The sequence below is a fragment of the Acinetobacter sp. NRRL B-65365 genome, assembly GCF_001605865.1.
GTDB lineage: Bacteria > Pseudomonadota > Gammaproteobacteria > Pseudomonadales > Moraxellaceae > Acinetobacter > Acinetobacter vivianii.
Genome location: NZ_LRPD01000022.1, coordinates 1 through 57,671, shown reverse-complemented (window position 1 = coordinate 57,671; position 57,671 = coordinate 1). Strand labels below are relative to the sequence as shown.

At 41.4% G+C, this 57,671-nt stretch carries 49 protein-coding genes, 1 tRNA gene, 1 other RNA gene and 1 pseudogene (1 of these 52 running past the window's edge); 24 read left to right on the top strand and 28 right to left on the bottom strand.

Annotation, left to right across the window (positions count from 1 at the left end):
• From AWW72_RS09685 to AWW72_RS09675, 3 genes are all read left to right on the top strand, one after another.
• Positions 1–1,724, top strand: partial view of an aminopeptidase P family protein gene (locus tag AWW72_RS09685; RefSeq protein WP_062847196.1) — the 3' portion only. The gene continues 79 nt to the left of window position 1, outside the view; the window shows 1,724 of its 1,803 coding nt (coding positions 80–1,803); the start codon falls outside the window, past its left edge; the stop codon is at positions 1,722–1,724.
• Positions 1,725–2,022: 298 nt separating this feature from the next.
• Positions 2,023–2,607, top strand: coding sequence for an anthranilate synthase component II (locus tag AWW72_RS09680; protein WP_062847195.1), 585 nt, complete (start codon positions 2,023–2,025; stop codon positions 2,605–2,607).
• A gap of 356 nt (positions 2,608–2,963) precedes the next feature.
• On the top strand, positions 2,964–4,328 hold the full coding sequence (locus tag AWW72_RS09675) for an L-cystine transporter (protein WP_004773709.1): 1,365 nt from the start codon (positions 2,964–2,966) through the stop codon (positions 4,326–4,328).
• 56 nt (positions 4,329–4,384) lie between these two features.
• Here the strand turns inward: AWW72_RS09675 and AWW72_RS09670 are convergent.
• Positions 4,385–7,157, bottom strand: a pseudogene (locus tag AWW72_RS09670) (M1 family metallopeptidase).
• 7 nt (positions 7,158–7,164) lie between these two features.
• Positions 7,165–9,897 (bottom strand): TonB-dependent receptor, encoded by a 2,733-nt coding sequence (locus AWW72_RS09665; RefSeq protein WP_062847193.1) that lies wholly within the window; start codon positions 9,895–9,897, stop codon positions 7,165–7,167.
• A 355-nt stretch (positions 9,898–10,252) separates the two neighbouring features.
• Here AWW72_RS09665 and trpD point away from each other — a divergent pair, with 355 nt between their 5' ends.
• The 6 genes from trpD (at position 10,253) to AWW72_RS09635 (ending at position 14,483) form a co-directional block, all read left to right on the top strand.
• Complete coding sequence (gene trpD, locus AWW72_RS09660) at positions 10,253–11,302, top strand: anthranilate phosphoribosyltransferase (RefSeq protein ID WP_032863949.1); 1,050 nt, start codon at positions 10,253–10,255, stop codon at positions 11,300–11,302.
• Positions 11,303–11,311: 9 nt separating this feature from the next.
• The gene (gene trpC / locus AWW72_RS09655; protein ID WP_062847192.1) at positions 11,312–12,118 is read left to right on the top strand and encodes an indole-3-glycerol phosphate synthase TrpC; all 807 of its coding nucleotides are present in this window, start codon (positions 11,312–11,314) and stop codon (positions 12,116–12,118) included.
• 97 nt (positions 12,119–12,215) lie between these two features.
• Positions 12,216–12,641 carry a hypothetical protein gene (locus AWW72_RS09650; protein ID WP_062847191.1) on the top strand — a complete coding sequence of 142 codons (426 nt, stop codon included), beginning with the start codon at positions 12,216–12,218 and terminating at the stop codon, positions 12,639–12,641.
• 138 nt (positions 12,642–12,779) lie between these two features.
• A complete protein-coding gene (locus AWW72_RS09645) occupies positions 12,780–13,469 on the top strand; it encodes a Smr/MutS family protein (protein WP_005258830.1) in 690 nt (229 codons plus the stop codon).
• A 91-nt stretch (positions 13,470–13,560) separates the two neighbouring features.
• Complete coding sequence (gene folE / locus AWW72_RS09640) at positions 13,561–14,109, top strand: GTP cyclohydrolase I FolE (protein WP_171062185.1); 549 nt, start codon at positions 13,561–13,563, stop codon at positions 14,107–14,109.
• 14 nt (positions 14,110–14,123) lie between these two features.
• On the top strand, positions 14,124–14,483 hold the full coding sequence (locus AWW72_RS09635) for a cupin domain-containing protein (RefSeq protein ID WP_004773723.1): 360 nt from the start codon (positions 14,124–14,126) through the stop codon (positions 14,481–14,483).
• A gap of 36 nt (positions 14,484–14,519) precedes the next feature.
• Here AWW72_RS09635 and AWW72_RS09630 read toward each other — a convergent pair whose 3' ends face one another.
• The 4 genes from AWW72_RS09630 to hemE all read right to left on the bottom strand — a co-directional run bounded on the left by AWW72_RS09630 (position 14,520) and on the right by hemE (position 19,036).
• Positions 14,520–16,400: an Lnb N-terminal periplasmic domain-containing protein gene (locus tag AWW72_RS09630; protein WP_062847190.1), complete on the bottom strand. Its 1,881-nt coding sequence runs from the start codon at positions 16,398–16,400 to the stop codon at positions 14,520–14,522.
• Positions 16,401–16,480: 80 nt separating this feature from the next.
• On the bottom strand, positions 16,481–16,951 hold the full coding sequence (locus AWW72_RS09625) for a DUF3015 family protein (RefSeq protein ID WP_004773725.1): 471 nt from the start codon (positions 16,949–16,951) through the stop codon (positions 16,481–16,483).
• Between the two features lie 172 nt (positions 16,952–17,123).
• Complete coding sequence (locus tag AWW72_RS09620; protein WP_062847189.1) at positions 17,124–17,918, bottom strand: DUF817 family protein; 795 nt, start codon at positions 17,916–17,918, stop codon at positions 17,124–17,126.
• Positions 17,919–17,962: 44 nt separating this feature from the next.
• Positions 17,963–19,036, bottom strand: coding sequence for a uroporphyrinogen decarboxylase (hemE, locus tag AWW72_RS09615; protein WP_004773727.1), 1,074 nt, complete (start codon positions 19,034–19,036; stop codon positions 17,963–17,965).
• 199 nt (positions 19,037–19,235) lie between these two features.
• On the opposite strand from hemE, the gene AWW72_RS09610 reads away from it, so the two are divergent.
• Complete coding sequence (locus AWW72_RS09610; protein WP_062847188.1) at positions 19,236–20,465, top strand: L,D-transpeptidase family protein; 1,230 nt, start codon at positions 19,236–19,238, stop codon at positions 20,463–20,465.
• A 60-nt stretch (positions 20,466–20,525) separates the two neighbouring features.
• On the opposite strand, the gene AWW72_RS09605 is transcribed toward AWW72_RS09610, so the two are convergent.
• The gene (locus AWW72_RS09605; RefSeq protein WP_062847187.1) at positions 20,526–21,797 is read right to left on the bottom strand and encodes a GGDEF domain-containing protein; all 1,272 of its coding nucleotides are present in this window, start codon (positions 21,795–21,797) and stop codon (positions 20,526–20,528) included.
• 162 nt (positions 21,798–21,959) lie between these two features.
• Here AWW72_RS09605 and pyrC point away from each other — a divergent pair, with 162 nt between their 5' ends.
• The 3 genes from pyrC to AWW72_RS09590 all read left to right on the top strand — a co-directional run bounded on the left by pyrC (position 21,960) and on the right by AWW72_RS09590 (position 23,739).
• Entirely contained in the window at positions 21,960–22,994 is a 1,035-nt protein-coding gene (gene pyrC / locus AWW72_RS09600) for a dihydroorotase (protein ID WP_062847186.1), read from the top strand.
• Positions 22,979–23,644, top strand: a complete 666-nt coding sequence (gene rnt / locus AWW72_RS09595; protein WP_004773731.1) for a ribonuclease T — start codon at positions 22,979–22,981, stop codon at positions 23,642–23,644. The genes pyrC and rnt overlap by 16 nt, the downstream gene beginning before the upstream one ends.
• A gap of 19 nt (positions 23,645–23,663) precedes the next feature.
• Positions 23,664–23,739: transfer RNA gene (locus AWW72_RS09590), tRNA-Glu, on the top strand.
• Between the two features lie 83 nt (positions 23,740–23,822).
• On the opposite strand, the gene AWW72_RS09585 is transcribed toward AWW72_RS09590, so the two are convergent.
• From AWW72_RS09585 to AWW72_RS09560, 6 genes are all read right to left on the bottom strand, one after another.
• Positions 23,823–25,067 (bottom strand): NADH:flavin oxidoreductase/NADH oxidase family protein, encoded by a 1,245-nt coding sequence (locus tag AWW72_RS09585; protein ID WP_004773733.1) that lies wholly within the window; start codon positions 25,065–25,067, stop codon positions 23,823–23,825.
• Positions 25,068–25,166: 99 nt separating this feature from the next.
• Positions 25,167–26,771, bottom strand: coding sequence for an ABC transporter ATP-binding protein (locus AWW72_RS09580; RefSeq protein WP_062847185.1), 1,605 nt, complete (start codon positions 26,769–26,771; stop codon positions 25,167–25,169).
• Positions 26,749–27,759 (bottom strand): ABC transporter permease, encoded by a 1,011-nt coding sequence (locus tag AWW72_RS09575; RefSeq protein WP_062847184.1) that lies wholly within the window; start codon positions 27,757–27,759, stop codon positions 26,749–26,751. Before AWW72_RS09575 ends, AWW72_RS09580 begins: the two co-directional genes overlap by 23 nt.
• Positions 27,759–28,829 carry a microcin C ABC transporter permease YejB gene (gene yejB / locus AWW72_RS09570; protein WP_062847183.1) on the bottom strand — a complete coding sequence of 357 codons (1,071 nt, stop codon included), beginning with the start codon at positions 28,827–28,829 and terminating at the stop codon, positions 27,759–27,761. The genes AWW72_RS09575 and yejB overlap by 1 nt, the downstream gene beginning before the upstream one ends.
• 327 nt (positions 28,830–29,156) lie before the next feature.
• Complete coding sequence (locus tag AWW72_RS09565; protein WP_062847182.1) at positions 29,157–30,998, bottom strand: extracellular solute-binding protein; 1,842 nt, start codon at positions 30,996–30,998, stop codon at positions 29,157–29,159.
• Positions 30,999–31,004: 6 nt separating this feature from the next.
• The gene (locus tag AWW72_RS09560) at positions 31,005–34,256 is read right to left on the bottom strand and encodes a lytic transglycosylase (protein ID WP_062847181.1); all 3,252 of its coding nucleotides are present in this window, start codon (positions 34,254–34,256) and stop codon (positions 31,005–31,007) included.
• 330 nt (positions 34,257–34,586) lie between these two features.
• Between AWW72_RS09560 and dnaQ the strand changes: the two genes are divergently transcribed.
• The 3 genes from dnaQ to nudC all read left to right on the top strand — a co-directional run bounded on the left by dnaQ (position 34,587) and on the right by nudC (position 38,464).
• Entirely contained in the window at positions 34,587–35,939 is a 1,353-nt protein-coding gene (gene dnaQ, locus AWW72_RS09555; protein ID WP_062847180.1) for a DNA polymerase III subunit epsilon, read from the top strand.
• A gap of 126 nt (positions 35,940–36,065) precedes the next feature.
• Positions 36,066–37,712: a hypothetical protein gene (locus AWW72_RS09550; RefSeq protein ID WP_062847179.1), complete on the top strand. Its 1,647-nt coding sequence runs from the start codon at positions 36,066–36,068 to the stop codon at positions 37,710–37,712.
• Positions 37,712–38,464 carry an NAD(+) diphosphatase gene (gene nudC / locus AWW72_RS09545; RefSeq protein WP_062847178.1) on the top strand — a complete coding sequence of 251 codons (753 nt, stop codon included), beginning with the start codon at positions 37,712–37,714 and terminating at the stop codon, positions 38,462–38,464. Before AWW72_RS09550 ends, nudC begins: the two co-directional genes overlap by 1 nt.
• Here the strand turns inward: nudC and AWW72_RS09540 are convergent.
• Positions 38,461–39,006 carry a hypothetical protein gene (locus AWW72_RS09540; protein ID WP_062847177.1) on the bottom strand — a complete coding sequence of 182 codons (546 nt, stop codon included), beginning with the start codon at positions 39,004–39,006 and terminating at the stop codon, positions 38,461–38,463. The two genes, nudC and AWW72_RS09540, sit on opposite strands and share 4 nt — an antisense overlap.
• 211 nt (positions 39,007–39,217) lie before the next feature.
• Between AWW72_RS09540 and AWW72_RS09535 the strand changes: the two genes are divergently transcribed.
• The gene (locus AWW72_RS09535; RefSeq protein WP_062847176.1) at positions 39,218–39,466 is read left to right on the top strand and encodes a helix-turn-helix domain-containing protein; all 249 of its coding nucleotides are present in this window, start codon (positions 39,218–39,220) and stop codon (positions 39,464–39,466) included.
• 71 nt (positions 39,467–39,537) lie between these two features.
• Here AWW72_RS09535 and AWW72_RS09530 read toward each other — a convergent pair whose 3' ends face one another.
• From AWW72_RS09530 to AWW72_RS09515, 4 genes are all read right to left on the bottom strand, one after another.
• Complete coding sequence (locus AWW72_RS09530) at positions 39,538–40,410, bottom strand: alpha/beta hydrolase (RefSeq protein ID WP_004773754.1); 873 nt, start codon at positions 40,408–40,410, stop codon at positions 39,538–39,540.
• Positions 40,411–40,413: 3 nt separating this feature from the next.
• Positions 40,414–41,124, bottom strand: a complete 711-nt coding sequence (locus tag AWW72_RS09525) for a BON domain-containing protein (protein WP_004773756.1) — start codon at positions 41,122–41,124, stop codon at positions 40,414–40,416.
• Between the two features lie 65 nt (positions 41,125–41,189).
• Positions 41,190–41,597 carry a YraN family protein gene (locus tag AWW72_RS09520; RefSeq protein ID WP_062847175.1) on the bottom strand — a complete coding sequence of 136 codons (408 nt, stop codon included), beginning with the start codon at positions 41,595–41,597 and terminating at the stop codon, positions 41,190–41,192.
• A gap of 12 nt (positions 41,598–41,609) precedes the next feature.
• Positions 41,610–42,542, bottom strand: a complete 933-nt coding sequence (locus AWW72_RS09515; RefSeq protein WP_062847174.1) for a penicillin-binding protein activator — start codon at positions 42,540–42,542, stop codon at positions 41,610–41,612.
• Between the two features lie 16 nt (positions 42,543–42,558).
• Here AWW72_RS09515 and rsmI point away from each other — a divergent pair, with 16 nt between their 5' ends.
• On the top strand, positions 42,559–43,401 hold the full coding sequence (gene rsmI / locus AWW72_RS09510) for a 16S rRNA (cytidine(1402)-2'-O)-methyltransferase (RefSeq protein WP_005258885.1): 843 nt from the start codon (positions 42,559–42,561) through the stop codon (positions 43,399–43,401).
• Between the two features lie 65 nt (positions 43,402–43,466).
• Here rsmI and AWW72_RS09505 read toward each other — a convergent pair whose 3' ends face one another.
• Positions 43,467–44,108 (bottom strand): cation efflux transmembrane domain-containing protein, encoded by a 642-nt coding sequence (locus tag AWW72_RS09505; protein WP_062847173.1) that lies wholly within the window; start codon positions 44,106–44,108, stop codon positions 43,467–43,469.
• 61 nt (positions 44,109–44,169) lie between these two features.
• On the opposite strand from AWW72_RS09505, the gene AWW72_RS09500 reads away from it, so the two are divergent.
• Positions 44,170–44,619: a MerR family transcriptional regulator gene (locus tag AWW72_RS09500; RefSeq protein WP_005258889.1), complete on the top strand. Its 450-nt coding sequence runs from the start codon at positions 44,170–44,172 to the stop codon at positions 44,617–44,619.
• Between the two features lie 25 nt (positions 44,620–44,644).
• Here the strand turns inward: AWW72_RS09500 and AWW72_RS09495 are convergent, their stop codons facing one another.
• The 3 genes from AWW72_RS09495 to ubiH all read right to left on the bottom strand — a co-directional run bounded on the left by AWW72_RS09495 (position 44,645) and on the right by ubiH (position 47,508).
• Positions 44,645–44,893, bottom strand: coding sequence for a hypothetical protein (locus tag AWW72_RS09495; protein WP_005258891.1), 249 nt, complete (start codon positions 44,891–44,893; stop codon positions 44,645–44,647).
• 174 nt (positions 44,894–45,067) lie between these two features.
• Entirely contained in the window at positions 45,068–46,300 is a 1,233-nt protein-coding gene (locus AWW72_RS09490) for an FAD-dependent monooxygenase (RefSeq protein ID WP_062847172.1), read from the bottom strand.
• On the bottom strand, positions 46,297–47,508 hold the full coding sequence (ubiH, locus tag AWW72_RS09485) for a 2-octaprenyl-6-methoxyphenyl hydroxylase (RefSeq protein ID WP_062847171.1): 1,212 nt from the start codon (positions 47,506–47,508) through the stop codon (positions 46,297–46,299). The genes AWW72_RS09490 and ubiH overlap by 4 nt, the downstream gene beginning before the upstream one ends.
• A 386-nt stretch (positions 47,509–47,894) precedes the next feature.
• On the opposite strand from ubiH, the gene AWW72_RS09480 reads away from it, so the two are divergent.
• Positions 47,895–48,440, top strand: a complete 546-nt coding sequence (locus tag AWW72_RS09480) for a hypothetical protein (protein ID WP_062847170.1) — start codon at positions 47,895–47,897, stop codon at positions 48,438–48,440.
• Between the two features lie 138 nt (positions 48,441–48,578).
• Here AWW72_RS09480 and pepP read toward each other — a convergent pair whose 3' ends face one another.
• Entirely contained in the window at positions 48,579–49,892 is a 1,314-nt protein-coding gene (gene pepP, locus AWW72_RS09475) for a Xaa-Pro aminopeptidase (protein ID WP_062847169.1), read from the bottom strand.
• An 83-nt stretch (positions 49,893–49,975) separates the two neighbouring features.
• Positions 49,976–50,608, bottom strand: a complete 633-nt coding sequence (locus tag AWW72_RS09470) for a UPF0149 family protein (RefSeq protein ID WP_047429095.1) — start codon at positions 50,606–50,608, stop codon at positions 49,976–49,978.
• Positions 50,609–50,674: 66 nt separating this feature from the next.
• Between AWW72_RS09470 and AWW72_RS09465 the strand changes: the two genes are divergently transcribed.
• The 4 genes from AWW72_RS09465 to AWW72_RS09450 all read left to right on the top strand — a co-directional run bounded on the left by AWW72_RS09465 (position 50,675) and on the right by AWW72_RS09450 (position 52,907).
• A complete protein-coding gene (locus AWW72_RS09465) occupies positions 50,675–51,229 on the top strand; it encodes a hypothetical protein (RefSeq protein ID WP_062847168.1) in 555 nt (184 codons plus the stop codon).
• 2 nt (positions 51,230–51,231) lie between these two features.
• Positions 51,232–51,519 carry a cell division protein ZapA gene (locus tag AWW72_RS09460; protein ID WP_005258901.1) on the top strand — a complete coding sequence of 96 codons (288 nt, stop codon included), beginning with the start codon at positions 51,232–51,234 and terminating at the stop codon, positions 51,517–51,519.
• Positions 51,520–51,609: 90 nt separating this feature from the next.
• A non-coding RNA gene (ssrS, locus tag AWW72_RS09455) (6S RNA) lies at positions 51,610–51,791 on the top strand.
• Positions 51,792–52,115: 324 nt separating this feature from the next.
• Complete coding sequence (locus AWW72_RS09450) at positions 52,116–52,907, top strand: GNAT family N-acetyltransferase (protein WP_062847167.1); 792 nt, start codon at positions 52,116–52,118, stop codon at positions 52,905–52,907.
• Between the two features lie 93 nt (positions 52,908–53,000).
• On the opposite strand, the gene AWW72_RS09445 is transcribed toward AWW72_RS09450, so the two are convergent.
• The 4 genes from AWW72_RS09445 to AWW72_RS09430 form a co-directional block, all read right to left on the bottom strand.
• Positions 53,001–54,239, bottom strand: coding sequence for a putative solute-binding protein (locus tag AWW72_RS09445; protein ID WP_004773776.1), 1,239 nt, complete (start codon positions 54,237–54,239; stop codon positions 53,001–53,003).
• A gap of 284 nt (positions 54,240–54,523) precedes the next feature.
• Complete coding sequence (locus AWW72_RS09440) at positions 54,524–54,724, bottom strand: hypothetical protein (protein ID WP_004773777.1); 201 nt, start codon at positions 54,722–54,724, stop codon at positions 54,524–54,526.
• A 353-nt stretch (positions 54,725–55,077) separates the two neighbouring features.
• Positions 55,078–55,869: a trimeric autotransporter adhesin/peptidogylcan-associated protein TpgA gene (tpgA, locus tag AWW72_RS09435; protein ID WP_062847166.1), complete on the bottom strand. Its 792-nt coding sequence runs from the start codon at positions 55,867–55,869 to the stop codon at positions 55,078–55,080.
• Positions 55,870–55,926: 57 nt separating this feature from the next.
• Positions 55,927–57,671: YadA-like family protein (locus tag AWW72_RS09430; RefSeq protein WP_171254704.1), on the bottom strand; the 1,745-nt coding region annotated here is incomplete at its 5' end.

Here is a 57,671-nt window from a genome sequence, read left to right as displayed (position 1 = left end):
TCATGAGTGCAGATCCACATATGTCAGAGTATTTACCAGACTATTGGAAAACAAGGCAGTGGTTAAGCGGTTTTAGTGGCTCTGTCGGTACTTTAGTTGTAACCCAAAACTTTGCAGGGCTCTGGGCTGATGGGCGTTATTGGGTACAAGCCGAACAACAACTCGTTGGAACTGGTTTCCAATTACAAAAATTGACCAGTGATGAATCTTCGACACATCTCGTCTGGATTGAGAAAAATCTAAAGTCTGGCTCGGTCATTTCTGTTAATGGGCAAACGCTTTCAATCCAGCAGTTTAAGGCATTGGAAAATACGGCAAAACAACATGACTTTAAACTTGAAACACAGCAAGATTTAATCGGCTTAATCTGGTCTAAGCGTCCAGAACTGCCTTCAAAAAATATCCATTTAATGCCTGAAGGGTTAAATGCTTTATCACGTAAAGAAAAAATTCAGGCAATACGAGAAACGTTAAACAGTAAGGCAATTGAAGGCCATTTCATTTCATCTTTAGATGATATTGCTTGGGTGTTAAATGCACGTGGACAAGATGTAGAGTACAATCCTGTATTCCTTTCACACCTATATATCAGTTCTCAACAGGCTATTTTATTTGTTGATCGCAATAAGGTAGATATCACCACGCAAGAGGCGTTCAAAGCTGATGGTATTGAGATTCGTAACTATCAAGATACCGCTAGATTTTTAGCGAATATTTCTGATGCGTCTGTACTGTTAGATCCAGCCAAAGTATCGATTGATCACCAACAAGCTCTCGCAAACGATATTCAGGTTGTATACGACATCAACCCGAGTACACTTTTTAAATCACGCAAGCATGAAAGTGAAATTGCGCATATCCGTCGTGCCATGCTTAAAGATGGTGTTGCCCTTTGTCATTTCTTCCACTGGCTAGAACAAGCACTTCATCATCAAGAGAACATTTCAGAACTGACCATTGATGAGAAAATTACTGCCTTTCGTGCTCAGCAAGATGGTTTTATAGGGCCAAGTTTTTCAACGATTGCTGGCTTTAATGCCAATGGGGCATTACCCCACTACCGTGCTACTCAAGAACACTATTCATTGATCGAAGGTGATGGTTTATTACTGATTGACTCTGGCGGACAGTACGTAGATGGCACAACGGATATTACCCGTGTTGTTCCCGTTGGGACACCGACACAACAACAAAAACGTGACTATACGCTGGTTTTAAAATGTCATATTGCTTTGGCAAAAACCATTTACCCAGAAGGTTTAGCTGCACCTTTACTCGATTCAATTTGTCGTCATACTTTATGGCAACAGGGTTTAGATTACCGTCATGGAACAGGTCACGGCGTAGGTTTTGCACTGAACGTTCATGAAGGGCCGCAAGTACTTTCTTATTACGCGCCGATACATGCCTATAGCAAATTACGTGAGGGAATGATTATCTCCAATGAACCGGGGCTATATCATGAAGGTAAATACGGCATTCGCATCGAGAATCTGGTTGCAAACCAGCTCCACGCTGGTTTTGAAAAAACCTACGGTGAATTTCTGGAGTTTGAAACACTCACACTTTGCCCAATTCATTTAGATTGTATCGTTGTTGATATGCTAAGCAATGAAGAGAAAGACTGGTTAAATCACTACCATCAAACCGTTCAAGAAAGATTGGCTGAACATCTCTCTGGAGAGGTTTTAGACTGGCTGATTTATAACACCCGTAAGATTTAATCTTCTTCCATAACTGAGGCAGAATCGTTTTTTATTTCTAAAGAAAAGCCTATTCTGCCTTGATGGTTGTCATTCCTATTTTCAAAGGACTTGGATACCTGTTAGAGCTTTTTCTTGCAAAGTTGTAATGAATGAAATAGTTAAACTGGTCACTTCATTTTTTGTTATATTAGCCGCTTAGATAGCGGCTTTATTTTTGTTCAATACATTGGGCACTAGTTTCAAAACGAGTAACCAAACGGGTATTCAAAACAGCACTATTTGAAAATACATTAAATATCAAGAGGTTTAGCTAAAAATGCTTCTAATGATCGACAATTACGACTCTTTTACCTACAACATCGTCCAGTATTTTGGCGAGTTGAATCAGGAAGTAAAAGTAGTTCGCAATGATCAAGTCTCATTAGAGGATATTGAACGATGGCAGCCAAAATATTTAGTAATTGGACCGGGGCCATGTTCTCCAAGTGAAGCAGGAATTTCTATTCCAGCGATCAATCACTTTGCAGGAAAAATTCCTTTATTGGGCGTGTGCTTAGGTCATCAAGCAATTGGACAGGCATTCGGTGGAAATATTATTCGCGCAAAAACCGTCATGCACGGTCGCTTATCCGACATGCATCACACAGATAAAGGGATTTTTAGCAATCTCCCTTCTCCATTTGCAGCGACACGTTATCATTCACTGGTGATTGAGCAAGAAACGTTACCAGAATGCCTAGAACTGACCTGCTGGACCAATCAGACTGATGGCACGATTGAGGAAATTATGGGTGTTAAACATAAAACCCTTCCAGTCGAAGGCGTTCAGTTTCACCCTGAATCAATTTTGAGTGAGCATGGGCATCAAATTTTTAAAAACTTCCTAGAGCTTTATGCTTAAACCAAAACTGACTTTTTAATTTCAGTATTAAAACAGCCTGTTGCCCTCCAATAGGCTGTTTTTATTTTGAACATATAAAAACAATATACAACTCATACAAACTGATTATTTTTTAAGCTTTAAAATTAAAAGACGATCTATTACTTTAAAACAAATCATTCTTTTTCAATAATTAATCCACTTTTCACAGAATAGAAAAAGTAAAGGTACGATGCGATTTCAGATTGAACACCGCCCTTTTTACTTTTTTAGATTAACTATAGTCATAGGAATGATTAAGTTTCAGGGCTGCTGGATGGTAGAATCTACGCCATTATTTTTAGCACTCCCTGAAATATCAATCAGGACAACCTATAGTGAATATCTTGGTTTTATTGAATATTATTGTTTTTGTCCTGCTCATGGCAGGATTGTTCTTTTCCTACCGAAAAGATTGGAGCCTTTCAAAGAAAGTTCTGATCGGTATGGTGGTGGGTATCATCTACGGTCTGGCACTTAAAACCATATATGGCGATGGTCAGATTATTGAACACTCTGTCGCATGGTTCAACCTTGTGGGTAATGGTTATATCCAGCTATTACAAATGGTGATCATGCCGCTGATTTTCGTTTCAATCGTCAGTGCCGTGGTGAAATTACATCAGACAACGTCGCTTGGAAAAATCAGTGTCTTAGTGATTGGTATCCTGTTAGCAACCACGGCTATTGCCGCGCTGGTGGGTGCCACCGTGACTAACTTATTTGGTTTAACCGCCGAAGGTCTGGTACAAGGCACTCAAGAAGCTGCACGTTTAGCTGCGATTCAAAGTCAATACATTGGGCAAGTCACCGATCTAGACGTACCAAAACTTCTGCTTTCTCTACTTCCTCAAAATCCATTTGCTGATTTAACAGGTATTCGTCCTACTGCAATTATCAGTGTGGTAATTTTCGCTGCATTTTTAGGTGTTGCGGCTTTAAAGCTGATGGATAAAGATCATGTAAATGGCGAAAGAATCAAGCATGGTATTGAAGCATTACAAGCGCTCGTCATTAGTCTGGTTCGTTTGGTAATGCAATTTACACCTTATGGTGTGCTGGCCTTAATGGCCAAAATGGTCGCAACAGCTAATCTTGCCGATATCGTAAAATTGGGCGAATTCCTTGTTGCTTCATATCTCGGCCTTGCGATTATGTTCCTGGTCCATGCCTTGATTTTAGTGTTTGTACGCATCAATCCAGTCGACTTTTTCAAGAAAGTCTTCCCAGTCTTGAGCTTTGCTTTTATTAGTCGCTCAAGTGCAGCCAGTATTCCACTGAATATTGAAGCACAAACCAAGCAATTGGGTGTACCTGAAGGGATTGCCAGCTTCTCGGCTTCATTTGGTGCGACGATTGGTCAAAATGGTTGTGCAGGTTTATATCCTGCAATGCTTGCTGTCATGGTTGCCCCAACCGTTGGTATCAACCCACTGGATCCGTTATGGATTGCGCAACTGGTTGTCATCGTAACGCTTAGTTCAATCGGTGTTGCTGGTGTAGGTGGTGGTGCGACATTCGCTGCCTTAATCGTGCTCCCTGCGATGGGCTTACCAATTACTTTAGTGGCTTTACTGATTTCAATCGAACCTTTGATTGATATGGGACGTACCGCATTAAATGTAAATGGTTCAATGACCGCTGGTACAGCAACCAGTCAATTATTGGGAGTAAGGGATCCTCAACCCGATAATGATGCTTAAATCGTATTGAAATAAAAAAAGCCAACAACAATGTTGGCTTTTTTATGGCTAGTAAATTACAACTTCAATTGTTGCACAATAGAGCCATCCTGTTTTGCAACTAAAGACTCACACAGTTGGATCCGTTCTTTGGTTTGATTTAAGCCGCGTTCGACTCCGACCAGTTCTTTGGTTCTCGGTGCGAAGAAATTATTCAACTGTGTCGCTTCCTGTTGGGTACACGCCGCGCCACTAAACAATGCAGGGAAACGTCCCGCAGAAGACTTACCTAAACGATCAAATACTGCCTCATGATTTACTTTAAACCATGACCACAATCCACCTTGTTCACCGCTATAGTTATTGATGGCATTAATCACTGTACGCACTTCCCCCACCTTCACACGCGGATCAAGAACGAGCTGGCGTGCCTGCTGACGTGTGTCTGTCTGATTAGCTGAGCCTAAAGCAGATAGAATTGCCAAACGTTGTGTCGGTTGAGTAATCCGTTGTAATTCCCCTGCTAAACGATCAAATACAGGCTGTCCTTTTTCTTGAACCCGTACTGCCAAAATAGTGGGTAATAATTCTGGCGTGAGCTGGGCAAAGTTCAGTTGCTTCTGTTCAAATAAAGCATCCGATTGCTTTAAGAGTTTTTGACGAACTTCTGGTACCTGAATATCCAGTGCAAGGAACTGCGCCAACTCACTACGCCATAAACTATCCTCAGCAGATTCACCCGCTTTACTGGTATAACCCAACTGATTCAGTTTTGGTAAGTATAAATTCGCCAGAACCTTTCTCAAATGCTCACGTTCAGCATCTGTTTTCAATACATGACGTTGTATCACACTGAGCTGCTGAAATAATGCGGTACTGATTTGGCGGCTATTCGAGTGAGCAAACTTCTTCGCAACATCCACCACCGCCAACAAGTTAATATCACCATGATTAAATGCTGCCGAAATCGCATAAGCATGGGCCAATTGTTCAGTATTGGAGAGTTTTGCTGTTGCTGCTGTCAAACGAGCAAGTTCCTGTTCAGGCAAACTAAATTGGTAATAGCCTGCAGCATCTGCATTTGGAATATACCAACTGTTAATACTTGCGCCTTTGAGCTCAATTTTGGCTTCAGCTCGGTCAACCAGTTCACATTGGACTTTGCTTGCCGCATTTGGAACTTCATAGCGCACACATAATGGTACACCCCAAAGGCTATTGGCATCCCCTTTTGAACCGACTGGTAAATAGCGAGTTTGTTTCACATTTAAAAAGACTTTATTACCTTGTTGCTGCAATGAGGTATTCAGCAAAGGTACACCCGGTTGATCAATAAAACTTTTTACCGCTTTGCTAAAACGTTCAGCCTGACCAGACTGCTCTGCAAGAGAACTGATTAAATCATTCGCGGTGGCACTACCATATTGATGCTTGTTAATATAATTCCGTACGCCTTGTTTGAACTTTTCCTCACCTAAATAACTTTCAAACATATTTAAAACAGCCGCGCCTTTTTGATAGGTAATACCATCAAAAGCAGTTTGAATATCGGCATTACTTAAAATTGGCTGGCGGATACGGCGTACACTGACCAAGCTATCGCTTTTCATTGCACCTGCTGTATCTACGACTCGTTCCAGATCAGCATTGAATTCAGGGTGCAATTGTTGGGTGATTTTACTTTGCATCCAAGTGGCAAAAGATTCATTCAACCACAAGTCATCCCACCACGGCATCGTCACCACATCACCAAACCATTGATGCGCCAACTCATGTGCATTGACATTAAAAGAGCCCTGTACAAATGACACAGGTGAGTCTTTGTCTAGCAGCATCAAATAATCTCTAAAGGTAATCAACCCGGGATTTTCCATTGCACCCGCAGCAAAGTCTGGTGCAGCAAGTAGGTCTAATTTGTCGAAGGGATAGCCAAAAGCAAAATAATCTTCTAGCGTTTTTAAAATTGCAGGGGTTTCCGATAAAGCATGCTGCATTTTTGCAGCCTTACCATCTGGTGCAATCCCGCGCAGTTGAATGGCATCTTTGCGCCATTGTGTTGCAGCAATATCTGGCCCTTTCTGTAATTGCCAAGGCCCAACTGCCAGCGCAAGCAAATAAGTTGGTAATGGTTTGGTCGGTGCAAAACTTAAAGTTTTCCAACCTGACTGATCGGTCTGCTCCGATGTCTGATTGGTATTGGCAAAACCTGAATATTTCTCTGGAATGGTCAGACGAATATTAAACGGCGTTTTAAAACGTGGTTCATCGAAAGATGGGAAAGATTGACGGGCACTAATGGCTTCCATTTGAGTCATGATATAAGGTTTACCTTCAAACTCAATTTTATAGATACCATCAAGTTGCTGATCATAATCTGCATTAAAATCCAGTACTAAACGATATTGCCCAGCAGCTAAGGTCTTGGCAAATTTAATCACACTCACGCCATCGACTTCTGAAGCCTGTTCATATTTGGCTTTGGTTTTCTGTCCATTTACGGCGCTAATACTCGCCTCTTTTACCGACAAGGATTTGCCATGAATCCACAGATGGTCGGTCGCTTGAGTGAGTTTTAAATGAATGGTGGTTTTGCCCGTATAACCTTTTTGTGCAGGATCAATTTTAAAGTCTAAATCATAAGATTCAGGCACAACCCATTCAGGTAATTTTCCAATTGGAATTTGTTCTTTGCTATTTGATGCAAAAATCTGTGTTGCGGATAAAGAAATTAATGTCGTAAGTAGCAATCGTTTTTTTAATGAAGGTTTGACCAACATAGGAGATCTGTCCTCTGTATTTTTTAAAATAAAAAGACGCAGCAAATGGTGTACCACTTCGCTGCATCCACACATCATTGTTAGAATTTATAATTAAACTCCAGCCAGCCCTGACGGCCGAATGGTGAATATGATCCTACTGGATAATATGGCCATCCGCCTGTGTCATCGCGTTTCACTTTGTCAAACAGGTTATTCACAATGATTGATGCAGAGGCTTTTGGCGAAATTTGATAGGTTCCGCTCCAATTGACCAAATAGGTCGGGCTTAAGTAAGCCGTTTGATTCCCGTTTGGAATCTTGCCATAGCGATTCACCAGAACTGTCGATGCCCAATCACCTCGATTCCAACTGAGGCTGGTATTGAAACGGTCTCTCCAATCTGGAATGGTTAAGTCTTTAAGATAATTATCTTTCTCGCCGTCTTTAGATTGTTGATATTCACGTTCAAGCACGCGGCTATAATTCACCGTCCACAGGAAATTACCCAGATTTTCAGTTTTCCAACGCCATTTGCTGGTGAAATCAATTCCTCGGGTATGATCTGAAGCAGCATTGATCGGAACGATATTAATATTCTTGATCACATTTGGATCAACCACTGCATTCGTCGGGTTCCGTTCTACACGCGCTAAAGCATCGACACATTGTGCAGAGTTGATATCTTGTGCGCCCAAACGACAATCTGCTTCCAGACGTAAAATTTTATCCTCACTTAAATTGGTTACCAGATTATCAATTTTGATATCCCAGTAGTCGACGGAAATATCAAACTTATTACTTGGTGACCAAACAAAACCTGCACCATAAGATTTACCCTCTTCAGGCTTTAAATCCTTATTGCCCGTTAAGGTATAATTTGCTCCCGGCGAATAATCTTTAAAACTACATTTATCTAAAGCTTGTCCCGTCTGACTGCAACGTAAATAATCGGTGGTACTTGGGAAATAACCTTTTTGTTTATTTAAAAACAGATAATTCATATCTGGTGCGCGGAAACTGGTCGCATAGTTACCTCGAACCAATAAGGTTGGATGTGGTCTAAGCTCAAGTCCTGAACCAAACGTGAATTTATCAATACTGTTATCTGACAAAGCATACCGGTCATAACGTCCAGACAGCGTTAAATTTAATGGCTTTGCTAACGGTAGAAAGAGTTCCGTACCCAATGCCTGACGTGTACGCGCCCCACCATATTCACCACTGGAAGTCGCATTATAGAAGTCACCATTTTCTACCGCTTTATCCGGTTTGATTGTAAAACCTTGACGCCCAATTTCTGCCACAGCAGCAAGCTTAGCCGTTCCTGCTGGGAGTTCAAACACATCACCATTGGCACTTAAAGTTAAGCTCTGTGCCCAAGACTTGTCTTTTTCTTCTGTCGTGCCCGAAATCGTTCTAAATTCACTTGCCGTCAGTGGTCGACTTAAACGATCCAGATTCGGTGAATAAATCGGAATACCATCCTGATCTGTCCCCAGTTGCTGACCTAAGAAATATTCATCAACATTCGAACGCACCAGACCTTGTTTGCGTAATTGACTGGTATAAATCGAGCCATTATAGGCAGCTTCATAACGCCAGCTGCTGTCTCCAATATCACCACGAATACCAAAGTTTAAATTTGAGGAGAGTTCTTTCCATTTTTTATTGGCTTGCTCAACATCCCCTAATTCTTCTGGCGCAAAACGACGACTCCAAATTTCATAATTTCCTGTGTCTTGATTGAGGAAATAGCCGCTACTTGCACCTAAGGATGTCCATATCGGGCCACGAGTATTATTTTCAATTTGATTGGCACCAATCAAAATATCTGCGAATAATTGTGTTTTTTCATTCAGCTCATAATCCAAACCGAGATAGCCATTTTGGCTGCGATTCTTGGTTTGAACCGTCCAATAGGTCGGTCGTGCTAATCCACTGGCACAGTTATCTGCACCTGTTTTTCCTATATTCTGGACTGATCCTTTAAATAAGCCATCAAATGCATCACAACCACCGATTGAGAGATATTGTCCTGTCTTGGCATTTTTACGCCCAACGATCGTGTCTGGCTTTTCCCCCAAACGTGTTCGGCTCGTCATAAAGTCACGATCAGCTGCCCAAATCGGTTCACGACCACTCAGCTCAAGTCCATACACCAGATTTAACTTATCCAGTGTTTTACTACCACTCAGTTGTAAACGTAGGTTCTCGCCGCCTTCTTTGGTTCCACCTGCCTTGATATTAAATTGGGTCCCGTCGGTTTTCTTTTTCAGAATAATATTCACTACACCTGCGATTGCATCTGAACCATAAATCGCGGAAGCACCACCGTTTAATATTTCGATTCGATCAATAATTGCAGTTGGAATATTGGCTAAATTGACAAAATTCACAGAACCATCATATGGCACAGGATAGTCAGCCACCCGATGTCCATTGATTAAAGTCAGGGTGTGATTCGGTCCTAAACCTCGTAAACTAATCGCATTGGCGGCAGGCGTAAAGGTATTGCCATAGTCAGCTCCTTGCACAAAGCCGGTATTTTGGGTCAGGTTATTTAATGCATCAAAGGCATTGCTAAAGCCCTGCTTTTCGATATCGGCTGCGGTAATCACGGTTACACTGGTCGGGCCATCTTTTTGAGCTTTGGAAATACGTGAACCTGTGACTGCTACACGCACCACTTTATCCGATGTTGCCTTGCTTTGTGGCTGTTCTACATGGGTCTCAGCATAACTTTCTAATGGATGAAGGCATGCAATAAAGACAAAAACAAAACAACCTTTATTTTTAGCAGCCCCAAGATATTTCAAGTAATTTAGGTACATATTTATGGATGAATAAAATGAAGACCGACCTAATATATCCACTTTTATTTAGTTGATTTATACTCATTTTTTCTAGGGATATGTATGATTAAGATATACCAAAAGGTTAATTCCTTATCATAAAAACTCAGAATAAATTAAAACCTTTTTCCAGAAATAAATCGAGCTATTCAAAAATACCATATCAGAGAAGCAGCAAAATTTTTAAAACTATGACCGAACAACAAAAAACTTTGTTTATTTTCTGATAACATAGCTCGCAGCTAGTGAATCATGGATCACAAAAAGCCAAACCATCTACTCAGACAACTGACCTCACTCAAAATTTTAATCATTGATGCTGTAACTCATGACTATGAATATCCAACAGGCCCTTAATCACATTACCAAGAACATTCATCTTACCCAGCCTCAAATGGAAGATGTGATGCGCAGCATCATGCAAGGCGAAGCAACGGAAGCGCAGATTGGTGCACTGATGATGGGCTTACGCATGAAAGGTGAAAGTATTGATGAGATCACCGCTGCGGCACGCATTATGCGTGAGTTTGCTATCAAGATTGATGTCAGTGATATTCCGCATCTCGTCGATATCGTAGGTACAGGCGGTGACGGTCAAAATCTGTTTAATGTTTCAACCGCTTCTAGCTTTGTGATTGCCGCTGCGGGTGCAACTATTGCCAAACACGGTAACCGCGGTGTATCAAGCAAATCAGGTTCTTCTGATGTACTTGAGCAAATCGGGATTCAGCTTGACCTGGATATGCAACAAACTGAACGCTGTATTCGTGAAATGGGTGTAGGTTTCCTGTTTGCACCAAATCATCATAAAGCCATGAAATACGCTGTTGGCCCACGTCGTGAATTGGGAATCCGCAGTATTTTCAACTTACTGGGGCCATTGACCAACCCTGCTGGCGTGAACCGTTTTGTGATTGGCGTATTCTCAGATGAACTTTGCCGTCCGATTGCTGAAGTATTAAAACAGTTGGGTGCCGAGCATGTACTGGTTGTGCATTCTAAAGATGGTCTGGACGAAATCAGTCTGGCTGCACCCACTGCCGTCGCTGAACTCAAAGATGGTGAAATTACCGAATGGACACTGAATCCAGATGATGTCGGTATTCCATCTCAAACCTTGTCAGGTTTAGTGGTGAATAGTTCAGAAGAAAGCCTAAAACTGATTAAAGATGCACTAGGCCGTAATAAATCCGACATTGGCGAAAAAGCAGCAAATATGATTGCACTAAATGCAGCTGCTGGGATTTATGTTGCGGGCATTACCAAAACCTATAAACAAGCTGTTGAGCTGGCTCAGGATATTCTGTACGGCGGACAAGCGCTCGAAAAAATGAGTATCTTGGCTGAATTTACCAAGACATTGAAACAATATCAGGCAGACTAAGGACTTCTCATGATCGATATTCAAAATACCATTTTAGGTAAAATTGTTGACCGCAAACATGAGGAGCTTGCAGCACGTTTAAAACAACGTAGCTTGCATGATGTTGAACAATGGGCAAAAGAGGCTTCACCTGTACGTGGTTTTGCCAATGCCTTGCAACATAAACGTCCAGCTGTTATTGCTGAAATAAAAAAAGCATCTCCGTCTAAAGGCATTATTCGTGCAGATTTCAATCCCGCAGAAATTGCTCAACAGTATGAACAAGCGGGCGCTGCTTGCCTGTCTGTATTAACGGATGTGGATTTCTTCCAAGGCGCGGATGAAAATATTGCTATCGCACGTAATCACTGTGCCCTGCCAGCTTTACGTAAAGACTTCTTGGTTGATCCTTATAATGTCATTGAAGCACGTGCTTTACATGCGGATTGTATTTTATTGATTGTGGCCTGCCTATCCGATCAACAGCTTGAAGAAATGTCGAAAACGGCATTTGAGCAGCAGTTGGATGTGTTAGTTGAAGTGCATGATGAATATGAATTAGAGCGTGCTTTAAAACTTTCTGAACAATGCATTTTGGGTGTGAATAACCGTAATCTTAAAACCTTTGATGTCGATTTAAATACCTCATTACGTTTAAAGAAATTATTGCCTGCTTCTCGCGTTTTGGTGACAGAAAGTGGTATTGCCACGCCTGCTGATGTAGAAATGATGCAAGCTAATGATATTTATACTTTCTTGGTCGGCGAAAGCTTTATGAAACAACCTCGCCCAGATCAGGCATTTAATGAGTTGTTTGGTCAGCCTGAGCAAATCTAAGCCAGTAAGGTTCAAGCTAAGGTTTTATCTTGAACCTTTAAAATGATACTAGAACTAAAAATAAGTTCCGAATAAAGAATAAAATTGATGGAACAATATGAATAACTTTTTATTACTTATCGGGTTAATCTTATTAATGGGTTTTCCTATTTATAGTCATTTATTTTTTTACGAAAAAATTCAGAGTTTTAAAGACCCAAGAGTTCTTTTCTACTTAACGATCATTCCTGGATGCATTTTGATTGGCATTGCAATGTATTCATCCCCTGCTCAGACCTTAATGACGTCTCAAGCATGTGGTGTAATCGAACAATATAAAAAAATTCAAAAACGAGACGGTCACTTCGAACGGCTCGCAATTGTCATGGACCAATCTGGTTATATTCGTTATTTTGATTTTGATCACACTTTACCGCGTCTCCAAGCAAATCAGCATATTTGTTTTGAACTATATGATCGCTTTAAAAATAAAGGTTTAAATCAATCTCGAATGATAAAAATTATAAGGGAGTCATCATCTTAAAAATAATGCATTTTTAATTTTCAATCCGCTCTAAAAAACTAATCTCCATAGCCTCCTGAACGTAATACAGTTCAAATTATCATAGATTCGGACTATAATTTCACACCTCTCTCGTATCTTGCCTATTTTTCTAACATTATGAGTAAACACGATTCATCGCTTTCTAAAGATCAGTTTAATTTACTGAAAGCCTTTAAAAAGCAAATCTCTAATCCTCAATCCAGCGCGATTGCAAAGCAAGCCGAATCAAAAAAGGCTCAAGCTGCTGCTGAAGAGTTGGAAGATACAGAACTTTTTAAAAAAGCCCTACTTGGGGTCAAACCAATCGACAATCAAAATATTGCTGATACTAAAGTAACGCGTAGCAAAAAAGTTGATGCCCAAACCTTGGCAAAGCGTGCTGCGGCAGAAGGTGGAGCTGAGCAAGAGCTCACAGAAATATCCGATACCCAAGCGATCTTAAATCCTGTGGCTAGCCAAGCGGCATTAAGCTACCGCATCGCGACCTTACAGCACAAAGTATTTGAAGACTTAAAAGCAGGTAAAATTCGCTGGTTCGAGGCGGTGGATCTACATGGTTGTACCGTTGAGCAAGCACGTGCAGCGGTTCTGCAAATCATTCAAATGGCAAAAGAAGAAAACCAGAATGTCATTAAGATCGTGCATGGCAAAGGCCCAGAAGCGATTTTAAAAACCTATGTCAATGGCTGGCTGAGACAGCATCGTGATGTACTTGCTTTTGTGAGCGCGCCTGAAAATCAGGGCGGCACAGGTGCTGTTTTAGTCCTGCTCAAACGTGCTGAAAAGAACCCTAAATTCAAACAGTAATCGGCATTTATATCAAAATTAAGATTTTTAATCGTTTTCTGATACAATTGCCGTTTTTGTTCAACCCACCTAAGTGAACATTGTTATGTCTATGCAGCAATCGTACGCAAATATCTTAACTGCCGTTGGCGAAGACCTAAATCGCCCGGGCTTACAAGATACACCGATGCGTGCGGCGAAAGCTTTTTCTTTTTTAACTTCTGGTTATAGCAAAACGCTTGAAGAAGTTACGAATAGCGCACTCTTCCCTTCCGATAACCATGAAATGGTATTGGTTAAAAACATCGAATTTTATTCGCTTTGCGAACACCATTTATTGCCATTTTATGGCCGCGTGCATATCGCCTATTTACCTGAGGGTCAGGTACTGGGTCTATCAAAATTTGCTCGTATTACTGAAATGTTTGCGCGTCGACTTCAAGTTCAAGAGAACCTGACCCAGCAGATTGCTGAAGCAGTTGCACAGGTAACTCAGGCACGTGGTGTTGCAGTTGTGATTGACTCTGCACATATGTGCATGATGATGCGTGGTGTGGGTAAGCAAGAATCAACCACTCGTACGGTTTCTTTTATCGGTGATTTTAAAACAGATAAAGATACGCGTCGCGAGTTCTTGAGCGCTGTGCCAGAAAGCTATTAATACGAGTACTGCATATGTCATCCATTCAGTTAGCAGGTTTCGGTCATTTAAAAAATGAAGCCAGCGTTGATTACCCTCGACCAGATCGTCTGGTTCAGGGTAATCCTGAACGGCTCACTCATAGCTTGTATGAGCATCCGCAGATGGACTGTGGCATCTGGCAGTGTGAAGTCGGTGCATGGAATATTCAATTTGCTGAGAACAAGCAAGAATTCTTTCAGATCATTGAAGGCATTGTGCGCATTCATGATGCAAAAACCAATTCCTTTATTGAAGTGACTGCTGGCCAAGCAGGCATTATCCCACCTGCATTTGTGGGAACATTTGAAGTGGTGGAAACCGTCAAAAAATACTACGTGATTGTAGAAATCTGATCACTGCGAATTGCACTGATCAAAGCTTTGGCTTCTCTAAAAAAACCGTACATATCCCAAGCCGAATTTATTCCAGTCTTTATGATCTTGCTGTTCGAAATCCCAATTCAAACGCACAGCATCATTTGCACTTAAACTATATTGCAGTTGTGTGCCCACTCTTAGATTCCACTGGTTTAAATCTTGCCAATACGGTAATTCTACCTGTACAACGCTGTTGATATTATCTGACCATACATTCATGCACCCCACTGTAGGCCCAGCGCCAACACGCCAACCTTTATCCAAGTCCTTTCCACCTTGAATATGACTTTGTAATTGGGCATAGCACAAATGTCGACGATCATAATCCGCCAGACTATAGCCCACTTGCATATTGAGATTCATCACGCCATGTTGTTGGTCTTCACTAAACTGGCCTTTCTCAATGCTTTCCTGTTTCCAGCCGAGATTAAAACCCCAAGTTAATGGCGATTTAAAAGGTTGAATCGGGTTATATGAATTGACAGATAAGAGATCTAAATGCTCAAGTTTAAGTTTGTCATCACGATATTGCAGGCTGCCATCCAGAAACAGTAATTGCGTGCCAGTACGATAGCCGCCTTGGGGATCGATCAGATCATGGTAAGCCTGACGGTGACCCAGCTCAATAAAATTCTGCCCTTGTACTTCACCCATATTTACCGACACGTTACGCGCATGATGCCCTTCTACAGGCTGCTTTTTCGGTCGGGCTGGTTCCTGACGCTGTTTAGGCACTTCTATCTGGCTACGTTGAGCTAGTAATTGACGTAATTGTGGCTGGGCAAAATCTGCATCGACCTGATGGCTAATATATTGCAGATATAAATCGTCGTAGGCCATTTCAAGAATTTTGGCCTGCTCAGACGGACTATAATTTTTTAAAACAGGTTCAGCCTGATTAAGCTCAGTAAACGCAACTTGATGTGCAACTTTAGCTAAAGGCGTGCCATGCTGCTTGGCTTGAGCAAGTAATTGGGTTTCCAGTGCAGGACGATAGACCACTTCTTTAACCAGATTTTGTTGGTCAACAGCCTTCAAGGTTTCAATCGGAATGGCAGCATAATTAAACTGCTGTTTTAAGTTTAAATTCGGACGTACCAGATCGATCAGGCCGAGCAAGCGGTAAGCACAGTTATCGCTGACGAAATAATAAGGAAAACTCACATGCTGCATTTCCCAGATATGCTCAACCAGAAAGCGGGTTTCTTCTGGAGTTAAATTCAGCTCATATTCCCATAGATCACGGCTTTCAAAATCGCCATATTCTTTGACCTTACGGTAGTACGGCATCAATGAATATTCACCAGGATACTGTCCAGTTAAGCCTTTCCATGCATAAGACCAGTTATCATCCCCTTTCACCGTTGCAGCATAATTGACTGCATACGAGACCAAATTAAGCTGTTTCTGATCTTTAGGGTCTAGCCGCAATAAAGTATGCCCAAACATGGAACTTGGATTGCCCATAAAGTCAGTGGCATAAATCAAGGTGGCCTTATACGGCTTGATCTGATTAATCCATTCCTCAAACTCAGTACAATTGGCTTGAGGAAGTTGTGTCGACTCAATATTCAACTGCTGCATCAACCAGCGACTGCGTGCAGGGAATTTACACCGTATCGATTGATTATCGGCAGCTTCCAGAAATAAGGCTTTAATATCTGCTTGTAATTCGCTTTTTAAATTCGTTTTGCCATCTTTGGCATAAAAATAACCGGCATAGTTGACCTCACTGTTTTGTTTTTGGTCGGCATACATCAAGCGTTGCCATGTGATTTGCTGGTCTAATTGTTTTTGTTGAGCAAGGTCTAAATATTTCTGTGAATCAGATTCAACCGAGGCATGTGCAAAATGGCACATCAAAGACGCTATCGCAAAAGTAATTAATTTCATTCAGCAAAATATTTTTAAGTATAAGGAAAGTAGGTATAAGAAAACCCTGCCATCGAGACAGGGTTTTATCATGCAGCAAATTAAACGTATGCTTTAAGCACCGCGTCTTTTGCCATCACGCCTTGTAAAGCGTCTAGAACTTGAAGTGAATTTGTATTTTTGCTTGAGTAAATTTCTGCAAAATTGGCTTTAGATACAGCAAAGAAACGTGCTTTATCATTGGCTTTAATTTGCATTAATTCAGCAAGAACATTTAAGCTTTCGCCTTGACCAACAGCCATATCACGCGCTAAAGCTTCAGCATTTTCATTGGTAAATGTCACCACTTGAGCTGTGACTGTTCCCCCCTGACGGCAGCCTAAAGTACCGAAGGTAATACCGAGTAACTGGTTAGTAAAGATACCATTGGTTGTTGCAGCAAGAATTTTAGGTGCAACACCTTTTTTACCCGCCCAAACTTGTGTACCCACACCACAACCCACATCATTATCAGCCATTGCCACAGTTGAACCAGCGGCTAACAATGCAGCTAATGCAATTTTCTTTAACATAGGAACGATCTCCAGTATCAATTATTTTTAACTATTTGTTATCACTATTGTGTTGTGTAATTCTTCTTACACAGGAATTAAAATAACCAGCTTGACTTGTTTTAGCAAATAAATTTTTAAATATATCTGAAATATTTATATCAGGGGCAAAAGCCCCATTCTCTCGACAACTTTAATTTAAGTGCCATATCCCATGTTTATCTCGTGTACCAAGAATCTTTAATACCAAAACCAGACTCAGTAATAATAATAGATACCAAGAACCTAATTTGCCCCAGCCCACCATATGCCATGCATCTACCTGACTTGGATAGAGCCAGATTTGATAGAAAGTACTAATGTTTTCAGCAATCCAGATCAAAAAAGCCAACAACAGTAAAATCGGTAACATCGGCACTTTAAAGCGATATTGTTGCAACTGAAAATAAAGTTTGGTCTTCCAGAAAATCACAACACTCCATATAAATAAAGCCACCCGAATATCTGGAATAAAAAACTTAGTCATAAAGTTTAAATAAGATAAAACCGCCAAACACAGCATATTGCCAAATTGCGGTAAATATTCAAAAGAGACCTGATAAAGCCGTAATGACCGAGCGAAAAAACTGCCCACGGCTGAATACATAAATCCAGCAAAGAGTGGCACAGTCCATAATTTAAAAATGGCTGGTTGCGGATATTGCCAAGATGCAATCGCAGGATGGGTCAGGAATATCTCCATGCCCATTGCCATGATATGGAATAAGGCAATAACCTTCGCTTCTGCCCATGATTCTAACTTTAAATAAACCAGACAAACCTGAATGATGAGAGCATAAAACAGCAAATAATCATAACGAAAGAAGCCCCAGTACTCATGACTTCCCATGGGTGCAGTGACTGCAAATGCGATCAGCAACAATAACCCAAATAAGGCAGCCGAAGCTGCCTTAGTAATAAAACTGAGTGGTAATACAATGAACTGCACGAAACTGATCCTAGCGTGTTTAACGTTGAAGTGTCTGTTAACTATCAGCCTAAATATTTCGCGCTGTATTCATGTACTGTATCCACAAAAATTTTCGGTTGAGCCGGATCGACCCACTGTGTAATACCATGACCCAAGTTGGCGATATAACCTGTTTTCTCACCATTGGCATAGGCATCATCCAGCATGGCTTTGACCGATTTCTCAATCGAAGCAGCTGAACCATAAAGTACGGCTGGATCTAGGTTACCCTGTAAGGCAGCACGTCCTGCAATCACATCACGTGCGGTATAAAGCGGTGTGGTCCAGTCTAAACCAAATGCATCTGCACCCGTAGTCAGCATATTCTCTAACCACTGTCCGCCACCTTTGGTAAAGACAATAATCGGAATACGGCGACCATCTTTTTCTCTTTGCAATCCAGCAATGATTTTGGTCATATAATTCAATGAGAACTCAACATATTCTCTATGCGCCAGCGCACCACCCCAGCTATCAAAAATCTGGATCGCCTGAGCACCTGCGTCAATCTGAGCATTGAGATAGTCAATCACTGAATCTGCAAGATGATCCAATAACGCATGCAAGACTTCTGGCTGCGCATACATCATATTTTTGGTGAAACGAAACTCTTTACTTGAGCCGCCTTCAATCATATAAGTCGCTAAAGTCCAAGGGCTGCCAGAAAAACCGATTAATGGCACTTGCCCATTTAAAGCTGAACGAATGGTCGATACTGCATTCATCACATAAGCTAAATCTGACTTGGCATTTAATTTCGGCAGATTTGCGACATCTTGTTCGGTACGTACTGTTTTATGAAACTTTGGGCCTTCACCAGTTTCAAAATACAGACCTAAACCCAAAGCATCAGGAACCGTTAAAATATCTGAGAATAAAATTGCTGCATCTAGCTCATAACGGCGTAGTGGCTGCAAAGTCACTTCACAAGCAAATTCGGTATTTTTGCATAAAGAGAGGAAATCACCTGCCTGTGCACGCGTTTCCCTATATTCTGGTAAATAACGCCCTGCTTGACGCATCATCCATACAGGTGTGGTGTCTACAGGTTCACGTAATAAAGCTCGTAAAAAACGATCATTTTTCAACGTTGTCATTACCAATCTCTAAATTTTTTCATATAAAGCGCATGATAACAAAGTTAGCCTAGAATTTATAATTCGAATTCCATACAAAATTCATGACTTAAAATAAATTTTCGCTTTGACACAAAACTGCTACTGCAAGCGCGCTCATTTTCTGTAATACTTGCAATATCTTATATCTCAATATGAATAATTCATAAGGTTGAATTACATGTTTGTTCGCTCATTACTCGCTATGAGTTTAAGTTGTATTCTTGCTAATGTTGCTTTCGCTGCTCCAACAACTGAGCAACCATTAAATCCAAAAAAAATCGCTGGTTCAGTACAAGATCCGATTGATCCTCTGGCTATCGAACGTCCAGCTTCAAGTGTTACTGCCCAGCCTGCCTCAAGTGTTGCAGCTCAACCCGCTTCGAGTGTGGTCGCTCAAGCTGCATCTGAGCCTCAAGTGAATACTGGCGCTGCTTCGGTTGTATCGCAAAAATTAGAAAATACATCTGACTCAACGACCTCAAAGACTGTTGCTCCTACAGCTAAAGTTTCATGGACGCTGGACAGCATGAATAATGCTGAATGGCCTGAAGGTTTACCGAAAGGACAACTTCCAGCTTATGCACGTGCACATGTGATGTTAAACAATGCACATGCTTCACCTGGTGCTATTGATGGTTCAAATGGTAAAAATACCTTAAAAGCGATTGCGTCATTCCAGCAAATGAACGGTATTACCCCAACGGGTCAGTTGACCAAAGAAACATGGGATGCCCTTGTTGCCAAGCAAACTAAGCCAGCTTATGTAGAATACACGCTGACTGATGCTGACTTTAAAGGCCCTTATGCGGATTCAATCCCATCAGACTATGCTTTACAAGCAAAAATGAAAGGTTTGTACTACACCCGTGTTACAGAAATGCTGGGTGAAAAATTCCACATGGATGAGGCTTTCTTAAAGAAACTGAATCCGACAGCAACATTCAAAAAACCTGGTGAAAAAATTATTGTAGCCAATGTACGCAATGATTTACCTGAAGATATTCACTTGATCGTGGCACATAAAGGCGCACGTCAACTGTATTTATTCAACAGCAATAACCAGATGATTGCCTCATTTCCTGCAACAATTGGCAGTACTGATACGCCTTCTCCGACAGGTACCTATAAAGTAGTGGGTGTAGCGAAAAACCCTTGGTATAGCTACTCGCCATCAAACTTTGTACAAGGTAAAAACCTTAAACCACTTTCTTTACCACCAGGTCCAAATGCACCAGTAGGTAATATCTGGATCGGTTTAAGCAAAAAATCATTTGGTATTCATGGTACGCCAAATCCGTCTCTAATCTCTAAAACAGCATCACACGGTTGTATCCGTTTGACTAACTGGGATGCTAACGACTTAGGCGCGAAAGTACGTTCAGGCGTGACTGTAAAATTCTTGGAATAATTTAAAATTGTTCTAAACAAAAAACCGAATATCGATTCTGATATTCGGTTTTTTTATTGCTTAAATATTTTCTTCTAAGGTCGGTAATGGCTGATAGTAAATCTGGTTACGTCCCAGTTGCTTAGCACGATATAAAGCTTTATCTGCCGTATGAATCAGCATTTCCTGACTGATTTTGGCATTGCCATTAAATACGGTAATGCCCAGACTAATGGTCACATAATGAGAAACTGTCGATTTGTGATGTGGGATCATTAAACGGTCAATCGCGCGATAGATATTGGTTGCCACTGCATAAGCGCCTTGAGCCGACGTTTCAGGAAGTAGAACCACAAATTCTTCCCCACCATAACGCGCCACAAAATCCATATGTCGAATTGAGCTTTTTATGGTTTTTGCAATTTCAGCAATGACCTGATCCCCCATCTGGTGACCATAGAAATCATTATAGTTTTTAAAATAATCAATATCGATAAACAGCACAGACAAAGGCTTATGTTCTTTACACGCTTGCTGATAATGATAGGTACACATTTCTTCAAAAGTACGGCGGTTTGATACATTGGTCAGTTCATCATGCTGACTTAAATGTAATAATTCGGAAGCTTGAAGACGGAGAATCTGCTCATCAATCTCCGATATTTTTGACTTGATGAATATTTTTCTTTCTTTGGAGGTCAGCATGATACTAATTGAAAAACCTAATAATAAACTTCCAATCAATGTCCTCCCAATCATGAGAAAATCACAGGGAATATGAAATAGATATAAAAATCCAAGAATCGATATTGCTGCGAAAGAACCAATCCACAACATATGTACGGGTCGAATGCCACTTAGGATAAAACCCAGCATATATAGGAATGCCACCAGCACCATAGCCTGATTTTGTAAGACGACATTCGACACACTCATCATGAGTAATGAGGTCAATACGATTGTAAAAAAAACAATCACACAAACGGCTGGATAAAATAAGGAATTGACTTGTTTAAAACGGGACACTGCCCAAAACAGGAAAAGCGCAGCACCCACCACAATCAAGCTCAGGATGCTATAAATAAAATCCAGAACAAAATTTTCGCTGTTTCGAATCACAATAAAATTAGAAGGTAATATCAACAGCACAAAAATAGTATAGGTAATGACACCCTGTCCGAAAAACTGAATCGCATTAATTCGCGTTCGGTCGACATTAAACTTCCAGAATTCATTTTCCAGTGCTTGAGGTAAAGTTTGATGGGCATTTTTGGACTGGATATGCTGGGCAACAAGCTGCTCTAGATCTTCTTTTGACCGCCTTAATTGATCAAGATCATATTGGTTATCCATCCCGAATACTCTTTTTATAATGCACTATTCTTGTGCCGCATAAAAATAACACAATTTCTCATTTTGTCATGTGCTTTGCTTAACCACTTATCCGTAATTGTAGTTACCATTTTCACGGTTTATGCATTATTATTTGTATTATTTTTAAGTTTGAAGTAGACCTTGAATACTCTTACACTCTTGCAACCCGATGATTGGCACGCACACCTGCGTGATGGTTTAGCTTTAAAACGCACTGTCCCTGATTTAGCCAAACAATTTGCACGCGCAATTTGTATGCCGAATCTTGTTCCACCTGTTAAAACTGTCGAAGAAGCTTTAGCTTACCGCGAGCGTATTCTGGCGCATGTTCCTGAAGGTCTGAATTTTGATCCGCGCATGGTGCTTTATTTTACTGACCATACCTCTCCAGATGAAGTCCGTAAAATTAAAGAATCTGAGTTCGTTAATGCAATTAAGCTTTATCCTGCTGGTGCAACCACCAACTCGGATAATGGCGTAAGTGATATCCGTAAGGTATATGGCGTTATTGAACAACTTGAGGAACATCAGGTTCCTTTATTGCTTCATGGCGAAGTAACTCATAATCACGTCGATATCTTTGATCGTGAAAAAAAATTCCTGGATGAAGTCCTGTCACCGCTCCTCAAGCAATTCCCACAATTAAAAGTCGTGCTAGAACATATTACAACAAGCGACGCGGCTAATTTTGTGCTTGAGCAGGATCGTAATGTTGCTGCAACAATTACCCCTCAACATTTACTGTTTAACCGTAATGACATGTTGGTTGGTGGTGTTAAGCCGCACTTCTACTGTTTACCGATTTTAAAACGTCAAACCCATCAAACGACGTTATTAGAAGTGGCGACCAGCGGTAATCCAAAATTCTTCCTTGGCACAGACAGCGCACCACATGCGCAAAATGCCAAAGAGAATGCATGTGGATGTGCAGGCTGCTATAGCGCACCAAATGCCATTGAGCTTTATGCACAGGCATTTGACCAAGTCGGTAAGCTAGAACGTCTGGAAGGTTTTGCCAGCATGTTTGGTGCTGACTTCTATGGTTTACCACGTAATACTTCAACAATCACTTTAGTGAAAGAAGAAAATACGGTTGCCGAGTCTTTTGATTATCTTGAAGATCAAAAAATTATTCCACTTCATGCAGGCAAAACACTGCAATGGAGAAAAGTGTGACACAAGAAGAAAACAAAGCTCCTGTGATTGGTCAGCGTTTTCGTGGATTTTTGCCTGTTGTCGTCGATGTCGAAACAGCAGGTTTTAACTCACAAACCGATGCATTGCTTGAAATCGCGTGTATTCCAATTGTTTATGATGAAAACGGTCAATTTGTACCAGGCCCATCATTCCAAGCGCATATCAACCCATTCGAAGGTGCCAATCTGGATCGACGTTCGCTCGATTTTATTGGTATTGATCCTTCTAACCCGATGCGTATTGCCATGGCTGAAGATGAACGTACTGCTTTACGCCGTATTTTCAAATCTTTAAATGAAGTCCGCAAAGCTCAACAATGTACCCATGCGGTCTTGGTGGGACACAATGCGCACTTTGATTTAGGTTTCCTGCAAGCTGCAATTGCACGCTCTGGAACAAAGAATCAGAACCCGTTCCATAGCTTTTCAGTCTTTGATACGGTGACGTTGAGTGCGGTGATGTTCGGGCAAACGGTGTTGGCGCGTGCCTGTATTCAGGCTGGAATCGAGTTTGATGGCAAAGAAGCACACTCTGCGTTGTACGATACACAGAAGACTGCTGAACTGTTTTGCTATATTTTGAACAAACTGTCTCCTCACCTTCTTGACACTTTGGTGACAGACCCCTAATATACACCCACCTCAAGAAGTCCCTATCGTCTAGAGGCCTAGGACATCGCCCTTTCACGGCGGTAACCGGGGTTCGAATCCCCGTAGGGACGCCAAATTCAAAAAAGCCACTGCATTATTTAGACAGTGGCTTTTTTATTGCCTGAATAAAAAGGACTCCGAAGAGTCCTAGAAAATATTACGCTGACTTACGCGAATTGACTCGGCCTTTCACCACAGCCTTGATATTTCCTTTTGCATAATTCAAGAAGACCAATAGCGGCGATAGTTTTGGATTCGGTTTTTTACCTTGCCCAATCGCCTTAAATTGCGCTGCATACCAAATGATTTCCATGATTGCCATTTTATCGACAAATGGAATCCCTGTTTTAATCTGATTTACCGCATAACGGACATCATGACCTGCAATTAAACGCTCTGGCAAATCTGGTTCTACCGCTAAAGGACGCGCAATTCCAATGAAATCACAGGCACCGCTGGCCAAAGCTGCATTCATTCCTTCGACTGTACGGAAACCACCTGTCACCATCAATTTACATGACACATGCTGACGAATCTTTTCGGCAAATTCCAAGAAATAAGCTTCACGGGCAATGGTACTGGCTTTACGCTTTTCTGCTTTTGCACCCGCCATCGCAGGTGCTTCATAGGTACCGCCTGAAATTTCAATAATATCGATGCCTGCTGCATCAATCGCTTTAAATACAGTAATGACATCTTCTTCAGTAATGCCACCACGCTGGAAATCAGCCGAGTTTAATTTAACCGAAATGATGAAATTTTCAGAGGTCGCTGCACGTACTGCTTTATAAATTTCCAGCAAGAAACGCATACGGTTCTCGATTGAACCGCCCCACTGATCAGTACGTTTATTGGTTAATGGTGATAAAAACTGGCTGATTAAATAACCATGTGCACCATGAAATTGTACCCCTTCAAAACCTGCCTTTTCACAAACAGCAGCAGCGGTCGCAAAACGCTGGATAATATCCAGAATTTCATCATGCGTCAGCTCACGTGGCGTTCCAAACATGGTTGCCAGTACAGGACTAAAAGGTACAGCCGAAGGCGCAACCGTTTCTTTATTTAAACCTTTGGGACATTGGCGACCGGGATGTGACAACTGGATCAATTGCACCATACCGTGTTTTTTACCAACAGCAGCCCATTGCTTTAACTTTTCCAGATCACGCTCAGTTTCAATTGCCACCACACCCGGTTCATTTTTGGCGCCAATATTCACCATTACATTACCTGTAACGGCGCACCCTAAACCACCTTTCGCCCAAGCTTCATATAAACCAATCAGCAAATCATTCGGTTGCCCTGCATCATTGGCAAGTGCTTCACTCATTGCCCCTTTAATGATGCGATTTTTAAATGTGGTGTTACGTATCTGAATACTGTCTGCAATCTGACTCATGGTCATCCTCTGCTGAAATTAGAGTGTTTGCTCTAATTTAATCCGATTATTAGTGGTGTCAATAGCTGTTCCGACAAATTGACAATATCACATGTCAGTTTATTTACAATGAGGATATTCACTGGCAGCAATCAGCTGACGGGTATATTCCGTCTGGGGCTGGGCAAATAAAGTCTCGGTTGCCTGATACTCCAAGGCTTTCCCTTCATGCATCACCAGCACTTTTTGACATAAGGCTTTAATGACTTGCAAGTCATGACTAATAAACAGATAACTGATTTGTTCTTGCTGTTGCAAACGTCGTAACAATTGAATGATTGCAAGCTGAGTGGATCGATCCAGCGCAGAGGTGGGTTCATCCAGAATAATCAGTTTCGGCTGCACCACCAAAGCTCGTGCGAGTGCAACCCGTTGCCGTTGACCGCCTGAAAGCTGATGCGGATATTTGTCTTTATCCTCAGGAGATAACTCAACCTTAAGCAAGGCTTCATCAATTTTTGCAGTGCATTGTGGCTGGGAAATCTCTTGGAGTTTAAGTCCTTCGGCAATACTCTGCTCAACGGTCATTCGTGGATTTAAACTGCTAAAAGGATCCTGAAATACAATTTGAAGCTCACTACGAATCGGTCGAAGCTGTTTCTGGCTAAGCTGATTTAGATCTCGTGCCTGAAAGCTAATTTCCCCTTCACTCGCAATCAAACGGGCAATTGCCAAGGCGATTGAGGACTTGCCTGAACCACTTTCTCCAACGATCCCCAAAGCCTCACCTTGCATTAAAGTAAAACTAATTGATTCAGCAGCAACTTTATAGGTTTGAATCCGAGGAAATAAACCTCTTTTGACGGAATACTTTACCGTAACATTTTTAAGTTCAAGTAATGGTTCTGAGGGTTGTAGCAGCAAAGCTTGCCCAAAATCGTGATTCAATAAATTTTGCGTATAAACGCTCTGAGGACATTTAAAAAGTTCAGTGCTGCTTGCCTGCTCTTCTATCCTTCCCTGATTCAGTACCACCACATGATCTGCATATTGCTGAACAAGATTGAGATCATGGCTAATTAAAATCAGCGCCATCTGTCGTTGTTGCTGTAGTTTTTTCAGTAGCATCAAGACCTGTGCCTGTAACACCACATCTAAAGCGGTCGTTGGCTCATCAGCAATTAAAATATCTGGCTCTAAAGCCAAGGTCATGGCAATCATAACGCGTTGACGTTGACCGCCTGACAATTCATATGGATAGCGCTTTAAAAGAGTTTCTGCCTCAGGCAAGCCCACATCTTCTAACAAGCGCAACGTGTTTTGTCGTACCACAGCTTTTGCAGAACCTTGTAAAATCAGGCTTTCTCCAAGCATTCTTTCTACAGTATGCAAAGGATTCAGTGCTGTCATAGGCTCCTGAAAAATCATGGCAATTTTCTTGCCACGTATTTGCTGCAACTGTGGTTGACTCAGTTTCAGTACATCCTGATCTTGAAATTGAACTGCACCTGTCACCTTTAATGTCGAAGCTAATAAACCCAATAAGGCCAGCGCAGTAATGGATTTACCTGAACCACTTTCTCCCACGATGGCAACGGTTTGTGCAGGATAAATCTCAAAACTAACCTCCTCAAGCAGCGTCTCAGCGCCATTACAAATACTGAGCTGCTGTACTTTGAGTAAAGGTTGATTTAGCGACAACTTATCGTCTTGGATCAAATGCATCACGTGCCGCCTCCCCAATATAAATCAGTAAAGACAAAACGATCGCCAAACTAAAAAAGCCCGACAACACCAGCCACGGCGCATCCAGATTATTTTTTCCTTGTAATAATAGTTCTCCGAGCGAAGCAGCATCAGGTGGCAAGCCATAACCCAGAAAATCTAGTGCAGTTAAGGCAATAATATTTGCCGTCAGCATAAAAGGAATCTGTGACAGGCTAGAGCTCATCGCATTGGGTAAAATATGCTTAAAGATAATCTTATGCTGACTAACACCCAATGCTTGCGCCGCACGAACATAATCAAAATTACGGGCACGGAGAAATTCAGCACGTACTAGGCCGACCAGCTCTGTCCAGCCAAAAAGCAACATGATCACAAATAGCCAATACACACTCGGGCTAAACATACTGACCAGAATCATCACAATGAAAAGCATCGGTAAGCCACCCCACACTTCCAAAATGCGCTGCCCAATCAAGTCAATCCAGCCACCATAATAACCCTGTATCGCCCCGACCATAATCCCGACCACAGCAGAACACAATGTGAGTGCAAAACCAAATAAGAGCGAAATCCGCAGACCGTACAGGATTCGGGCAAATACGTCACGCCCCTGATCATCCGTGCCGAGCCAGTTCTGTGCGCTCGGTGCAGAAGGAACAGGTACAGCCAAAGACAGATTCGGCGATTGATAAGAAAAAGCTACTGGAGGAGAAATCATCCAGCCATGCGTCTGTATCAACTGCTTTACCACTGGATCTTGATAATCCGTTGCCGTTTCAAATTCACCACCAAATGTGGTTTCTGGATAATCTTTCAGAATCGGAAAATAAAAAGACTGCTCATAACGCACCAGCAAAGGCTTATCATTGGCAATCAGTTCCGCCAGCAAAGACAGCACAAAAATAATCAAGAACAGAATTAAACAGCGAAATCCCAGCTTATTTTGCCGAAAACGATCAAATCGCGCTTGCATTAAGGGTGACATCATTGTCCACCTCTTGATTCAAAATCAATCCGCGGATCAATGAGGTGATAAAGCAAATCACCCAGTAAACGTAAAATCATTCCGAACAAGGTAAATAAAAACAAGGTGCCAAAAATAACAGGATAATCACGCTGGGTAATCGCTTCAAAGCCTAATAATCCAATCCCATCCAGATTAAAAATGATCTCGATAAATAAATTACCGACAAAGAAAATACCCACCAACGTTTCTGGCAAAGCAGCAACCACAATCAAAATCGCGTTACGAAAGACATGCCCATACAGCACCTGATTTTCACTTAATCCTTTCGCTCGGGCTGTTAATACATAAGGCTTGTTCAGCTCTTCTACAAATGCATATTTTGTCAGGTAAGTACGTGCGGCAAAGCTACCGAGCAGCATACTCAAAATTGGCAAACACATGTGCCACAGATAATCTTTGATTTTTGCCAAGAAGCTTAACTGGAAGAAATTTTCAGACACCAGCCCTTGCAATGGAAACCATTGCAAATAACTGCCGCCCGCAAAAAAGACGATCAATAAAATGGCAAAAACAAACGATGGAATGGCATAACTGACCGCCAATAATAACGATGTGGATTGATCAAACAGCAAGCCATTATTTTTTGCTTTTTTAATGCCGAGTGGAATGGCAATCAAATAGATCAGAAAAGTACTCCACAATCCCAAAGACAAGGTCACAGGTAGCTTTTCATATAAGAGTTGCGTGACGGGTTTATCTTTAAAAAAACTGGTACCAAAATCCAGATGCATATACCCTTTCAGCATCAGCCAGAAACGTTCTGTTGCAGGCCGATCAAAACCATACTGAGCTTTGATTTTTTCAATCATTTCGGGGCTTAAACCACGTGCACCCTGATATTGTGCCAGATTCGCCAGATTAGACTGCCCGCTTGCTCCTTCGCCTAAACCTTGTGCATTTTGAATTTGCTGAATGGCCTGTTCAACTGGCCCGCCAGGAGCAATTTGCACAATCAAAAAATTAATCAATAAAATGAAAAATAATGTCGGGATCATCAACAACATTCTTTTTAGAATATAGTGAACCATTGAAATCGAACCCTTATTAATTTATTTACTAAGTTTTTATGAAATCTAACTTGAGAGAAAATACGCGGAGACGTCATCCACAACCTGCGTGTTTTAAACAAGATCATGTTTTTGCGAAATAATAAAAAAGGTCCAATAAGTAAACAGGTTTTGAGGTGAGCTGCGATTATAGCAGCGCAAGAAGCCTTTCTTCCAAAGCATAGCTTCTTATTAGGCGAAACCAAAGTCACTCCAGCTGAAAACTTATCCTGAAATTAAGATGGGAACTCGATGACTCCGTAATATTAATCTAACAACTTCACCAAACGCTAGTCAAAACCATTCTAATTAATGCTTTTGTATAGCCTGCTCCTGTTTCTTCGCCTTATCTGCATCCAACCACCAATATTCCCATCCTACAGAAAGCTTTGGCTTCACTGCTGGCTGCTGATAAATATCCCAATAGGCAAACCAGCGTTCAGGTTTTCCATAGCTCAGAATCTGGTAATAACCCGCACGTAACAGACGATCAAGCACACGGGTATAGAGCACAACTTCTTCACGTGTTTTAGCCATAACAATGTTTTCGATCATTTGATCAATTACAGGATTTTTAATACCAGAATAATTATAGTTACCCGATTCATCTGCTGCTGCACTTCCCCAAAACTGAGCCTGTTCTTTACCAGGTGTTAAGGTCTGTGGCAATTTCAATACCATCATATCAAAATCCTGACGGCGAATCCGTTCCATGTACTGAGGAACATCAACCTGTCTAAGATTAACCTGAATGCCCAATCTTTTCAGGTTCCGCACAAAAGGCATCAGCTCACGTTGTGGATTTTCCTGCTGCATCAATAATTCAATTTGAATGGCTTTACCTGTGCGATCATATAATTTGCCATCACGAATCACATAACCCGCATCTTTTAAGATCTTTTGCGCAATCAATAGATTGTTTCGATTAAAACCACTGCCGTCTGAAACAGGATAGCGCCAATCATTCAATACGCCTTGTCGCATCAGCGGATTCAATTGTGCCAAATAAGGTTTGAGTATGTTTAACTCAGCAGCACTCGGGCGACCTTTAGCAGCCAGATCGGTATTATCAAAATAACTTTGTAAGCGCTGATTTTGATTAAAAAATAAAGCTTTATTCTGCCATTCAAAATCATAGGCGTAGGTCAATGCCTGACGTAGGCGAATGTCATTTAATGGAGCACGACGGATATTAAATACCAGACTTTGAATATCAAGCGGTGTGGCTAACCGTGCTTTGTATTTTTTGACCAAGCCTGATTTTGCAGCTGGAAAATTATAGGAGGTGACCCAATTCCGGATATTTTTTTCTTCGTATAAATTAAATTGCCGTGATTTAAAGCCTTCAAAACTAACGTCTAAATTTCGGTAATATACATATTTCAGCCGATCAAAATTATAACGGCCCTTATTAACAGGTAAATCTTTGGCCCAATAGTTCGAACTGCGTTTATAAGTGATACTGCGTCCGGCATCAATACGCTCTACCCTATAAGGCCCAGAACCCACAATCGGTTGCAACGTGACACGGCTAAAATCTTTATTTTTCCAGTCCAGTTTTGAATAGATCGGTAGGCTCGCCACGATCAGGGGCATCTCGACATTATTCTTGGATTTAAAAATGAATTTAACCTGATGTCTAGACAGCACTTCCGTTCTTGCCAGATCAGACAAATACATCTGAAAGCCGAGATTGGCTTTGGTTTGATAGGTATCAAAGGTAAATTTGACGTCTTCTGCTGTTAACGGCTGACCATTATTAAAACGGGCTTTGGGATTTAAATGAAAGGTCACTGTTTGCAAATGGTTGGGATCATAACTGACCTTCTCAGCCAATAAAGGGTACATCACCCGCGGTTCATCCAGCGAACGATCCATCAGACTATCAAACAGATAGTTCACCCCCTCAGTCGAACTGCCCTTGCCATTCATGCTATTTAAATTATCGAAGGTTCCCAGACTAGATTGGCTCAGCATCCCGCCTTTGAGCGCATTAGGATTGGCATAAGGCATTGCTTTAAGCTGGGCATATTTAGGCTGCACATGCATGGCTAAATAGGGTGTGGTTTGCATGGCTGCAAATGAAAGCGGAGCAAAAAGGCTTAGTCCATACAATAGACTAAGCCTTTTTGTGCAAAGCAATGAGTTCATGCTGAATTACAGGCTAGGAACTTTAATCACATCACCAATGCGTAATTGTGTGCTTGGGGTTAAGTCATTCATTTCTGCCAATGCGTTGGTTTCCATGCCATAACGACTTGCTAAACCAATCAGCGTATCGCCACGTTTAACTTTATACTCAGCAATGGTTTTCGGAACTAAGATATTTTGTCCACGTTGCAAACTGGCATTGGCTTTCAGATTATTTAAATCTGCCAACTCACGACCCGACATACCAAAACGATTGGCAATACTATTCAGAGACTCGCCTGCTTTTACACTATAGCGTTCGGTATTACGGCTTGATGCTGCGGCCTTAGGCGCTGTATCGGCACTTGCTGTTTCAGCTTTAGGTGCATCGCCTGTCAATTTCAAACGCTGACCGATACGCACGTTACTGGTACGGGTTAAGCCATTTAAGCCTGCCACATAATCCAGCTGTAAATTATAGCGGTTTGCAATGTTGCCTAAAGTATCACCCGACTTCACAGTATAGACTTCTGGTGTGCTGTCTTCTCTCGATTTTGTATTGCTACTGGTCGCCGTTTTTGCAGGAACATCGCCTGTTAATTTCAAACGCTGACCTACACGTACACCCGCAGTTCGTTCCAGACCATTCAAGTCAGCAACATAGCTCAATTGCAGATTGTACTTGGCAGCAATCGCATTCAGGCTATCACCCGATTGAACCACATACTGATCAGGGACTGTTGAACCTGCTGGAATTTTTAAGCTTTGACCTAAACGAACACCGCTATTTGACTTCAAATTATTGAGTTCAGCCAACTCGCTCAAGCTAATCTTTGACTTAGTTGCAATACTCGATAAAGTATCACCACGTTGCACAGTATAATTTTCAGTTTTATAACTGGTCGATGCAGTTACATTTTCGTATTTAACGGTATTTTTAGCAGGCTCAGCAGCTTCTTCTGTTTGAGAAACTTCATGTAATGGAACATTGATTTTTTGTCCCACAAATAGACTACTGCCCGCAGTTAAGCCCGAAGTTAAAGAAGCCAATTCCTGATTTGACAATGCATAGCGATCAGCAATCAGTTTCAAGTATTCGCCACGTTTAACCGTATAAGATTTTGTTGCAACCTTAGATGTTGCGGCCACTTTTGTCTCATTATTACGGGTACTTTGCTGTGCGGTACGTGAATTATTTTTAGGCTCAATCAGCGTAAGTCGTTGCCCAACAAATAAACCATCGGTCACAGACAGATTATTATAATCAGCGAGCTGCTTCAGGCTTAAATCAAAACGTGAAGCCAAATTCGTTAAGCTATCACCTGATTGCACTACATAGCTCTCAGGTTTCTCAGCTGCTTTTGGAGCTTCTGCTTGTGGTTTGGCATTGTATAAATACAAACTTGCGCCAACAAATAAAGTTCCGTTTGGATCAATCTGGTTCCACTGGGCGATATCGCGCCAGTTCACGCCATTTTTCTGAGCAATAACCGCTAAGGTATCTCCAGGTTGTACCACATAGGTACTGCGTTTACCCTTCGGCGCGGTCACGACAACATCGGTATCCGTCTTGATATAAGGCTTGCCTTGGTTACGTTTAGCGTCTTCACTATTTGCTGTGGCACTATCTTCAACCAGATTTTTTGGATAAGCAAAGCCCTTGCTGACTTCCTGACCTTTCTCATCGGCCACGGACTGGCTGGTTTGAATCGCAGTCAGTTTAATCTTGCCATCAAATGGATCGACAATCTCGGTCCCTTTCGGTGCAATTGCCTTAATTTCTGCAACGACCTGATCACGCTCAGCTTGAGTTGCTTGTGGCTCTAAAGCTTGAGCAACAGTTTCCTTTTTGCCTTCTTCCTTGATTGCAGCCGTGATTTTCTCACGCTCTTGCGCAGAAATTGGTGGCTCTGTTTTCACAGGTTTAATATTGGTAGCAGGTGTAATTGCCACTGGAATACGTGGTGCACTTGGAACGTCTGCCGCTGCTGCAAATGAAGCCAGCGCATCAGATCCTCTAGGCGTATTCACTTTAGTCTTTGGAATCGTTGGTGTCGTGGTACGCGTTGTATTACTTGCTGTTAAATTCGGCGGTGTCTTGGTCGATGGACTCACCGTTTGCACTGTATTTGTTGTGGTACGAATGGTGGTTGATGTACTCGACGAATTGTTTGCCATTGGTGGTGGCGTTTTGTTGCTTGCCCAGAAACCACCTGAACTTGATTTGCCAGAACGTAATTTGGCATCAATTGATGGGCTTAAATCCGCTGGAATTAAAATTCGCATCGGGCTGAGTGGATCAACCATTTCACCACGATAGCCTGGGTTCAATGCATACAGCTCAGCACGGCTCAAACCAGTAATCGAAGCGATCTGATTTAACTCAAGTGGTGTAGATAAACTTACTTCACGGAAGTGAGGACGGTTGGCAATCGGCGGTAAACTCACGCCATAAGCACCTGGATTTTTAATAATTTGAGCAACCGCCAAGAAACGCGGCACATAGTTCATGGTTTCTTGTGGAAGTTTTAATGACCAGTAATCAGTTGGTAGACCCGCAGCACGGTTACGGTTAATCGCCTGCTGAATACGACCTGGGCCTGCATTATAGGCAGCAAGCGCAAGTTCCCATGAACCAAACTGGTTATACAAGCTTCCAAAAAACTCATAAGCGGCTCGCGTTGACTCTACAACATCACGGCGACCATCATACAGGCTGGTTTGTTGCAAACCATAAATACGTCCCGTACTTGGAATAAACTGCCATAAACCTGCTGCTGCTGCACTACTGGTCGCTGCAGGATCATAAGAACTTTCAATAATCGGAAGTAAAGCCAGCTCAGTCGGCATACCGCGACGTTCTGCTTCTTTTACTGTGTGATATAAATAACGACTGGCACGGGCGCTCAAACGGTCTAAATAAGGTTGACGTGAAATAAACCAGCTACGTTGCGCTTCAATACGGGAATCCCAATGATTCAAGTCCATCTTGAAACCGACTGTCATACGTTTCCACACATCACCGTGTTTGAGCACCAGTAAACGGTCCCCTTCCACAGCACGCATATCGGTAGCAGAAAGTAAGTCTTCCAGTGAGTCCAAACTGCTTGCGTCCAGATAACCCGAACCCGCCTGTTTAGAAGATGATGTTTTTCCTGATTGAGGTGTTGAAGAACAACCCGTGGTAATTCCCAACGCGGCTAGAGCAGAAGTGAGTACAGTGATTTTGAATAATGATGTTGCAGATGTTTGCCACACCAATTTGCCCGATTTATACATAAAAACTTCCAGTCAACTCACGCTAGTTTTACTTTAGATTTGCCATTGTATTAAAGCATGTCACTTAGACAAGGTAATAATTTAACGTGATTTGCATGGAAATGTTACAAGAAATTAAAAAAGATGAGTTTTGTAACGTTCAAAAACAGAATTTGGCTTTACAATACACCTTGGCGCATGGGGATGCTAAAATTCTCAAATGATCTGGACTCAAGTAAAAATCTGGGTTCTGGTTGATTTGCTTAATTCGCAATTGAAGATTAGCCTTCTTTTTCGGATTCTAAATACTCAAATTTTTCACGCTGTTTATTTTATTGTTCAGGTTCAGATATGTCACAAACAATCACGCTTTACGTTGATGGCGCATGCAAAGGAAACCCAGGTCTCGGTGGTTGGGGTGCGTATGTCATTACCGAACAAGGTGAACACAAACTTTGTGGCGGCGAACCTCAAACAACCAATAACCGTATGGAACTGCAAGCAGCAATCGAAGGGGTATCCTTTTGCCCTGTAGATGCCCATCTCATTATCTGGACAGATTCCAACTATGTAAAACAAGGCATCACCGAATGGATTCATGGCTGGAAAAAGAAAAACTGGAAAGATGTTAAAAATCCAGATTTATGGCAAAAACTGGATGCCGTCTGTGCCAACCGAAACATTGAGTGGAACTGGATCAAAGGTCATGCTGGTCATGAAGGCAATGAAATGGCCGACCAACTGGCAAATTTAGGTGCAGAACAAACGGCTCAACAATTAAAAAATACAACACAGGCTAACGCTGATACAAAAAAGCCTGAAGCTGATTGGCTCTTAAATGATCCTTTTGGCTTAGATATGGATGCAGATGTGGATGATGTTGAGATGATCGAAGAAACTGAAAATGATGTTGCTAATGAAATCGAGACTACAGAAGAAATGTCTCCAGCACCCGTTGTTTCTAGTCAACATCCGCACATTGTTGTGACTGAAGCAAAATTAAAACTGCAAGGCCCACGTCAGCTCATTCTGGATACAGAGACCACAGGTTTTTACTTTCAGGATGGCGATCGTATTATTGAGGTCGGCGCGATTGAGATGATCAACCGTAAACTTACGGGCAGCTCGATTCATATTTATATCAATCCAGAAAAACCGGTTGGCGACTCTGAAAATGTCCACGGTATTAGCGATGACTTTTTAAAGGACAAACCGAAATACGCCGAGATTGCCGATACTTTATTTGCCTATTTAAAAGGCGCTGAAATTATCGCGCATAACGCAACCTTCGATATGAACTTCCTTGATACCGAGTTCAAACGGGTTGGCCTACCGCCACTCTCAGACGTATGTGAAGTGACCGATACGCTGGCACTTGCCAAGAACAAGCACCCGGGACAGAAAAACTCATTGGATGCACTGGTTCGCCGTTACGAAATTCCGGCACGAGATCGTACCTTCCACGGTGCATTACTCGATGCTGAGATTCTGGCTGATGTTTATCTTGCCATGACGGGTGGGCAAGTCTCTTTTGATATGGATGCCCTCTCTCAGACCGAAAAAAATCAGAATAAAACAACACGTCAACGTGTGCAGGTTGATTTACCCATCATCGAACCTTCGGAACATGAATTAAATGAACATGAGACTTGGGTCAAACAATACGAGCAAAAACATGGAGAGCCTTGCCTTTTCGCAAAATAAATTTACTGCTCAATGTAATTTTTTGTATTTCAAGTTTTAAAACTTACGTTATATTAACTATTAAAGATTTAGGCCTTCTCAACAGAAGGCCCATGGATATAACAACTCAGGAAAGGTGTAGGTCATATGTCTTACCAAACCTCGATTCACTTCGACCCAACGGCATTATTAATAATAAAAAATGAGATCGATAACTCGATTAAATTGGTAGAAACAGCAGTCAATACCCTTGCCGAAGAACAAGCCTTACCATTCGGGATTGATGATGCACTCAACCAGTTTGAACAATGTACGCAAGTACTTGCTCTGATTGATATGCCTCACTTATCACAAATTACTCAATACTCTGCTGAGTTGATGCGTAAAATCATGGCTCAACCTCAACAGGTTCAGACCAGTGATGTGGTTGCTCTAAGCGAAGGCACGACCATGCTGAAGCGTTATATTGAGTTTATCTGCTTACGCGAAGTAAAAGTGCCGCAATTCTTGCTAGATACACTGAACCGTTTAGAAAAAGCATTAGGCCGTCCACTAACCAAAGAAGGCCAGACGGTTCAACCCTTACTTGAGTTTATTACGCCAAGTTTTAATTTGCCTCAGGCACCTAATCTGGAACAATCGCAATATATTCATCAGTTATATAAGCTTTGCCTAAACAAGCTGATTAAACAATCAGAAACAGCGCTTGACCTGCAAGGCATTAAGTTAGTGGGTGTTTATCTTGCTGGTTTAGCGGCAGGCCAACCAAGTCAGCAGTACTGGCAACTGGTCAACGTTGGCTTAGGTCACATTGATGAACTCTCGATTACTGAAGCACGTTTACGTACTTTGATTCAAATTGAAACCAATATCGGTAAATTTCTGGCACAACCCACTATTTTCAAGAATAGCATTGCTGATCTGGCAGACATTTTATGCATCTGTATCAGTCAGGAAGATGAAGTTTCTGAACATATTCGTGAACAGCTGAATATTGGTGATGAATTACTCAGCGACACCCAGCTTCAAGTTCTGAGCCGTCATTTATATGGCCCTGACTATGAAACAGTGCACACCATTAGCCAGTTAATGACCAATGAGATGGTTCAAATTCGTAATGAAATTGAATATAACCATCAAAATATGTCACCTGAAAAGACACAGGAAATTCAGCAAAAACTGACTCAACTTTGCAATGTTTTCAAGGTATTGAATCTCAATGAAGCTGCACGAGAGTTAACTCAGCAAGCTGAAAAACTGAGTTTGCCAAATACCTTAACTGATGCAACTTCGGTGCAGCAGCTCATGAACAGTATTTTGGCGTCAATGAACTCTATTGGCATTCTAGAACGTAATTACACTTCGAGCCGTTTACAGTTACGCGTCAATAATATGCAGATCTCGCTGGATCGTTTAGATGAAGCGCATCAGGCTTTATTGACTGAAACAAAAACGCTGGTGGAAACCTTAACCCAGACTTTAAGTCTCTACGTGCAAGATCCTAGCGCACATAGTCTAGAGGCTTTGCCAGGCTATTTGAAAGAGCTTGCTGGCGCGGCCTTGTTCCTCGGTAGCTCAGCACAACAAAATGCGTTGGTCGGTGCAGCACAATTCGCTCAGCATCGTCTGGCACAAAATCAGGCCTTCTCTGCGGAAGAAATCAATTGTGTTTTAAATGTTGTGGCTGGCTTGGATTTACTGGTTGATAACTTGAAGAACAAGCAACCAGTCTTGCAATCTATGTTTGATGTGGCATTATCAAACAGTCAGCAATTACAATCTAAAGCCGCATAATGACTCAACTATCACTTGCTTATATTTTTCAACACCAAAAACTTTTAGTAGACGAAAACTTTCAACTGCCAAAGGTTGAAAAGTTAGCAAGTGACCTCCCCATCCATCAGAATGATCACGTCATCGCACGTGATCTTCTTGAAGATGAAGCCATTCCAGAAGGCTACCAACTCATTCCGATTCGGGAGCTAATTCAAAGCTGGTCAAGTAGTGATTTCTTGCAAGCCAGCCGTGCAGTTCAATTGCTGGAATGGCGACGCAATCACAAATTCTGTAGTCACTGCGGTCATGCAACAGAAGTACATCCTAAAGAATATGCAATGATTTGCCCTGCTTGTGCTTATCATCAATATCCGCGTGTTCAACCGTGCATCATTACCATTATCACCAAAGGCAATGATGAAGTCCTGCTGGCCAAGTCAGCGCACAATAAAACCAATATGTATGGACTGATCGCAGGTTTTGTTGAAGTCGGCGAAACCTTGGAAGAAGCCGTACAACGTGAAGCATTTGAAGAAGTCGGACTGAAACTGAAAAATATCCGCTATATGTCGAGCCAGCCTTGGCCATTTCCAAGTAACCTGATGATTGCCTTTCATGCTGAATATGACTCTGGTGAGATCCAGCTTCAGCTTGAAGAAATCAGTGACGCTCAATTTTTTAAATTCGATCAGCTGCCAGAAATTCCTTTTAAAGGCAGTATTGCGCATAACATGATTATGCAAATGATCGAAAACAAAAAGGTGGCCTAAATCCTTTCATTGGATTGATGTTTATCAGTATTGTCTGATCCACGAATGCCCTTGAGCCCTGCAATAATCGCCTGCATCTGTGCTGAATCAATATTCAATGCTTGAGATAAGTGATTCAGCACCTCATATACCTGCTCATCTGACCATTGTCGATAGAACATCAGGCTCAGCGTTTGTTGAATTAACCACTCATGCGTCTGCTGATCCAGTAGCTGTGAAATACTGACCAGTTGTGAAGCAATAGGTTTTAACATCATTCCAGATCTGGACTGAAGTATACGTTGAACCAGCTTTTGCTGGGCATCGGGATAATGGTTAAATAAAGATTGAATGACTGGGGCAAGTGTCGTCTCACATTGTCCATCTTCATTACGGATCAGAAAATGAAATAGATTTGCCAAGGTTGCAGGCACCACTTCTGGAGGAAATATTTCCGGATCAAGTGGTTGTGGCGGTAAAGACAAGACATTCGGGATCGAATCCTCTCTCATCAACGCTTGTGCCCAATGTTTTATATCGCTGTTGCAATTCATATCCTCCATTCAATTGCACCTGCTTTCACATTCCTATTTAGCGATAAGAAAACTCGCCTTAATTGCGATTTTTTGTACCTGCTGCACAACATTGAATCACCCTCAAAGTATTTAATTTTTTATTGATCTATCACACATATTCAGATTTTTTCATGCATTACCCAACACCAGATTTGTACCTATTTTGGGTAATTAAGTCAATTTACCATAAATAGGTACAATGACAAGTAGCATTCATACCGATGAAATGAACATTTTGTGCCATTGGCTTAAGCAGCAGCGCAAAATGCAACAATTAACTATGCGCGAATTAGCATCGCGCATGGCTAAGCCACACTCGTATGTACAAAAAGTAGAGCAAGGTGAACGGCGTCTAGATGTGGTGGAATATGTCTGGTATTGCACAGCCTTGAGCATTGATCCGCAAACAGGGATTCATCTCATTGTTGATGCCATGCAATCAAACTAAAAAAGGCAGATCACTGATCTCTCAGCAATCTGCCTTCACGATCCGAATGGATCAATCAGAGCAAGAGTTTATTAAGGCTCTAATGCCTCATCCAGAAAATGCAGAATTGTACGTTTGGTTTTAAAATAATGGCTCATTAAACTTGCCAGTGTCGCCACAATCGTAATATGTCCTGTCTTTGGAATCACGGCGATATGACTATGATTGCCCTTTTCTCTTAATGCTTTATCCAGATCAAAGCTATTTTCTTTACCAACCAGCTGATCCTGTTCAGCCATCAATAAATAATGCTTAATCTGGTTCGGCTCAATAAAGTAATAAGGCATGACTTGCTGATACGACACTTTCTGATCAAAGGCATGCTCTGCCAGCGGGTCACCCTTATAATCAAAATGATAAGGGCCAGCCATGCCAACAATTGCACGGATCTTGTCTTTATATTTAAAACTTTGTGAATAAGCTGAATAAACTACAGACATCACATTAAAAGCACCCGCTGAGTGGCCCATCAATATGATGTTATCTGTCGAAATATTGAGTTTGTCCTGATTCTGACTCAGGTAATGAATCGCTTGCGCAATATCATCAATAAAGGTGGGAAAGATATGCGCTGGTGCAAGATGATAGTTAATCACCGCAACATCATAGCCTTCTCTGGCAAAGCTTTCTCCAACAAATAAATAATCACGCTTATTGCCATGCTGCCAAGAACCGCCATGCACAAATACAATCAGCGGTCTTTGCTTTTTCGGATTTTTAGTCCGATATAGATCCAGACGCTGTCTTGCTTTGAGCCCATAGGCTAGATGCTCTTCTTTTTCAAAAGTATCTTTAGGCGTTAAATAGTTAATTGAATAACTGGCAAAATCATAAAGGCGAAACTCCTGATATAACGTTTTCGCCTTGATGACATTTTCTTGTACTTGTTGGATGAGTTGCTTCATAAATTAAGGATTAGTTGGAGTAATGGTCGCAGGGTCCGCCTGATCTGGGTCAATTGCAACAGGTGTCTCAACTAAAGGCTGTGTCGTCGCAGTACCCACCATTGGGGCTGCTGCTGTTGAACTCGCTACAGTACCTGAAGGCTGGTCCACATTGTCAATGAGCGTCACAATTTTAGTCACATTTCCAACTTTTTGTAAGACATCATCCAAATCTCGTGATTCAGCTGTATTTAAACGTCCCATCACATACAGCACACCATTTTCTGTATGTACCAGTACTTTACTGTCCGATACCACTGGCGCTTTCATCAACAAGCCGCGAGTATTTGCAGTCACCGTCGCATCTTGCATGATGGTGTTGTAGCCAACTTTGTCGCCCACCGTAATATAGTTGTGTACTGCTTTAACATCCGTCATTGAGCGTAAGTTGTCTTCAGCCAGCTGTTTCAAATATGGATCAGGCACTTGTCCTGTCAATAAAACATTGCTGTGAAAACTTTCAATGTTGATACGTGACTGTTTAAAACGGTGGTCTAATTTATACAAATTGATATTTGCAGTACGCTTGATTGAAGAATCAATAAAAATCTGCCCTAGACTACGCTCACCACTATTTGTTCCAACTGGCGACGTTCCCGTACCACCAGAAATAAAACTCGCACATCCCGATAAACTTGCAGCGCAAAGCAACGTAATCGTTAAACGTTTTAACACTTGGCAAGACTCCCTAACTACAAACAAATTTGTTCAATTTCAATATTTAGCTTTAGACCGTACATTCACCCATCTAAAGTAAATGCATGTTCAATCCATTGCTGATCATACTGCAATTTTGAAAAATCTGGTTGTACTGTTTTTGCAATTTTCTGTGGAAAATCAAAACAAATCACATCAAAACGGCAATCAAAGTCATAATATTTAGGATATTTCTGTAAAAATAGCTGTGCAGTTTTAATAATTTTTCGCTGTTGAGTTGGGGAAATGACCTCACATGCTTCGGCATAACTTCCAGCCGATCTGGCTTTGACCTCAACAAAGACCAGCTCCTGCTGACGCTGGACAATAAGATCAATTTCACCATAACGTGAATGATAATTTTGCGTTACGCATTCATAATCATGTGATTGTAAAAAGGCAAGCGCTGTGTGTTCAGCCCATTGCCCTAAATCCTGAAATGACTGTTGCATAGATCGGTCAACTTATTTCAACACCTGAATGCCATTTTTCTGCTGTTGATAACAATACGGTTGTCGGTAAATTTTACCATCCTTCACCTCAATTGCCCCAGTACGACCTTCAAAATTAAACTTACGGTCAGGACTGCTGAGAAATTGCTGACTAATGGTCCAGGCATCTCCACCGAAAGCCAGTAGACGCTGGAAAGCCATATTTTCAGGTTGCTCTTTATAAGCTTTGACAACATCAGCCCAATGCCTATTATATAAAGCAGGCGTATCACAGAAGCTTAATCCTGTAGGAATCGGTTTATCCTGCTCAATACTCAGTGCTGTCGCATAAATATTCTTTTCTGGCAGTGTTCCTAATTGTTCTAGCCATTGATGATCACCGAGCAATAACAACCCTTCTCGACGTGACAGTTTTTTAGGGACTTCATTGACCACATGAATATCTGAACCAAACTCAGACATCAATGCCATCATAAATAGCTCTGTTGCCGACTCTGTGCCTGCCTGACGCACCACCAGCAGCTTTTTAATTTTGTCTTTTTTCAATAATTGATTCAGTGCCACTGCATCATGCTGCTTGGCCAGACTGAACTGCCAGACATTGGTGGCTTGGGAATTCATATCATTCAATGCCAATACCGGAATCGCTGGATTACGCTGCATCACATTTTCAATATCAGGTCGAGCCAATGGGCCAACAATCAAACGAGTTTTGTTATTGACCCGCTTTTTGAAGATCGTATCGATGTTATTTTTTGCGGAATCTACAAAAATGATTTTTTCTTTGCTACCAGATGCTGTATAAGCACTCAAGAAACCGCGTTTGATGCTCTGACCAGCTCGCGCCATCGCACCAGATTCAGGTAGAATCACCAGTACGTCCGCATAAACTGGACTCACAATTGCTGCCAAACTGAGTAGCAGCCAATATTTTTTGTAATACATTAGGGAGTTACCTTTTATGAGTGCTCAATTATTTGTTGTAGCAACCCCGATTGGGCACTTAGATGACATGACCTTTCGTGCAATTGATATATTAAAATCCGTTTCGGTGGTTGCCGCAGAAGACACTCGTCAATCTGCTCAATTATTCAAACACTATAATATCTCAACTCCACTAACAGCGTGTCATGATCACAACGAAAGTAACAAAATTGATCAACTTCTCCAAAAAATGCTAAATGGTGAGAGTGTTGCCTTAATTAGTGATGCTGGAACGCCCCTGATTAGCGATCCCGGTTTTAAACTGGTTCGTGCTGCCCAAGAACACGGCATTCGCGTGATTCCTGTGCCTGGTGCCTGTGCTGCAATTGCTGCATTAAGTGCGGTGGGTTTACCAAGTGACCGTTTTAGCTTTGAAGGCTTCTTGCCATCCAAGGCGTCTCAACGAATTGGCCAGCTTGAAAAGCTCAAAGATGAAACCCAGACCCTGATTTTCTATGAAGCACCACACCGTATTCTGGCGTGTATTCAAGATATGGTTCAAGTCTTTGGTGAAGATCGTCCTGTTGGTTTTGCACGTGAAATTACCAAGACATTTGAAACCATCAAGAAAATGACCTTAAAAGAACTGGTCACTTTTATTGAAAATGATCATAACCAAGAAAAAGGCGAAATCGTGGTGGTGGTCGGCGGGGCATCCGCAGAAAAAGACATGGAACAGGATAAACTGGATGAGTTGTTAAAACGCTTATTACAGGATTTATCAGTCAAAGCGGCGTCGCAACTGGCTGCTGATTTGACTGGTATTAAAAAGAAAGTCGCTTATCAGCGTGCTTTGGAACTCACCCAAAATAATGAATAAAAACATAAGGGGAGATTATAAAAATCTCCCCTTATCATTTAAATATGCAATAAGAACAATATATTTTAAGCCTTCGTCATGATATTCGCTTGATCCATTTTTCTTTCCGCTCTCGCCTGCTTAATTACGCTCAAACCTGAAGAAACACCAAGATAAGCAATCACAAAAGCGACCAATAAATCGGGAAACATGGTTCCAGTTCCAAAAACGCCGACAGCTGCAATAATAATCGCGATATTGGCAATTGCATCATTACGGCTGCACAACCACACTGAACGCATATTGGCATCACCATCACGGAATGCATAAAGCAGGAGTGCAGAAACCACATTCACCGCCAGTGCAAGTACACCAATCTCCCCCATGAGCATTGGTTCAGGTGTAACACCCAGCCACCATGACCAAAACACTTTAACGATCACAAAAATACCAAATGCCGCCATGGTGATACCTTTGACTAAAGCTGCGGTCGCGCGCCAATACAAAGTCATAGATAGCACTGCCAATGAAATGGCATAGTTAGCCGCATCACCTGCAAAATCTAGCGCATCGGCCCATAACGATACAGAGCGTGCATGTGAACCACCAATAATTTCCACAAAGAACATCAGCGCATTTAGAACGAGCGCGATCCACAAAGCTCTACGAAACTTGGGACTAATCTTCTGTGTTGGTGAACATGTTGTGTTGCATCCACATCCTGCCATGACTTTTCTCACTTAATCTTTTATAGTGATTTAAAACCCTAGAGTAACTCCAGAGTCAAGCATGATAAATTTTACCATTGGGCAATTGGCAAAAAAGTCTGGCGTATCTGTGGATACGATTCGTTATTATGAAAAAATTGGGCTACTTGAGAAAGCCAAACGCACGGCGGGCAATTATCGACATTATTCTGAACAGATGCTGTCAGAACTTCTGTTTCTAAAGCATTGTCGTGAACTGGGCATTACCTTACAGGATATTCAAAAGCTCAAGGATATGTCAGAGAACCCGAATCAAACCTGTATGGAAGTCGATCATCTGATTGATCAATATCTTGCCGAGGTTTCTCAGAAGATTCGAAACCTAGAACACCTCAAGCAGGATCTAACGCATTTAAAACAACAATGCTCTCAACACCGTACCATTGAACAATGTGGAATTTTAAAAGAGCTACATCAGCCACTCGAATGTGAACATGAATCACATCAACACAAAAAAGCACCACAATCGTGATGCTTTTTTGATGTCTTTATTCGACTTAATCTTGATGTTCATCTGGTGGAACTTCGGTAATGCGTCCACCACGTGCAAGAAACGCAGCCACTTCATCTTCTAAAGCCTGACGTTGTTTCTGCTTTGCAGTCACTGTTAACGTCTCTGCTTCGGCAAGATCGGCATCATTGGCGCTCGACTCTTCGCTATCTGCACCAGTTTCTGCGGCTTTCGCCTCTTCGTCGTCTACAGCAGAATCTTCTGTGTTTTCGTCGTAATCATTCATTTCCGTCATATTAATCTCCCCACAATGACTAAATTTCTCATCATCGCTATTTGGTCATCAGAACTTGGTGAAATTTAGCAAGCTCTTGTCAATTCGCAAAGTACAATCTTGATTAAATCGTATTTTTTACGACCAAATTCACTCTGATTTATAAATGATTGTTTAAAAAATATCTACTATTTTTTAGCACGCATATTGTGTGTGTTTCAACGCACCTAATCCATTCGCCTGCTGCATAAAACGATCTTTGAACAAGTCGAACTGTTCCACCTGTTTAAGACCAAAATTTCGCGCCCACACAAACGGGAATAGCTCTGAACTTTCCAGCCAGCCAATCGCAGACATGCTATGCATCATCGCATCATTCTGGCCTTTACGCTGGTGCTCGTAACGCAGCAAGGTTTGCTCATTGGCCCATACACCACGCTTTAAATCATGCAGTAAGACATCACAAAGTACGGCGGCATCCAGACAACCGATATTCACGCCTTGTCCTGCTAGAGGATGGATCACATGTGCTGCATCACCAATCAACGCCAGCCCCGATTTAATATAACGTTGCGCTGCGCGTGCTTTCAGTGGGAATTGTGCTCTGGAACGCACTTCAACCACCTCACCCAGCATCTGTAAACTTTCCTGAGTCAGCAATTGCATAAATTCCTGATCAGTAAGCGCTGAATATTCATCGGCATAATCATCGGGCAATGTCCAGACAATCGACTGCCAGTAACCATTTTCCTGCGCATCCAGACTTGCCATCGGTAAATAAGCCAATGGGCCTGTCGGCAAGAAAATCTGGCGAGCCACATATTGATTAGGTTGTGTGGTTTTAATCGCACAACTGATGGCAGCCTGTTTGTAATCCAAGACGTCTAAATCGATATAGGCTTGCTCTCGGACAAAAGAGTTTGCACCATCTGCACCAATGAGCAACTTCGTTTTTAATGTTGTGCCATCCGCCAGTTGAATCGACCAGCCTTGTGGAATCTGCTCAATGCGAATCACCTTGACTTGAGTACGATAATCGTTGAGCTGCTGCAACATTTTTTGTTGAATCGCTACATTCAAGACACTCGGCTCGACCATCGAACCTAAGGCTTGATCTGCATATGGTGGCTGCTCAGAAGCATGTCCAAAATTGATTTCGCCATAGCCATTTTTATTCCAGACTTGCATGCCTGAATAAGGCATTTGACGCGCTAAATCATTCCAGACATCAACCGTCTTGAGTAAATGAATCGTCGCCTGACTGAGTGCCAATACACGAGGATTCATGACTGCTAGTGTTTTGTCTTGATCAAGTACAGGCGCAGCATCCAGCACTGTAGCTTGTACCCCACCTTGGGCCAACAATAAAGCGGTTAAACCACCAACCAGACCACCACCGACGATGACAACATCTAACATTTCGCTCATGCTTTTAGTCCCATCGCATAATTGGCAACCAGAGGCTTAACACCCGGAATCACATCAAATGCAATCAGTCCCGTATTGCGTAGTAATTTAAGAATTGGATTCTGATTACTAAAACCACGTACCACCGAATCACAGAACTTGATCACACGTTGCTGATCCTTTAAACGGGATTGCTCATAGGCCAGTAAATTTTCAGGCGCGCCAATATCATCTGACTTCGCCAATTGCTCCATCAGGAAACGAACCAGTACATCCGCATCACGCAAGCACAGGTTAAAACCTTGTCCTGCGACTGGGTGAATCGTATGTGCCGCATTACCCATGAGCACCACACGCCCAACGGCCTGCTTATGCGCTAACACTTGTGCTAATGGATAGCTAAAACGCTTACCCGTTTTTTCAAATTTCCCAGCACGATCGCCATAAGTTTCCTGTAAAGCATCGAGGAAGTGCTGATCATTTTCTTCACCTAACCATTCTGCTTCAGTACCCTTCTTCACAGGCCATACCACTGAGCGACGATATTCACCCGGTAAAGGTAAGAGTGCCAATGGCCCTAATGCGCTAAAACGCTCAAAACCAACGTGCTGGTGCGGTTTAGAAGTTTGTACGGTAGTCACAATCGCCACTTGGTCATAATCATGCTCATCCACACCTACGCCAATCGCTTGTCGGCAGAAAGAATCACGACCATCGGCAGCAATCACCAACTTGGATTTTAAGGAATGGATATATTCACCATTACGCATCGCTTCGATGTGTACCTCATCCTCATTTTGCGTGAGTGAAGTCACTTGTACACCATCAATCAACTCAATCAACGGCTGTTGACGCACTTGGGTTAGCAATACACGGCCTAACCATGCGTTCTCAATCACTTGCCCAAAGCTTTCTACTTTTTCTTGTTCAGCGACGAGGCGTGCCTTACCAAAACTCCCCTGCTCAGTTATATGCACTTGCAGAATTGGAGTCGCATGTTGCTGTAAAGCATCCCACAAGGCTAATTTTTGGTAAATCTGTACACTACGACGTGACAATGCGGTATTACGCGCATCAAAACTGGAATGATAAGGAGCAACATTTTCGTCATCGTAATTCGGATATTTCACAGCTTCTAATAGCTTTACTGCGATATTAGCTTTTGCCAACATTAAAGCAAGGCTGAGTCCAACCATACCTCCACCGACAATGATGACTTGTTGCTGCATAATATTATTCCTTATCAGTTTTTCATGACTTGATGTTTCGGGACTATCTTACTCTAACTCAAATCAGGAAGGGAATTTGTACTTTGTTTGGTCTATGTTTTTAAAAGTTCTTGGAAAAATATTCAACCACCCATAACATTTGGTGATTTTTCTCATAGATCAAAACTTTCTGCCTTTTACATCAAAATAAATTTTATTATAAAAATTAATAACATAGAATTAGTTTAATAAGAAGCCCTTCAATACTCACTTATGTTAGGTATTTAGCGATTATTACTATGGTTATAGCTAATCTATGTATGTTTCCTATTTTTCTAATGACTTTAGATAGATTTTTCAAAATCAAACAAAAAAGAATATAATTTACTTTCACAAAGGGGAATAACATGCGATTTTTATTTTTTTTAATCATATCAACTTCAATTGTAGGTTGTAGTTCTTCTCATTTAAAACCTACAAAAATGTATCCTGGGGAAATTAAACCAAAAAGTGAATTAGCTATGGTTTATATCGATTGGTTAGGTGCTGGTCAGTATTTTAAGGCGGGTAGTTCCATAATATATGAAGTTAATGATCAAAAGATGTCAGAAAATAAATCTCTATTTGGAAGTACTCAGTTAGTAAGTGTGAATCCTGAGGAGTTAAATATAAAGGTACACTCATTAATTGTAGGTCATTTTTTAGATACATATAGAGGGTTTGAAGCTTGGAATGTCTATACTCCGATTCCGCCTTTTAAAGCAGATGCAGGAAAAATATATATTTTATGTCCTCATGGAAAAATAAGTAAAGGTCCAGAAGATATTAAATTTAATGTTCACCTATACCCATTTACAGAATATGAAATTTTCCAAAACAAAGGTTTGCCGGATTTCACTGCACGCCCTTGTAAAAACAGTGAAGAATTAAAAAACACTTCTAACAACAAGTAATTTTTATTTTATTAGATAGGATTAGCCAACAGTTCGACTAATCCTATCTAAACTCTTTTATCTGAATAAATATTTTCTATTTTACTGTATTCCACTATTTATATAATGGAACAAAATCGATTGAAGCAACTATTTTGCTTAAGTTTCAGCCATCAAGCTTTCAATCTCTTCAACAGTTTTCACGACATTCCTGGTGAGAACCAATGGGCCATTTTCAGTCACAACAATATCGTCCTCGATACGAATCCCGATACCACGCCATTTTGCATCGACCGTTTCATCATCAGGTGCCACATATAAACCTGGCTCAACGGTCACAACCATACCAGCTTCGTAAACACGCCAGTCTTCGCCAGTCTTATAAGTGCCGACATCATGCACATCCATACCAAGCCAATGCCCTGTACCATGCATAAAGAATTGACGGAATGCTTCGCTTTCAACCAGCTCATCCACATTGCCACTCATTAAACCAAGATCAACCAGACCTTGAGTTAAAATCTTCACAGCCACTTCATGCGGATATTTATAAGGATTGCCGATACGGGTTGCATCAATCGCAGCCAGCTGAGCATTAAGAACCACGTTATATAATGCTTTTTGTTCAGGGCTGAATTTACCATTTACAGGGAATGTACGGGTAATGTCCGATGCATAGAACTCATATTCACATGCCGCGTCAATCAGCACTAAATCACCATCTTTTAACGGCTGGTTATTTTCAACATAGTGCAAGATACAGGCATTTTCACCGCCGCCTACAATACTGTTATACGCTGGCACGCAGCCGTTTCTGCCAAAGATATAATTGAGTTCAGCTTCAAGCGCGTATTCCATCATCTCAGGTTTAACCATTTGCATGGCACGGGTATGCGCTTCAGCACTGATATTCGATGCAATCTGCATCAGCTCAATTTCTTGTGCCGATTTTTTCAAACGCATTTCATCAACAATACGATCAAGCTGAACAACTTCTGCTGGCGCAGTACCCCCACGATGTGCATCCGCCTTCTGAATCCACTGGCTGACACGCGCATCAAATTCAGCATTCTGTCCAATACGATAGTAAAGACGTTGTTTATTCAATAATTTGTCGATGATTTCTTCATCAAGTAAATCAATTGCATAAGCTTCATCTGCATCATAAATTTCAATCGCACCATCAATACCTGCACGATAGCCATTCCAGATTTCCATTTCACGATTACGTTCGCGGCAGAATAAGCTATAGTTATATTCCTCACCTTCTTCAAAGGTTTCGATCACGGCAACCGCTTCTGGCTCTGAAAATCCAGTCAGATAATAAAAACTACTGTCTGCACGATATTTATAATCCGCATCGCGGTTACGATACATTTCTGCTCGAGTCGCAATAATGGCAATACTATTGCTGCCTATCTGTTGAGCAAGAAGATCACGACGTTGTTTAAAATCGGCCTGACTTAATTTCATATTATCCTACAGCTAGAAAGACCCTCTTTTATTAAAGAGGGTGAGGAACGACTAAAGTTCCGTAAAGGAGATTTAAAACCGCATTAACTCGGACGATGTGGGGTGAACATTTCTACAACGGTTTGCGGATCTGCTGGGTTATCCGAGTTTCTGCTTTTAGCATGAAAGTTTTGTAACAAAGAACTTTCAGCAACAGGAATCTTGGTACGGCCAATCGACAGGCTCACAGGAATCAAGCGTACAAATTCATACAATTCCTGATAGCTTTCTTCGCCTTCTTCATCATTGTCAGAGTCTTCGAACTCAACCGCTGCAACATCTTGTAAATGTTCAATCAGCTCTTGCTCCTCGCCACGAATATGACCTGAAGCCAAACCAAAACCAAGTACGACTCCTGCACACCAGTCAGCCAATGCCTGAACACGATCAACCAGCAAATGATTGTCATCTGGGAGCATTGGTAAATAGTCTAATTCATCATCAGATAAAGCATGCGCCACATCTTCTGCTTCATCTGTCAAACTTTCCAGTGCTTCTGGCTGTAAAGCAGGTACATTAAGGGTGTTTAAGATTTGTGACCATTCATCTGCGGTTGGCGCCTGTGTCACACAAACTATACCAGTGAGTAAACCATGTAACTCACTTGGACTTGAAATTTCTTCAATCCCATCAAAATGGGCATTCCATTCCGTCCAACCTGAAATATCGTCTTGCATTCGTTTATCCAATCTCTATACTGCTGTATATATTACCTTTGATTGCAACTCTGTGCGACCTTCGTTATGTTAGAACAATTACAGCGTCTACAAGCGCATATTGGTGTTTTAAAAACACGCCTATATCACTTTGAGCGAGAAAATACATCGCTCACTGAAGCTAAACAATTAGCTGAAACTGACCATCATGCACAAGTTGTGCAGAAAAATAGCATCATCACGCAAAAGCAGGAAGAAGTTGATAACTTAACTGAACAACTGACTCAGTTACAAGATCAATTTAAACAACTGAATCAAGATGCAACAACTTTAGCGGAACGTTATAGCCGTTTAGAGAAAAGCACCACTGATTTAAAAAATCGCTTTCAGGAAATCTTGGCTGAGCGTAATGACTTGCGTGTGAACAAAGAAAAATTACAAGCACAGCAACGTCATAGCCAACAAGAAATTCAGGATTTACAACAGGATCGTGATCGTTTGTTGCAAAAAAATGAACTTGCAAAATCTAAAGTGGAAGCCATTATCCAGCGTCTTTCTATTTTAGGTACAGCCCAAGATCAACATGCACAAGAAATTCAGCAACTCGCACATCCAAATGCTGAAACACACGAGGAGACCTGATCATGAGTGAATCAATCGTTGTCGAACTTCGCTTAATTGAACAGACTTTTCGTTTAAACACGACTGAAGATAAACGTGAAGAGCTGGAACGCGCTGCTGAATTATTGAATCAAAAGTTTCATGATATGCGTCGTAATGCACCGCGTGTAGAACACAACAAACTTGTGATTATGGTGGCGCTACAAATGGCGCAGGAAGTGTTTAGCCTGAATAAGTCTTTACAGGAATATGCACACTGCGAACATCTGCTCCAAACCATTTTGGAAGATGTCGAACAAATTGTTGAGTAAAATTGCACAAAGCCCCATCAATTAGTAAGTATCTTTACAGATAACTGCCTTGCAAGGATTGTCATCGTGTAAAGATCAGTTATACTAAAACTGTCTCTAGGGTGTTCGCCAGTACGTCTATTCCCCTGCCGATACTTAAATTTATGGATGTGTTCTGTGTATTTTGAGTGTATGCCTGCCTCGAGTAGGAAACCCGTTAAGTACGCGTCACCTCCACCTTGAACTCATCGGGTTCAGGGTAACGACCATGCAGCGGCACCTCTGGAGCATTATTTTTTAATATAAAAACAACAATTTAAAATAAACTATCTTTACTCTAAAAACCTTTCTTTTTCTACTCAATTTATAAAAAATAGGCATATAGTAGGCACCAAAAATATTGTGTTATATTGGCGCATATCGTTTCATGCCTTCTAAATCGCCCCAAACCTAAGCTCCCCTGTAATAACTTAAATTCTATCATTCATTTGCTTAAGCTAAATGACTTAAAAAGCATACAGCTATAGTTTGTATTTAAAATAAAAATTGCCCCTAAAGTAAAAATAAAAGTAGATTCTTAATATTTAAAAACTCAATCTTTCATAAGGCAAATCAACATGGTAAATAAAAAAGAACTCCATGAAGCAATCAACGGTTACACGGCAGCATGGAAATCTCTTTTTAATAGTAATACTCCCGCAGATCAGCATGAAGAAACTGGCATTGCAATGCGTTGGGAAGACTCATTATTCCCTTTTTCAAATGCTGCATTTCTAACAGATGAAATCAGTGATCTTCTCACCTTAAAACAACGCTTAAATACTGTTGCAGCCCGCATGAAATCTAGACAATATGGTGGTTTACTTAATATCTGTAATGACTTAATAACAGGCGAAGCAAAGCTTAAGTTTGATCAAATTCTGAAAGATGCTGGATTAGAATTTGTGATGACACTCGATAGTATGGCTGGCGATATCCTTCCGCTTGAGCTCAATCCTATTCCTGAACTACAAGTCAAACGTGTTCGCTCTGCGAAAGAGCTAAGAGCATTTTCAGATATGAACTGTCTAGCTTATGGATTCGATGTTGAATGGGGTCGTAATGCGCTAGGAAATGTATGGATAGATCATGCATATTCTTTTGTAGGCTATGTTGATGATCAGCCTGTTTGCGCAGCATCAGCCGCTCCTGTCGGTGATGTCCTTTATTTGGCCTTGGTCGCGACCCGACCAGAAGCACAACGCAAAGGCTACAGTGAAACGATTGTGCGTCACGCTTTACTAGAGGGTTATAAAGCTACGGGCTTAACGCGAACGCTATTGCATGCAACACCTGCTGGAGCGCCAGTATATGAACGCATCGGATATTATAAATCTGCCAATATCAGTGCTTATCAATTAATTGGCTAGGTTTTAAAATCAAGAAGTAAACTTGAAAATTATTTTAAGTTTACTTCCCAAATCTTTTTCTTAGCAATTTCCATTTAGATCACATTAAATCTATCACTCATCTTTCAAAGCACATTCATAATTGCTTGGCTCTTGTGAACAACGTACCTGTTTCAATAACTTCATCATATCCTTGTCATAAAAGCCTTCTTTGGTCATTTGAATCCGCGCTTCACGCATCAAGCGCACATAGCCAGGCTTATCACTTTCATTCAGTTTTAACCAAAACTTGTCAGGGATATTGGCTTCAATCTTGTCTACAAATTCAAAGGCTGGATTCAGCTGTTTGGAGATCACTTCACGTGCAATAGAGCCCATCCCTGCTGGAAATTTATTACGATGCATAATCAGGGTCCCTGTGACCTGTATCACAGGGAATTTAATGATGCCTCCAACGGCTTTACCTGATTTATCAGTCATGCCTTTTTGTAGTTCCAATGGCTCAAATAAAATCGCTGGCCCAGCCATAATATCGACTTCTTTATTATTAAACTTTCCACCTACCGTCACCAAATCCACAGATACAGGTTGTGCTCCAACATTCTGCACCAGTTTCTTTTGCGTTTCATCGAACTGGAATACCGCTACTTTCTTACCAGCAGCTTTTGCCAAAGTATTAATATTACGATCAGTCACCATGATATAAGCCGCACCTAACGGCACGATACCAACAACCTCATAATCTTTATTCACCATCTTTTCATCGAACTTAGGATTAGCCAAGACCTGAATCACAGAACTGAGCTGTTTATAGGTTTGTAATGCACCAATCGCATCGATACTGCCTACAAATTTATTAAACTGTTTGGCTCGAAGGTTACTAATCCCCGCCCCATCACAACGCTTACTACGAAAATCTTCCGTAAGCACCGCTTCATTGGTATAGACCTTTAGATTAACTAGAGTCGAGGCTTCTTTTTTTAATTTGGGATAATCAAAATCCAGTTTGAATTGCAGATGCGAAGGTCGGGTCACATTCATATTGACACCGAATTGCTTCGCGACACGAACCATACGAGGGATTTCAGTGATATAACTGGTGGCCTGTTCAAAAGCCTCGCTATGTTCACCATTGGGTGAAAACACACATAAAGTGACTTGCTTGGGAATCTGCTGCCATGTTTTTGGATCATTCAGCAGTTGTTTGATCTTATTCTGCGAATGTGTCGACAGTGTTAAATCCAGCTTTCCTTCTGGCGCTGCATAAGTGGTATTCATCAGCAATATCGAGCTTGCCAGAACGCAGTGCGTCAAAAAGGATTTTGTGAATTTGATAAATTTATTATTGTGCATAGACCGATCCATTTTTAGCTATTTCCCAACAGTTTTATTCAAGTTAAGGAGAAAAGATAAAAATAGAATTGACTGTATTTGGTCGGTGCGTGTCAATTGAGCCAAAATAAACAAGCTGCCCCATTTTAGCAATAAAAGATGCTGAGCAGCTAAAGGATGTGGTGTTAGAAAAGGCGAAATACGTTTATCGGATATTTTTATTGGAAAGCCGAATTAACTGAAATATGCCGAATAAGCTACTTTTTATGGCATTAAAACAAGCAGCTTATCCAAAGTATTTCAGATTAAATAAATGACCAGACCACATTTTCATCCTGAGGTTTTAATAAAAAGCTGGTCTGAGCATCATCTTCTACCACAATATGCTGGTTAGAAATCATTTTGACCTTGAGAAGCGTATCATTCTCATAGACTAAATCACGTTTACCTTCTTTTTTTAAGACAAGCATTTGATCCAGAACAATTAGATTTTTTGATTCAAACATCGTTTTCTCTCTAAAAAGTCATCGAAATGTGAAGTATTTTCTAAAGTCGCTAAACTTCTATCCCCGCAAATGGTCAATCTAAGCAGACCATTCCTGCTAAAAAATACTTATTTAATGGTTGAGATACATATAATTGACATCTAAAGCTGTTATCTCACGCGCTGCATTCTAGATCATTTATTAAGCAAAATTACACATTTTGTCTAACAGTTCACAAAAAATTAGATTTTCGTAAAAATTCATACAAAATATTTTTACTTCATGCATCGGTTTAACTGCATTTTAGATTTCTCATTTCATAAAGGCATAAAAAATGGCCACTTTAAAGCAGCCATTTTTTAAGATGAACTGGCTTACCAGCTTACGTTAACGCGTCGGTTTGGTGCCAAACAACCAACAAGTTTAGAGTTGGCTTTATTACCCGCACATTGCTGATATAAATCAGTCTGGCTATTTGCCTGAATCTGAATACGGTTTGCATCAACACCTTCATTTACCAGCAACTTCGCGACTGTATTGGCACGTTGTGCTGATAATTGATGGTTATAAGCAAATTTACCTAATGGATCCGCAAAGCCAGCGACAAGGATTGGGCCTGTTGCATTGCTTTGTTTAATACGTTGTGCAATTGCTGATATTGAAGCCGAACCTTGTTCAATTGCATTGGCATTGAAACGGTCAAAGGCAAAGAATACGCTGCCAGAACGTGCAGTATTGACGTTTGCATCGTTAGGCACCTGATTATTTGCCCCCCAAGCCATTAAGCCTTCACATGCTTCGCCTTTCCATGACAATCGTTCTGACAAATATTTTTTGTCAAAATCGACGCGGAGTTGGCAACGTAAATAGTCTTGGCTATTCGGCTGGCGAATATCTAAAACATAGTTCCAGGTCTTAACAAAAAATACACCTTCGCTAAATTGAGGATTACCCAATAAATGACGAATCTGGTCTTTGGTTAAGCCTGTATCTAAACGGGCAACATCGTCATATTCATAACGTTTTACCTGTTTTAAATAACTCTTTTCAACCGCAGGAAACTTGATTTCTTCTTGCTGAACTGGAGTTGTATCTTCATCTGCATAAGTCGCTACTGAGAAACCAGCAAGAGCTGCTACTGCTAAGCATTGAATCGTTTTTTTCATTTCATTACTCTCTTCATATATTGAGTAAGGAGAGCATGCGCTCTCCCCGCCAGTTTCTTAGTTGATTACACCGCTGATACCGATACGTACGCTTGGATCACCTTGAGATGCCGCTGCAACACCACCGGTAATTGACCAGCGACCATTATCAGAAGTTTTACGTAAAGTTACGCCGACTGCGTTTTCACCACCATGGTAAGCAGCACCCGCAGCATAGGTATATTTACCTGCAACAAATGGAGCCGCTTCTAATGCCATCGCAGCTGCAACACCAGCATTGGCTTTTTTCTCTACGCTATCAATACGTTGGTTGGTATCGTAGAACGCTTGTTGTAACTGATCACCAAGGTTAGTAATACGGTTACCCAATTCCTGATTTGACTGGTTCAATGTACCAATCGCATCATGAATCGTGTCTTTACCTGTACCACCAATATTGTTGGTTTTGATCGTACCGTCTTTATCGATTGAAGTATTTCCACCAATACTGTTCTTGATGCTGTCAGAGATATTATGGATCTGACCACCATTCACAGCCTCTTTAGAGTCTTTTGCAATCGTTCCATCTGCGACACCTTTAACAACACGGTCGCCATCTTTACCTGCCATATTGACACTTGTACCACCAGTGTCTTTACCAACAGTAATTTCACCGTTTGGTTTCTGCTGCTGAACAAGACCAGACTTACCATCGTTGATGTTGTTGATATTGTTCTGGATGTTCTGAATATCATTTGTGTTCTTGTCAACATTCTGTTTGACATCCCACAACTGACCACCATTCACCGCATCTTTAGAATCTTTCTCAACCTTACCATCAGCAACATTCTTCAAGTTAGTGCCCTTATCACCACCACCTAAAGTCACTGAGTTCTTATCAACATTGCCATCTTTGTCCTTGTCATATTGAACCGCGTTATCTGAAAGATTACCGATGTCTTTACCGATCTGATCTTTCAATTTATTCAACTGGTCAACATTGACTGCATCTTTACCATTTACGCCATCAGCAACGTTAGTAATTGTTTTATTACCCGCGTTGATGCCATCTTTAGTAATGCTTGGGCCATTTTTAATGACCAAGCCATTGTTGTTCAATACAGTATCGCCAGTGGTAATGCTGTCGAACTTCGCATCTTTCAACAATTCAATCTTGATACCATCTTCAGTCGTACGTGTGATTACGTTCTCACCGCTGGTCTTGTCCTCTGCAGTTTCTGCATCAGCTCCACCGATGATGTTTAACTTGTCACCCAACTTACGGTGTACATCTTTACCCGCATTGCCAGCAAAGTTGAGACCTTTATTGGTCAGGTCATTCACACCATTAGTCACTTTGTCATCAACTGACTTGATCGCATCATTGATGTTGTTCTTGCCTGTACCACCAATATTGTTGGTTGTAATGCTACCGTCTGGATTAACCGTTGTATTACCACCGATGCTGTTCTTGATGCTGTCAGAGATATTCTTCACCTGACCGCCATTCACTGCATCTTTAGATCCATTGGCAATTGAACCATCAGCAACATTAGTAATGACTTTATTACCAGCATTGATGCCATCTTTAGTAATGCTTGGGCCATCTTTGATGGTTAAACCATTGTTGTTTAATACGCTGTCGCCAGTGGTAATGCTGTCGAACTTCGCATCTTTCAACAATTCAATCTTGATGCCATCTTCTGTGGTACGTGTGATCACGTTCTCACCGCTGGTCTTGTCTTCTGCTGTTGCAGCATCCGCTCCACCGATGATGTTTAACTTGTCACCCAACTTACGGTGTACGTCTGCACCTGCATTAC

Bases quoted from the DNA above. Each gene is read 5' to 3' on its own strand.
- AWW72_RS09680 (WP_062847195.1), top strand. From the start codon at position 2,023: ATGCTTCTAATGATCGACAATTACGACTCTTTTACCTACAACATCGTC.
- AWW72_RS09665 (WP_062847193.1), bottom strand. From the start codon at position 9,897: ATGTACCTAAATTACTTGAAATATCTTGGGGCTGCTAAAAATAAAGGT.
- trpD (WP_032863949.1), top strand. From the start codon at position 10,253: ATGAATATCCAACAGGCCCTTAATCACATTACCAAGAACATTCATCTT.
- trpC (WP_062847192.1), top strand. From the start codon at position 11,312: ATGATCGATATTCAAAATACCATTTTAGGTAAAATTGTTGACCGCAAA.
- AWW72_RS09650 (WP_062847191.1), top strand. From the start codon at position 12,216: ATGAATAACTTTTTATTACTTATCGGGTTAATCTTATTAATGGGTTTT.
- AWW72_RS09645 (WP_005258830.1), top strand. From the start codon at position 12,780: ATGAGTAAACACGATTCATCGCTTTCTAAAGATCAGTTTAATTTACTG.
- folE (WP_171062185.1), top strand. From the start codon at position 13,561: ATGCAGCAATCGTACGCAAATATCTTAACTGCCGTTGGCGAAGACCTA.
- AWW72_RS09635 (WP_004773723.1), top strand. From the start codon at position 14,124: ATGTCATCCATTCAGTTAGCAGGTTTCGGTCATTTAAAAAATGAAGCC.
- AWW72_RS09630 (WP_062847190.1), bottom strand. From the start codon at position 16,400: ATGAAATTAATTACTTTTGCGATAGCGTCTTTGATGTGCCATTTTGCA.
- AWW72_RS09625 (WP_004773725.1), bottom strand. From the start codon at position 16,951: ATGTTAAAGAAAATTGCATTAGCTGCATTGTTAGCCGCTGGTTCAACT.
- hemE (WP_004773727.1), bottom strand. From the start codon at position 19,036: ATGACAACGTTGAAAAATGATCGTTTTTTACGAGCTTTATTACGTGAA.
- AWW72_RS09610 (WP_062847188.1), top strand. From the start codon at position 19,236: ATGTTTGTTCGCTCATTACTCGCTATGAGTTTAAGTTGTATTCTTGCT.
- AWW72_RS09605 (WP_062847187.1), bottom strand. From the start codon at position 21,797: ATGGATAACCAATATGATCTTGATCAATTAAGGCGGTCAAAAGAAGAT.
- rnt (WP_004773731.1), top strand. From the start codon at position 22,979: ATGGAGAAAAGTGTGACACAAGAAGAAAACAAAGCTCCTGTGATTGGT.
- AWW72_RS09585 (WP_004773733.1), bottom strand. From the start codon at position 25,067: ATGAGTCAGATTGCAGACAGTATTCAGATACGTAACACCACATTTAAA.
- AWW72_RS09580 (WP_062847185.1), bottom strand. From the start codon at position 26,771: ATGCATTTGATCCAAGACGATAAGTTGTCGCTAAATCAACCTTTACTC.
- AWW72_RS09575 (WP_062847184.1), bottom strand. From the start codon at position 27,759: ATGTCACCCTTAATGCAAGCGCGATTTGATCGTTTTCGGCAAAATAAG.
- yejB (WP_062847183.1), bottom strand. From the start codon at position 28,829: ATGGTTCACTATATTCTAAAAAGAATGTTGTTGATGATCCCGACATTA.
- AWW72_RS09565 (WP_062847182.1), bottom strand. From the start codon at position 30,998: ATGAACTCATTGCTTTGCACAAAAAGGCTTAGTCTATTGTATGGACTA.
- AWW72_RS09560 (WP_062847181.1), bottom strand. From the start codon at position 34,256: ATGTATAAATCGGGCAAATTGGTGTGGCAAACATCTGCAACATCATTA.
- dnaQ (WP_062847180.1), top strand. From the start codon at position 34,587: ATGTCACAAACAATCACGCTTTACGTTGATGGCGCATGCAAAGGAAAC.
- AWW72_RS09550 (WP_062847179.1), top strand. From the start codon at position 36,066: ATGTCTTACCAAACCTCGATTCACTTCGACCCAACGGCATTATTAATA.
- nudC (WP_062847178.1), top strand. From the start codon at position 37,712: ATGACTCAACTATCACTTGCTTATATTTTTCAACACCAAAAACTTTTA.
- AWW72_RS09540 (WP_062847177.1), bottom strand. From the start codon at position 39,006: ATGGAGGATATGAATTGCAACAGCGATATAAAACATTGGGCACAAGCG.
- AWW72_RS09535 (WP_062847176.1), top strand. From the start codon at position 39,218: ATGACAAGTAGCATTCATACCGATGAAATGAACATTTTGTGCCATTGG.
- AWW72_RS09530 (WP_004773754.1), bottom strand. From the start codon at position 40,410: ATGAAGCAACTCATCCAACAAGTACAAGAAAATGTCATCAAGGCGAAA.
- AWW72_RS09520 (WP_062847175.1), bottom strand. From the start codon at position 41,597: ATGCAACAGTCATTTCAGGATTTAGGGCAATGGGCTGAACACACAGCG.
- AWW72_RS09515 (WP_062847174.1), bottom strand. From the start codon at position 42,542: ATGTATTACAAAAAATATTGGCTGCTACTCAGTTTGGCAGCAATTGTG.
- rsmI (WP_005258885.1), top strand. From the start codon at position 42,559: ATGAGTGCTCAATTATTTGTTGTAGCAACCCCGATTGGGCACTTAGAT.
- AWW72_RS09505 (WP_062847173.1), bottom strand. From the start codon at position 44,108: ATGGCAGGATGTGGATGCAACACAACATGTTCACCAACACAGAAGATT.
- AWW72_RS09500 (WP_005258889.1), top strand. From the start codon at position 44,170: ATGATAAATTTTACCATTGGGCAATTGGCAAAAAAGTCTGGCGTATCT.
- AWW72_RS09495 (WP_005258891.1), bottom strand. From the start codon at position 44,893: ATGACGGAAATGAATGATTACGACGAAAACACAGAAGATTCTGCTGTA.
- AWW72_RS09490 (WP_062847172.1), bottom strand. From the start codon at position 46,300: ATGAGCGAAATGTTAGATGTTGTCATCGTCGGTGGTGGTCTGGTTGGT.
- ubiH (WP_062847171.1), bottom strand. From the start codon at position 47,508: ATGCAGCAACAAGTCATCATTGTCGGTGGAGGTATGGTTGGACTCAGC.
- AWW72_RS09480 (WP_062847170.1), top strand. From the start codon at position 47,895: ATGCGATTTTTATTTTTTTTAATCATATCAACTTCAATTGTAGGTTGT.
- pepP (WP_062847169.1), bottom strand. From the start codon at position 49,892: ATGAAATTAAGTCAGGCCGATTTTAAACAACGTCGTGATCTTCTTGCT.
- AWW72_RS09470 (WP_047429095.1), bottom strand. From the start codon at position 50,608: ATGCAAGACGATATTTCAGGTTGGACGGAATGGAATGCCCATTTTGAT.
- AWW72_RS09465 (WP_062847168.1), top strand. From the start codon at position 50,675: ATGTTAGAACAATTACAGCGTCTACAAGCGCATATTGGTGTTTTAAAA.
- AWW72_RS09460 (WP_005258901.1), top strand. From the start codon at position 51,232: ATGAGTGAATCAATCGTTGTCGAACTTCGCTTAATTGAACAGACTTTT.
- AWW72_RS09450 (WP_062847167.1), top strand. From the start codon at position 52,116: ATGGTAAATAAAAAAGAACTCCATGAAGCAATCAACGGTTACACGGCA.
- AWW72_RS09445 (WP_004773776.1), bottom strand. From the start codon at position 54,239: ATGCACAATAATAAATTTATCAAATTCACAAAATCCTTTTTGACGCAC.
- AWW72_RS09440 (WP_004773777.1), bottom strand. From the start codon at position 54,724: ATGTTTGAATCAAAAAATCTAATTGTTCTGGATCAAATGCTTGTCTTA.
- tpgA (WP_062847166.1), bottom strand. From the start codon at position 55,869: ATGAAAAAAACGATTCAATGCTTAGCAGTAGCAGCTCTTGCTGGTTTC.